Origin of the sequence: Porphyromonas levii, from assembly GCF_018206105.1 — a bacterium.
Classification (GTDB): Bacteria; Bacteroidota; Bacteroidia; order Bacteroidales; family Porphyromonadaceae; genus Porphyromonas_A; species Porphyromonas_A levii.
Genome location: NZ_JADRGN010000008.1, coordinates 1 through 57,671, shown reverse-complemented (window position 1 = coordinate 57,671; position 57,671 = coordinate 1). Strand labels below are relative to the sequence as shown.

The 57,671-nt window shown below is 45.6% G+C and carries 50 protein-coding genes and 3 pseudogenes (1 of these 53 running past the window's edge); 18 read left to right on the top strand and 35 right to left on the bottom strand.

Translation table 11 applies throughout. The annotated features are described in order from the left end of the window. Together cap12 and IX315_RS03090 are read left to right on the top strand one after the other, a co-directional pair. Positions 1-505, top strand: partial view of a CBASS system CD-NTase-associated NAD(+) hydrolase Cap12 gene (gene cap12 / locus IX315_RS03095; protein WP_211635408.1) — the 3' portion only. It extends 440 nt beyond the left edge of the window; 505 of the gene's 945 nt are visible here — the last part of the coding sequence; its start codon lies off the left edge, out of view; the stop codon is at positions 503-505. Positions 506-562: 57 nt separating this feature from the next. Next, complete coding sequence (locus IX315_RS03090) at positions 563-760, top strand: LexA family transcriptional regulator (RefSeq protein WP_211635410.1); 198 nt, start codon at positions 563-565, stop codon at positions 758-760. Between the two features lie 53 nt (positions 761-813). On the opposite strand, the gene IX315_RS03085 is transcribed toward IX315_RS03090, so the two are convergent. The 7 genes and pseudogenes from IX315_RS03085 to IX315_RS03055 all read right to left on the bottom strand — a co-directional run bounded on the left by IX315_RS03085 (position 814) and on the right by IX315_RS03055 (position 6,669). Next, on the bottom strand, positions 814-1,500 hold the full coding sequence (locus IX315_RS03085; RefSeq protein ID WP_211640999.1) for a hypothetical protein: 687 nt from the start codon (positions 1,498-1,500) through the stop codon (positions 814-816). Next, a complete protein-coding gene (locus IX315_RS03080) occupies positions 1,497-2,393 on the bottom strand; it encodes a relaxase/mobilization nuclease domain-containing protein (protein WP_018358008.1) in 897 nt (298 codons plus the stop codon). The genes IX315_RS03085 and IX315_RS03080 overlap by 4 nt, the downstream gene beginning before the upstream one ends. After that, positions 2,390-2,734 (bottom strand): MobC family plasmid mobilization relaxosome protein, encoded by a 345-nt coding sequence (locus IX315_RS03075; RefSeq protein WP_018358007.1) that lies wholly within the window; start codon positions 2,732-2,734, stop codon positions 2,390-2,392. The genes IX315_RS03080 and IX315_RS03075 overlap by 4 nt, the downstream gene beginning before the upstream one ends. Before the next feature lie 210 nt (positions 2,735-2,944). Then, the gene (locus IX315_RS03070) at positions 2,945-3,994 is read right to left on the bottom strand and encodes a DUF6371 domain-containing protein (protein WP_211837145.1); all 1,050 of its coding nucleotides are present in this window, start codon (positions 3,992-3,994) and stop codon (positions 2,945-2,947) included. Positions 3,995-4,075: 81 nt separating this feature from the next. Further along, positions 4,076-5,453 (bottom strand): annotated as a pseudogene (locus IX315_RS03065) (DUF3987 domain-containing protein). 9 nt (positions 5,454-5,462) lie between these two features. Beyond that, positions 5,463-5,822 (bottom strand): helix-turn-helix domain-containing protein, encoded by a 360-nt coding sequence (locus IX315_RS03060; protein WP_211638145.1) that lies wholly within the window; start codon positions 5,820-5,822, stop codon positions 5,463-5,465. A gap of 100 nt (positions 5,823-5,922) precedes the next feature. Further along, positions 5,923-6,669 (bottom strand): mobilization protein, encoded by a 747-nt coding sequence (locus IX315_RS03055; RefSeq protein WP_211832269.1) that lies wholly within the window; start codon positions 6,667-6,669, stop codon positions 5,923-5,925. A gap of 287 nt (positions 6,670-6,956) precedes the next feature. Between IX315_RS03055 and IX315_RS03050 the strand changes: the two are divergent. Continuing rightward, a pseudogene (locus IX315_RS03050) lies at positions 6,957-8,228 on the top strand (ATP-binding protein). A gap of 143 nt (positions 8,229-8,371) precedes the next feature. Here the strand turns inward: IX315_RS03050 and IX315_RS03045 are convergent. Both IX315_RS03045 and IX315_RS03040 read right to left on the bottom strand, forming a co-directional pair. Beyond that, the gene (locus IX315_RS03045) at positions 8,372-8,650 is read right to left on the bottom strand and encodes a hypothetical protein (RefSeq protein ID WP_211837144.1); all 279 of its coding nucleotides are present in this window, start codon (positions 8,648-8,650) and stop codon (positions 8,372-8,374) included. Positions 8,651-8,970: 320 nt separating this feature from the next. Further along, positions 8,971-9,393: pseudogene (locus IX315_RS03040) on the bottom strand (site-specific integrase); the annotation flags it as partial. Between the two features lie 144 nt (positions 9,394-9,537). On the opposite strand from IX315_RS03040, the gene IX315_RS03035 reads away from it, so the two are divergent. From IX315_RS03035 to IX315_RS09715, 4 genes are all read left to right on the top strand, one after another. Beyond that, positions 9,538-10,452: a helix-turn-helix transcriptional regulator gene (locus tag IX315_RS03035; RefSeq protein WP_211837143.1), complete on the top strand. Its 915-nt coding sequence runs from the start codon at positions 9,538-9,540 to the stop codon at positions 10,450-10,452. A gap of 32 nt (positions 10,453-10,484) precedes the next feature. Beyond that, positions 10,485-12,251 (top strand): DUF262 domain-containing protein, encoded by a 1,767-nt coding sequence (locus IX315_RS03030; protein WP_211837142.1) that lies wholly within the window; start codon positions 10,485-10,487, stop codon positions 12,249-12,251. Then, complete coding sequence (locus IX315_RS03025; RefSeq protein WP_211837141.1) at positions 12,235-14,478, top strand: DUF262 domain-containing protein; 2,244 nt, start codon at positions 12,235-12,237, stop codon at positions 14,476-14,478. The genes IX315_RS03030 and IX315_RS03025 overlap by 17 nt, the downstream gene beginning before the upstream one ends. A gap of 116 nt (positions 14,479-14,594) precedes the next feature. After that, the gene (locus IX315_RS09715) at positions 14,595-15,347 is read left to right on the top strand and encodes a hypothetical protein (protein ID WP_244973073.1); all 753 of its coding nucleotides are present in this window, start codon (positions 14,595-14,597) and stop codon (positions 15,345-15,347) included. 99 nt (positions 15,348-15,446) lie between these two features. Here the strand turns inward: IX315_RS09715 and IX315_RS03015 are convergent, their stop codons facing one another. From IX315_RS03015 to IX315_RS02970, 10 genes are all read right to left on the bottom strand, one after another. Continuing rightward, positions 15,447-16,595, bottom strand: coding sequence for a DNA polymerase III subunit alpha (locus IX315_RS03015; RefSeq protein WP_211837140.1), 1,149 nt, complete (start codon positions 16,593-16,595; stop codon positions 15,447-15,449). A 115-nt stretch (positions 16,596-16,710) separates the two neighbouring features. Next, entirely contained in the window at positions 16,711-17,292 is a 582-nt protein-coding gene (locus IX315_RS03010; protein WP_280527308.1) for a metallophosphatase domain-containing protein, read from the bottom strand. Between the two features lie 82 nt (positions 17,293-17,374). Next, entirely contained in the window at positions 17,375-17,608 is a 234-nt protein-coding gene (locus IX315_RS03005; protein ID WP_211837138.1) for a beta propeller repeat protein, read from the bottom strand. Between the two features lie 286 nt (positions 17,609-17,894). Continuing rightward, positions 17,895-19,001, bottom strand: coding sequence for a site-specific integrase (locus IX315_RS03000; RefSeq protein WP_211640991.1), 1,107 nt, complete (start codon positions 18,999-19,001; stop codon positions 17,895-17,897). 392 nt (positions 19,002-19,393) lie between these two features. Next, on the bottom strand, positions 19,394-20,872 hold the full coding sequence (gene mnmE / locus IX315_RS02995) for a tRNA uridine-5-carboxymethylaminomethyl(34) synthesis GTPase MnmE (RefSeq protein ID WP_211638141.1): 1,479 nt from the start codon (positions 20,870-20,872) through the stop codon (positions 19,394-19,396). A gap of 94 nt (positions 20,873-20,966) precedes the next feature. Further along, entirely contained in the window at positions 20,967-21,218 is a 252-nt protein-coding gene (locus tag IX315_RS02990) for a type B 50S ribosomal protein L31 (RefSeq protein WP_018359160.1), read from the bottom strand. Positions 21,219-21,426: 208 nt separating this feature from the next. Continuing rightward, positions 21,427-22,227 (bottom strand): copper resistance protein NlpE N-terminal domain-containing protein, encoded by an 801-nt coding sequence (locus IX315_RS02985; RefSeq protein WP_134849617.1) that lies wholly within the window; start codon positions 22,225-22,227, stop codon positions 21,427-21,429. A gap of 92 nt (positions 22,228-22,319) precedes the next feature. Next, positions 22,320-23,684, bottom strand: coding sequence for an oxygen-independent coproporphyrinogen III oxidase (hemN, locus tag IX315_RS02980; RefSeq protein WP_134849631.1), 1,365 nt, complete (start codon positions 23,682-23,684; stop codon positions 22,320-22,322). Next, positions 23,681-24,898, bottom strand: coding sequence for an MFS transporter (locus tag IX315_RS02975; protein WP_211635424.1), 1,218 nt, complete (start codon positions 24,896-24,898; stop codon positions 23,681-23,683). The genes hemN and IX315_RS02975 overlap by 4 nt, the downstream gene beginning before the upstream one ends. Before the next feature lie 8 nt (positions 24,899-24,906). Beyond that, entirely contained in the window at positions 24,907-26,961 is a 2,055-nt protein-coding gene (locus IX315_RS02970) for a TonB-dependent receptor (protein WP_211833310.1), read from the bottom strand. Positions 26,962-27,672: 711 nt separating this feature from the next. On the opposite strand from IX315_RS02970, the gene pfkA reads away from it, so the two are divergent. The 10 genes from pfkA to IX315_RS02920 all read left to right on the top strand — a co-directional run bounded on the left by pfkA (position 27,673) and on the right by IX315_RS02920 (position 38,197). Further along, a complete protein-coding gene (gene pfkA, locus IX315_RS02965; RefSeq protein WP_211837137.1) occupies positions 27,673-28,671 on the top strand; it encodes a 6-phosphofructokinase in 999 nt (332 codons plus the stop codon). 38 nt (positions 28,672-28,709) lie between these two features. Then, positions 28,710-29,954, top strand: a complete 1,245-nt coding sequence (locus tag IX315_RS02960; protein WP_244973071.1) for a Cof-type HAD-IIB family hydrolase — start codon at positions 28,710-28,712, stop codon at positions 29,952-29,954. Positions 29,955-30,171: 217 nt separating this feature from the next. Continuing rightward, complete coding sequence (locus IX315_RS02955) at positions 30,172-30,759, top strand: lipocalin family protein (RefSeq protein ID WP_018358461.1); 588 nt, start codon at positions 30,172-30,174, stop codon at positions 30,757-30,759. 3 nt (positions 30,760-30,762) lie between these two features. Then, on the top strand, positions 30,763-31,029 hold the full coding sequence (locus IX315_RS02950; protein ID WP_018358460.1) for a DUF4834 family protein: 267 nt from the start codon (positions 30,763-30,765) through the stop codon (positions 31,027-31,029). A gap of 141 nt (positions 31,030-31,170) precedes the next feature. Continuing rightward, on the top strand, positions 31,171-32,466 hold the full coding sequence (locus IX315_RS02945; protein ID WP_211635427.1) for an MFS transporter: 1,296 nt from the start codon (positions 31,171-31,173) through the stop codon (positions 32,464-32,466). Between the two features lie 28 nt (positions 32,467-32,494). Beyond that, complete coding sequence (locus tag IX315_RS02940; protein ID WP_211837136.1) at positions 32,495-33,490, top strand: glycoside hydrolase family 130 protein; 996 nt, start codon at positions 32,495-32,497, stop codon at positions 33,488-33,490. Beyond that, positions 33,490-34,770 carry a peptidase U32 family protein gene (locus IX315_RS02935; RefSeq protein WP_211638134.1) on the top strand — a complete coding sequence of 427 codons (1,281 nt, stop codon included), beginning with the start codon at positions 33,490-33,492 and terminating at the stop codon, positions 34,768-34,770. The genes IX315_RS02940 and IX315_RS02935 overlap by 1 nt, the downstream gene beginning before the upstream one ends. Then, positions 34,767-35,186, top strand: coding sequence for an acyl-CoA thioesterase (locus tag IX315_RS02930; RefSeq protein WP_018358456.1), 420 nt, complete (start codon positions 34,767-34,769; stop codon positions 35,184-35,186). Before IX315_RS02935 ends, IX315_RS02930 begins: the two co-directional genes overlap by 4 nt. 4 nt (positions 35,187-35,190) lie before the next feature. Further along, positions 35,191-36,324 carry a DNA-processing protein DprA gene (dprA, locus tag IX315_RS02925; RefSeq protein WP_211837135.1) on the top strand — a complete coding sequence of 378 codons (1,134 nt, stop codon included), beginning with the start codon at positions 35,191-35,193 and terminating at the stop codon, positions 36,322-36,324. Positions 36,325-36,331: 7 nt separating this feature from the next. Then, positions 36,332-38,197 (top strand): alpha-L-fucosidase, encoded by a 1,866-nt coding sequence (locus IX315_RS02920; protein ID WP_211635429.1) that lies wholly within the window; start codon positions 36,332-36,334, stop codon positions 38,195-38,197. 24 nt (positions 38,198-38,221) lie between these two features. Here the strand turns inward: IX315_RS02920 and IX315_RS02915 are convergent, their stop codons facing one another. From IX315_RS02915 to IX315_RS02900, 4 genes are all read right to left on the bottom strand, one after another. Next, positions 38,222-38,740 carry a hypothetical protein gene (locus tag IX315_RS02915; RefSeq protein ID WP_134849627.1) on the bottom strand — a complete coding sequence of 173 codons (519 nt, stop codon included), beginning with the start codon at positions 38,738-38,740 and terminating at the stop codon, positions 38,222-38,224. Between the two features lie 73 nt (positions 38,741-38,813). Beyond that, entirely contained in the window at positions 38,814-40,733 is a 1,920-nt protein-coding gene (locus IX315_RS02910) for an NAD(+) synthase (RefSeq protein WP_211837134.1), read from the bottom strand. 13 nt (positions 40,734-40,746) lie between these two features. Beyond that, on the bottom strand, positions 40,747-41,571 hold the full coding sequence (locus IX315_RS02905; RefSeq protein WP_211638130.1) for an HAD-IB family phosphatase: 825 nt from the start codon (positions 41,569-41,571) through the stop codon (positions 40,747-40,749). Further along, on the bottom strand, positions 41,568-42,281 hold the full coding sequence (locus tag IX315_RS02900; RefSeq protein ID WP_211635431.1) for a DUF5715 family protein: 714 nt from the start codon (positions 42,279-42,281) through the stop codon (positions 41,568-41,570). Before IX315_RS02900 ends, IX315_RS02905 begins: the two co-directional genes overlap by 4 nt. 1,037 nt (positions 42,282-43,318) lie before the next feature. Between IX315_RS02900 and dnaA the strand changes: the two genes are divergently transcribed. Next, positions 43,319-44,659: a chromosomal replication initiator protein DnaA gene (dnaA, locus tag IX315_RS02895; RefSeq protein ID WP_018358163.1), complete on the top strand. Its 1,341-nt coding sequence runs from the start codon at positions 43,319-43,321 to the stop codon at positions 44,657-44,659. 218 nt (positions 44,660-44,877) lie between these two features. Here dnaA and nqrF read toward each other — a convergent pair whose 3' ends face one another. The 12 genes from nqrF to IX315_RS02835 all read right to left on the bottom strand — a co-directional run bounded on the left by nqrF (position 44,878) and on the right by IX315_RS02835 (position 57,485). Continuing rightward, complete coding sequence (gene nqrF / locus IX315_RS02890; RefSeq protein ID WP_018358164.1) at positions 44,878-46,137, bottom strand: NADH:ubiquinone reductase (Na(+)-transporting) subunit F; 1,260 nt, start codon at positions 46,135-46,137, stop codon at positions 44,878-44,880. Positions 46,138-46,169: 32 nt separating this feature from the next. Continuing rightward, positions 46,170-46,796, bottom strand: a complete 627-nt coding sequence (nqrE, locus tag IX315_RS02885) for an NADH:ubiquinone reductase (Na(+)-transporting) subunit E (protein WP_018358165.1) — start codon at positions 46,794-46,796, stop codon at positions 46,170-46,172. A 44-nt stretch (positions 46,797-46,840) separates the two neighbouring features. Further along, entirely contained in the window at positions 46,841-47,473 is a 633-nt protein-coding gene (locus IX315_RS02880; RefSeq protein ID WP_018358166.1) for an NADH:ubiquinone reductase (Na(+)-transporting) subunit D, read from the bottom strand. A gap of 8 nt (positions 47,474-47,481) precedes the next feature. After that, positions 47,482-48,201 (bottom strand): NADH:ubiquinone reductase (Na(+)-transporting) subunit C, encoded by a 720-nt coding sequence (nqrC, locus tag IX315_RS02875; RefSeq protein ID WP_211635433.1) that lies wholly within the window; start codon positions 48,199-48,201, stop codon positions 47,482-47,484. A gap of 30 nt (positions 48,202-48,231) precedes the next feature. Next, a complete protein-coding gene (locus tag IX315_RS02870; protein WP_026215625.1) occupies positions 48,232-49,449 on the bottom strand; it encodes an NADH:ubiquinone reductase (Na(+)-transporting) subunit B in 1,218 nt (405 codons plus the stop codon). Between the two features lie 41 nt (positions 49,450-49,490). Continuing rightward, positions 49,491-50,843 carry a Na(+)-translocating NADH-quinone reductase subunit A gene (locus IX315_RS02865; protein WP_211635434.1) on the bottom strand — a complete coding sequence of 451 codons (1,353 nt, stop codon included), beginning with the start codon at positions 50,841-50,843 and terminating at the stop codon, positions 49,491-49,493. An 83-nt stretch (positions 50,844-50,926) separates the two neighbouring features. Beyond that, a complete protein-coding gene (locus tag IX315_RS02860; protein ID WP_211635435.1) occupies positions 50,927-51,622 on the bottom strand; it encodes a helix-hairpin-helix domain-containing protein in 696 nt (231 codons plus the stop codon). Between the two features lie 4 nt (positions 51,623-51,626). Then, positions 51,627-52,295, bottom strand: a complete 669-nt coding sequence (locus IX315_RS02855) for an ABC transporter ATP-binding protein (RefSeq protein ID WP_018358171.1) — start codon at positions 52,293-52,295, stop codon at positions 51,627-51,629. Positions 52,296-52,300: 5 nt separating this feature from the next. Further along, positions 52,301-53,032 (bottom strand): tRNA threonylcarbamoyladenosine dehydratase, encoded by a 732-nt coding sequence (locus IX315_RS02850; protein ID WP_211635436.1) that lies wholly within the window; start codon positions 53,030-53,032, stop codon positions 52,301-52,303. Between the two features lie 498 nt (positions 53,033-53,530). Further along, positions 53,531-54,052, bottom strand: coding sequence for a gamma carbonic anhydrase family protein (locus IX315_RS02845; protein WP_018358173.1), 522 nt, complete (start codon positions 54,050-54,052; stop codon positions 53,531-53,533). Between the two features lie 77 nt (positions 54,053-54,129). Next, positions 54,130-55,923 (bottom strand): aminopeptidase P family protein, encoded by a 1,794-nt coding sequence (locus IX315_RS02840; protein ID WP_211635437.1) that lies wholly within the window; start codon positions 55,921-55,923, stop codon positions 54,130-54,132. A gap of 35 nt (positions 55,924-55,958) precedes the next feature. Next, entirely contained in the window at positions 55,959-57,485 is a 1,527-nt protein-coding gene (locus IX315_RS02835; protein ID WP_211639739.1) for a DUF4301 family protein, read from the bottom strand. Positions 57,486-57,671: the final 186 nt, after the last annotated feature.

Sequence of the window (57,671 nt, the reverse complement as noted above, 5' to 3'; positions counted from 1 at the left end):
TGATGAGAATCTGCATTTGGGACATCTAGGACTTCTTCCTTCGACAGTGATTGCAATTTCCTATTTTGAAGGATTTGTTAAATTGGCAGCCGAATGGATTATGAACAACACTCCTAACTTAGAATTAGAATTAGAAGATAGGAAGTATAAAGGGGGTACCCTCTACATTAAGATACCTGAAACTCTAGATGCCGATATTAAGAAAAGTGCCATGCTATTCTATAGAAAACAGGGACTTCATGAGGCAAAAATGACCACAGGGCATAGACACTATCCTATACATTTTGTTGCCAAAGAAGAAGATGATATTTTAGAAATCTATGATATGCCAACAATACTTAGTGGTATAGATAAAGCAATTGATATGTATTTCAGGATTGGCCACATTGGAAAGAGTAACCAACAGAAACTTGCGGAGGATAACGAAATGAGTAACTTCAGAAGAGTTCTTCAATTGCTAATAAATGAAGATGCTTTTTGTCGTGAGTGTGTAAGAATTATCTGACGATACTATTGGAAATAGAGGGTGCACAAAACTAGATTTTGACACACCTCTTGCACTTTGGAGAAGATTACACTGCTCGACTTTATCAAAGGAAGACCAAAAGCGACGCAGAAAGAGATGGCGATTCATATCGGTAAGTCGGAGCGCACTGTGAAAACGAAAACCGTCAAACTCTCTGAAAAGGGTGTATTGGAGCGTAAAGGAGGCCGTCGTAGTGGCTATTGGTTAGTTAATACTCAGGAGACGGGTGATTAGTTACATTAACCAATGAAAAACGGAACGACCTGAGAAATCAGGCCGCTCTATTGTTATTGGTTTAGTTGCTGTTGGACTTTCTCTTGTTCGGCAGAGAGTTGTTGCTGTCGGTAGAGTAGTTCGGCTTGCCTTTGGATAGCCATTTCGTAGTTGATGACTCGCTCTTTGAGTTGATTTATTTGGACTTCTGATCGGTGGGTGACAAAGATACTATCCAACAGTGCAAAAGAGTCATTGCTCACAGAGTGCTCCATTCTGAGTATTCGGTATCGAAGGGCGTAGTCCTTGAGACTTTGGTTAGTCTTATGCAAGTGGATATTCCAACTGAAAAAGCCAGTAACTAGAAGGACAAGTATTCCCCAGATAGCCCACTGAATCCACCGCTTAGCATCAAGTAAGAAGTACTTCTTGGTAATTGACGGAGTTTGAGTGCTTTGAGTTTCCTCTAACTTAGCAACCACTTCGTTGCTTGCCTTGGTGCTATTCGCAAACCCATTTTTGATTTCTGCGATGCGTTTTCCCAATACAATTGCAACCTTCGTAAGCTCCTTTTTCCACTTGATGTGGTCGTCTAAGACCAATTGTAAGGTTTTGGTCAAGGCTTGAAGTTCCTGTTCAAATACTTCTGTGGATGTTCCATTGGGTCTGCCCTCAAGATTTGCGACGGAAGTCTTGATTTCCTTGTTCTGTTGCTTGACCTCCTCGAGTAGGTCAAGTAATGTTCTAAATTCATCATTCATAACTTTCTTCCTTTTTTCTTTTTGTTTGCTTGATATCTTAGTTTTCGTTGCCAAATGGCTTCTGCTATTTCATCTGAAGTAGTGTAGGTGGTTGGAAATAAATCCACTGTTGCTGATTCCGAATAGTTTTCCGTTTCCTTCGGTTGCTCTGCTTGCTGTGCTACTATCTGTTTGAAGTGCTGATTGAGCTTTGAGTAGCTGCATGAGCGGTCAATCTTCGAACCACTAAAGGTGACACCGTCCTTCTCAAAGAGCACTCCCTCTATCAGATCGGTCTTCCCCTTGTGCTTGAAGTGGGTTGTAACTCCATGTTTACTCAGGGTGGCTATAAAACTCCTCCAGTCTTTGGCTCCACGAAGAGCGTGCATTATGGCATCATAAATCTCATATCTGACTTTGTCATTGCCTTTGAGCTGCTGTCGCTTAACCAGCTCTTTTCCTTTGCCAAAGGTCAGCCCAAACTCCTCCGTCAGATCCTTGCAAATGCGTGTGGAGCGGTACTTCTCATTGCGGTCATTAATGGTTTTGCCGTAGTTATCAATACGATTGAAGCAGATGTGTAGGTGCGGATGCTCACGATTGTAGTGGCGAACCATCAGGTACTGCGTGTCTCGCACGTCCATCCGCTTGAGGTACTCTTCAGCTATCTGTGTCATCAGGGCATTGCTAAGTTTATCCGCATCCTCTGGAGAAAAGCTGAGTATGATGTGGCATACCCGCTTCCTCACTCGGCTATTCATTGATGCTTGCAGATCAAAGTCTTGGGCAATGTCGGATGCAATGCTTTCTCTTACCCCTTCACCTTTCAGAATCACGGCTTCGCCCTCAGGTTTACTGAGGATATAACGAACAACTCCCGAAAAGGAAGTCCCCTTAATTATCTTCGCAATCATGGCTTTAACTCCTTAAGGTGTTGGGTAATTAGTTCTCTCAGCCTTTCCAGTTCTTCAGGAAGAACCCTTATCCCATAAGTATTCAGACTACGAGCTATCTGATTGATATTATTTGCCATCCCTGTCAGTTGGCGAATCTCGTGCATCTGTTCGGGCGTGATGCGTGCCTGAATCTTAGCATCGGCAATCAGCATGCGTAAGAACTCATTCCGATTCACCCCTGCTTCGGCTGCTCTCCGCTTCAAGGTGTAGTACTCAATCGTATTCAGTTTCAACTGAACTGGATATCTCCTTTTCTCTGAGGGTTGTTTCGTTGGTCGCCCTCCTCTATTTTTAGTCATATTCTTTTCAATTGTCGTTGTGTTAAAATTTTGATTCGAACAGAAATTACTCTGAGTTCGATCTCGAACAACTTTTAGTTCGAACGTGAATCTCTCCGATAGGCAAGTCCTTTTTCTGCTTATCTAAATGGAGACCATCGGGATTAAATTGGCTCCGCCTTGGGGGTGGCAAGTGAGGTTTTGGGTATGCCAAAACACAAACTTGCTACCCTACAATTTGAAGCCCCTCTTACGTGGGGTAGGCTTTGCCTCAAGAGATTCTTTTCCGCCCTTTTGATAGAGATTTTCAACCTCTTTAGTGAGTGTTAGGTTGTTAAGAGGCTCTATTTTGGGTTCGATTTGGAGTAGATAATCAGCGATGTCATACCCCGCTTTGAGGTCTTTTGCGGAAGCGGTTTTCTCCAAATAATCAAAGAGACGAACCTCAAAGCCAATCTTTCTCATCATGGTCATTTTCTCTTGCCAATAGTCGGTTGCACCGAGATCGGGGAAAAGAACTATCTGTCTTTTCATAAGCGGAGTAAGTGTATCAGCCCTAAAACATCCATTCTTGCCTCCCGTAGCAATCCAGAGATATTGAGGTAGGTAAAAAGAAGCAATCAGAGCAGTCTTCTCACTTTCCACTATTGCGATGGGCTTCTGCTTTTCTTTAGAGAGAAGATGCTCCCCAAAGAAACATTGTCTCAGATTGAAGTGTGGGATGCGTAGCAGACTGTGTACCCAAGTGACATGATTGAATGGGGTCTTTACCCGCTTACCAGTTTTTGGATTGTAGAGCATGACTTTACCTGTTCGGATTTGATTATGCGTATCAATTTGCCAAAATATAGTCGCCCCATCCCAGTGCTTTGAAGTCCCAATGTGATAGAGTCGCATTAGGTTCGTTGCCCTTTCAGTTCCCAATTGATGAGCCAAGAAGATGTAAAGATTGTTTTGCTCATAACTCTGTAGGCTCTGCTCCATCAGGTCTCGGTCGATATAGGAGGGAGGTGTTATTGCTTTGGTGCTTTTAATCAAGCGGTAGGCGTCAGAGTTGAAAAGCCCTTTCTTCTCTTCTGGATTGTCTGCGAAGTATTCCTTAGGTGTGTAGTGGTAGCTGCAACTATGTTCGTGGTCGCATCGCCCCACATGGTTAGGAAATTGAATCTTGCCCTCTGTGTCAATATATCGAGCAAAGCACTTTGGGCGTTCGCAAGCAGGGCAAGTATGTCTTGTGTTGCTCCCTTTGTAGGGTTCAAGCATAAATCTATAGTCACTCATTTTATTCTGAATTATCTCGCACTATCCACACTTTGCACACTTTCAACTCCCGAAATGCGGATAATGTGGAAAGTGCGCGGGTTATACATTTATTTTCTTGTACAGTCCGTGTCTCTCTTTGGTGAAAAGGGTGCCGATATTTCGGCTGAGAAAGTCCTTTATGGCTCTTTCTTTAAAGCCCAGACGATCACCAATCTGTAAGGCTTCGGCTGTATGAAATCTTGATGGTAGTTCAATCAGTAGTTGTCGCTGTTGCTGATTGAGCTGATTGCACTCCATGACCACCTGCACTTGCTGAGCCATTGAACGAAAGTATTCTGTGAGTGCAATAGCTCTTTCTACAGAAGTTGCATCTATGCTTTGTTTGTCCGCCTCCTGACAGCTCCATCTGGCAAGCTGTATGATGAGACAAAAGCGGATGATGTAGATTTCAAGCTTACAATAGATTCCCACAAGTGTTTCATTCGCTTCAGTATCGCATATTCGGGCGTGCTCTTCTTGCCATGCATAGGAGCCTGCTTTTTGCTTCGAAGGAGAATGGGACAATATGTGGAGTAACTTCCCCTTCACTATCTAATGGACAATCAATCTCAACAAGGGTGCGGATAATGTCCGACCACTCCTGTTCCGTATTCTCTGGCAGTTCATTTCTACTCCATCGTGCTTTCAGCTGGATGTTGGGCATGACAAAAAGGATGCGATCTATGAACCCATTATTGGAGCGTTCGCCTTTGGCTAACTCACCAAGAATATTCTTCTGAATTGTTCCGACGACAGAGATATAAGGTCTCTTGATAAAGATTGAGTTTCGGCTGCCTTTGCGGTCATTAATGGTCGCTTTAGCACTGAATACAGAGAGCCAGAACTGCTCTTCAGAACCACTATTGTAGCGATTGAAGTTCTTAAATCACGTGGATAACTCATCTACCCAGAGGCAAAGTCCTCTCTTATTTTGTGCATGTATCAGACTTAGTCCTTCGGGAGCGATGTCTGAGACCAGAAATCTCTTGCGAATAGGCTCTTCGGGTTGTTCTGTGATACCACTATCAGTCCTTTCCTTACGAGACATTTGCATCACCTTTTCATACTCTGCGTAAGCAAGGTCATAGGCTTTGTTTGCCTTGTAGTCAAGCTCCAAAAATGGTTGCATCGCAAAACTGAGTGGATGGCTCTTATTCGTTCCAGGTCTTCCTACCAAAGCCATGTAGAGTATAGGACTCTCTTGCCAGCCCCTTTTGAGCTGGGCAAGATGAGTATTCCCAATGCCAACGGCAATTGCTACCAGCATAGCGGAAGCGATGTAGTCAATTGGGAAGCCTTGACACTTGTGTACTTCGGCAATGATTTTCTCAATCTTTGCAGGGAAGATCTCTACGGGAAAAGAGGAGTCAGAGAATGATAGCCCCAACTCTTTAGCCTTGTCAAGGAGGAACTCTGGTATGATGGTCTGTTCTTCCATGCCCCATCATTACTTGATTGATTTAGGCTTATTACGGACATTAGCCCGCATCATAGCTAACATTTCTTCTGATGAAATGGGCTGTGAAACTGCTTTTCGTCCGCTCTCAATCCACTGAATCAGCTCCTCTTTGTAGAAATAGAGCTTCTTTCCTCTCTTGTAAGAAGGGATAGCCCCCTTACGAACAAGGGCATAAATGGTAGGTTTGGCTTTTTGAAGGACTTCGCACGCCTCATCCATACCGATAAGTGTCTTTTCACTTGGCTTAGATGATTGCAGTGCGGAGACCATCTCCGTAAGAGTTGAGACCTGCTCGGTCAGTTCGCTTACCGCTTTCGGTAGCTCGTCAAATGAAATCTTCTTTTCCATATACTTACTAATAATTTGTGCGAGTTACCCCGCGTTGTTAATTATTTGCAAGCAAAGGAAATGGGTGTTCTAATGGTAACCAAGCCCACCACCAAGTAACTTATGGATAACTTTCAGAAGGGCTGAAGTGCTTTTCATTGATGATATTTTCTTGAAGAGGGATCAGGTTTTTGCTTTCTGAATTGGTTAGTTTGCGTTGTATGGTGCCGACTTCAACATCATATAACGCTTTTGGGAATGTCTTTTTGAGAAAAAGGGCAGTCTCCTTTCGTGGTATTTTGAATGGTTGGGCGATATTCCACCCGAAGTGCATTAGGTCGATTGTCTTTAGCTCAGAGGAGATAGTGACGGATAGTGCTTCATCTTGATTCCATCGTGAAGTGAGAAATAGCCGTAGCTCCTCACATAGCGTTTTGAGCTCTGCTTCTGAAATATAGGGAGTTAATGTTTTCTGAGAGTAGATGATAATAGCATTAACTCTCTCTTGCTCTTCCTGGAGACGAAGTTCAAGTGTATTCTTTTTGTACTCAGAATAGTTAAAGGAGGACTCGGAAGAAGGCTTGACTGGCTCCGTGTCTTCCGACACTACTTCTGCGACAAGAGAAGGTGCTTGGGGCACGGTCTCTTGTCGTGGCTTTAGAAATAGTTGTATGACCTCATAGAGCAAGCTACGAATCAATAAAAAGCCAGCATACAGTATCAGTAGGCTAAAGATAAAGGTAATTATCGAGGTAAAACGATCAGCACCACATATTAGCACTTGATGCCTTGCATAGGCACTGAGTAATAGGCTGACCCCCATAATGGTCAAAAATAGGATATGTTGTTCTTGTTTGTAATTATTCATGCTTATTTCTGTCATTTTTTTTGCAAACATAAATAACTATTGATGACCAATCAGTAGATGAGGAAGTATAGGGAACTATCGGGAAATTCAGGGAACTTTCTTTGTCCTTGACACAGTTTCTGCCATTTATCGGAATGAAAATACGTCATTTGCCGGAATGAAAACCTGATATTTGCCGGAATGGAAATGCGTCATTTGACGGAATAACTATCGTAACTATTTGTTAATCAGTAAATGTCTGTGTATATTTGCGAAGGCGATTATTTGGTTTTTCATTCGTGAATAGTATGTATAGAAATAGGATAGCAGATCAACTTCTAAGTGACCAATTAGAAGCGGCAGGAGTGGTACTAATACAAGGTCCCAAGTGGTGTGGTAAGACCACAACGGCTAAGCAACAAGCCAAGAGCGTCCTTTATATGGACGACCCACGGACTCGGGAGGCTAATATTATTCTCTCAGAGTCGGAGCCATTGATGTTATTTCAAGGAGAGACGCCGAGATTGATTGATGAGTGGCAATTAGCCCCAAAACTATGGGATGCTGCTCGCTTTGAAGTAAGCCAGAGAGGATTGCCAGGTCAGCTTATCTTTACTGGGTCTGCAGTGCCACCAAACACTTCGGAAATAACCCACTCAGGAACAGGGCGGTTTGCTTGGCTGACCATGCGACCGATGAGCCTTTGGGAGTCAGAGGATTCCACTGGGGCAGTGAGCTTGGGTGAACTATTCCAAGGAAAAGAGGTGAAAGCAGCAGTGGCCAAAGACCATTCATTGGCACAATTGGCATACTTACTTTGTAGGGGTGGGTGGCCAGGCTCGCTAAACTTATCAGAAAAGGCCGCACTACTTCAGGCTAATAACTATGTAGATGCCGTAGTCAATAGTGATATCTCAAGAGTCGATGGGGTCAATCGTGATGCGGTTTTTGCCCAAAGGTTACTTCGTTCGTATGCAAGGCATCAAGGCACCCAAGCCCCAATATCTACTATCTACCAAGATTTGTCAAGCAACCACTTGGTAACCATGACAGAATAGACCATCTCCTCGTATCTACTTGCATTGAAGCAAATTTTTGTGATTGAAGATATGCCTGCATGGAGTCCAAACTTGAGGTCCAAAACGACTATTCGCACTTCAGATACCCGATACTTTGTCGATCCATCTATTGCGACATCAGCATTAGGGGTAGGACCGAATGACTTGATTAAGGATCTCAATACATTTGGGTTGCTCTTCGAAACGATGGCAGTAAGAGACCTGAGAGTCTATGCTGATGCACTTGATGGTCAGGTGTACCACTATCGAGATAGAAATGGTCTTGAGTGCGATGCGGTACTGCATCTTAGAAATGGTCACTATGGACTTATAGAGATAAAACTTGGCGGAGATACTTTGATAGAAAAAGGGGCAGAGACCCTTAAGAAACTCGCAAGCAAGATAGACACAGATAAGATGCCCGCCCCTTCATTTTTGATGGTTTTAACTGGAACTGGCACCTATAGCTATCAGAGAAATGATGGAGTCATGGTCGTTCCTCTAAGTGCCCTAAAAAACTAACACAATCTCGAGTGTTATTCTGGTTGTGAATAAAGTGTAACCTATCATTAAATATAGATATCAATTTCACCTGCATATGCTATGAACCCTACACTCAGTTAGCATTAGAGTCTTCTTATTAATTCCAATGCAAGCGAAGCCATTTAGAATACTTGGCAGAGGCTTCTGACGAGTATATGCTTGAGAAGGAAGTCGCTCAACGCATTATTGATGAGGTCACTGAAGCAATGATGGGGGCGAACGTTAGCCACAAAGCTAAGTATCCCAACTCGTGAGATACTTAGCTTTGTGAGTCGCTTCAATGAGAATGAAACGAAAAATTGTTCGCTCTTCAAGATTTGATGCACTTTAGTTTTTCTTAGCACCCTTAGAATCAGTTCTATTACTTCGAACATGCTCTCGAACAGTAATGGTTTTACCATTCACTTTTCTTTCGTGTTCGGGAATTCTATTGTACTTTTTGCCATTAGAATCTTTAGCCATAATACTCCTCCTTTCCTATTACAAATTATTTCAACCATCCAAGTGAAATCTACTCTTGGCTACAACTTCTTTTTGGCGGTGTAGTAGCCAGACAACCAGAAGTAAAACAAAAAATGTTGTCGGATCCCTTTGTCTATTTAATTTCAAAATACATGCCATCAATATATAATGTCAGTATTGTCAGATATTTGCATTTGTTTTGGACAAAATGACTTACTTAATTTTTTTGTTATCCATGATATGATTTGTCGAATTTACTTTACTTCAGGGAGATTTTGTGGGTGGTTTCGCGTTTCTTGGCGTTGATGAGGTCGGCATAGATTTGGGTGGTGGAGACATTCTTGTGGGTCAGCATTTTGGAGACGGTGTAGATGTCTGTTCCCATAGAGAGCTGGAGTACTGCGTAGGTGTGACGGAAGCAGTAAAAGGTAATATGTTTGGTGATACCAGCTGCCTCAATCCACCTCTTTAGAGGGTAATTGGTCATGCTTCGCTCTAACCCCTTAAAGACCTTTCCTGTGCTTGGTTCTCCGCAAAGTTCGTATGCTTCATAGCTGATAGGGAGGGTTGCTCCCGTCTCAGTCTTTTGGGTCTTGATGCGGATGCAATAGCCATCATCTGGAGCCAGCTCTATGTGGTGCCATTTCAAGTTCAGTATATCACTGATACGTAACCCAGTAAGGTAAATCCTTGATGTGCTGTCTCTAGGATCTCTTGAACAAACCTCTAGAGCTCGAATAATACCCCCATTATACCTGTGCCCATAGAATACATGCCTTTTGAGTATATTTGTTTCGGCTTGTAAATAATTGTAAATAATACGTGTATGGCACTGAATCAGACAAATAAGTTGGTGTGGATTGTAGAGACCATCAGCAGGGCAGGAAAGATTTCTTTTGAGGAATTGAACCGCAAGTGGATGGACAACGAAGATTTGAGCTATGGTGAAGAGATGCTTAAGCGAACCTTCCATAAGTGGCGTAATAATATCCTCGACACGTTTGGACTCCTTATAGAATGTGAAAAGGGTGGGCAATACCGATATTACATCAGTAACATGGAGGAGCTGCGTCAAGGGAGCATTGAGAAGTGGCTACTCAGCACCTACTCAATTAGTAATTCACTTCAGAGCAGTAAGTCCATCAAAGAAAGGATACTGATAGAGGATATCCCTTCAGGAGTGAAGTATCTCGAACCTATCATTGATGCCATGAAGCGTGATAGGCTTATCCACATTACTTATTACAATTATTGGCGGGATGACAGTCGCGAGCATTATCTTATGCCGCTATGCGTAAAGCTTTTCCGCCAACGTTGGTACTTGGTGGGCAAAGTTTGGGCGACAGGCTTTATCACTATATATAGTCTGGATAGAATAGAGGACTTTCGTCTTTCCTCTCATACTTTTGGGTATCCCAGAGACTTTGACCCTCAAACTTTCTTTGAGGGTTGCTATGGTGTCATCGCTGGTTCAGACGTTGAAGTTGAACATGTAGTGCTAAAAGTTTCTTCAAGCCAAGCCAATTATCTCCGAGATCTCCCTCTTCATTATTCCCAACAAGAAAAAGAACGGAATGATGAGTATAGTATCTTTGAACTATACGTCCGCCCCACCTTCGACTTCCAACAAGAAATACTTTGGAATGGCGACGACATGGAAGTCCTCCAACCCCTAAGGCTACGCCAAGAGATAGCCGAAAGAATTCATTCTATGCACAACCTTTACGAAGAGCGCAAATAGAAATTATTTAATTGAGTACTAATATAGAAATTATGAAAGCAACAATTTCACTTAGAGAATACCTGAATAAGGGAAAATCTTTCGTGATTCCCAATTATCAGAGAGGATATATTTGGGGAAAGGAAAGAGAAGGAGGCGGAAAAGACTCTGTGACCTACATGATGGATTCATTAATTGGCGGATATGAGGATGGCAAAAAAGAAGTATTTATCCAAGGCGTTACAGTTTCCACGAGCAATACAGATATTATTCTGATTGACGGACAGCAACGCACCACCTTCTTCTATCTACTTCTGAAAAGTCTGGGGTATGACGGAAAACCTAACTTTGTCATAAAATACGATGTGCGAAAAGAGTCTGACGATTTTCTTTCTAATTTACCAAATGGTGACTTACTGGCAGACATCAAGGAAGAAGAAAATGAGGAGTTTCAGGACAAGTATTATTTCAAGAAGACACTGAGGATAGTAAACACTAAGATTAAAGAGAAGGATATAGATCGAAATGACTTTTTGGAATACCTTTTGGACAATGTAATGTTTCTCTACATTAACATTCCAGAGGATAAGGCCGTTACAGTCTTTACGATGATGAATGGTAATAAAGCCATAATGAAGCCGCAGGAGCTGATAAAGGCTGAGTTGCTACGCTTGTCGTCATTAAATGAGTCTTCACTGGAGGTGATTACTGAACAATTTGCCATTGAATGGGAGCATAATATGCTTAGGAGCAGGTATGCCCGCGAGTGGGATAAGTGGTTACAATGGTGGAATAGGGAAGATGTCCGTACTTTATTTAATACAGAAAAAGTAATGGGACTACTAATTCCCACCTACTTTAACGCACAGAAAAAACAAAATGATACGATGCTCTCTTTTTCCGGATTTAAGGAATTATTATTGGCAAATACCAAAAGTGCTAAGGAAACTTTTGACGGATTGCGCAGACTACAGAAACGCTTTGAGGATGCTTTTAATACACCGAAGGTATATAATCAAGTGGGGGCAATACTTAGGGTAATAAGTTCCGCTGATGGGGATAAGTTTGTGAAATGGTATTTTACCGGAGATAAACATTCTCCTGATGCTCTAAGCCGGTACTATAGTTTAGCCTTTATTGGCACAACTCACAATGAGATTACAGAAACAAATTCCGAAGCAATCGAAGCAATCGAAGCAATAACAGAAAAGTATCACAAATGTAAACATACTCTGGAAAGCAATAATCTCTACGAGGAAAATACTGAGGAGGCTTTTCGCCTTCTACTTCGTTTGAATATCGATGAAGACAATAAGCAGGCTAATGGGGCAGGGAGAAAGTTTGACTTTTCTATCTGGAGCGAGACTGTTCGTAGTCGCTCCTTAGAGCATATATACCCCCAGTCAAAGGTGTATCACAAAACGAATGAGGGAGATAAGTATTTCTACAAAAATGGGTTAAACGAAACTATTGAGACTATAGATGCTGAGGAAATTCAGAGCTGTAAAGATAATGATGGGATCTGTACATTTGAAGATGGCACTAACTCTATCGGCAACTTGGTTCTCCTCTATGTTGATGAAAACTCTGCATTTAGTAACAGTTCATTTGAGGAGAAGAAGAACATGTTTTTTAAGAAACCAGATAACGGGAAAGTGATCAAAGAATTATTCAAGAGCCGACATTTATTACATACGATATACAAATTCGCCAACTCCAAGTGGACAGCAAAAGAGATCAAACAAAATAAAGACAATACTCTCAAAGAATTCGAGAATTACTATTCTAAATACCTAAAGCCAAATGAAACTCAAAAATAAAATAAACTTTGTAACTGGTGAGAATTACACACTCTCAGAACTATTCTCTGGTAATTACCGCATTATTATTCCTGACCTGCAACGAGACTATTGCTGGGGCGATAAAACGCATACTGATCAAAAGATAGAATTGGTTAGTGGGTTTCTCGATTCGTTGATTGAACAATTCACGTCATCAGAAATCTCAAAGTTAAACTTAGGGCTAATTTACGGCTACGAAATCCCCCAAAGCCATATACAATTGTGCGACGGTCAGCAACGGTTGACGACCCTCTATCTTCTCATAGGTATGCTACACAAGAAGACTAATGGCTTTCGTCGTTATCTCATTTCGGACTTCGAATATGAAAACGATGACAAAGAACCATACTTGAACTATGCCATCCGCGAGAGTTCGCTCTACTTTCTCAGTGACTTAGTTTGTCAGTTCTTTATTGATAAACGAGAAATGAAGGTAGAAGATATTAGAAAAGCCGATTGGTATTTCCATGACTACGACCTTGATCCGAGCATTCAGAGTATGCTCAATGCTCTTTCAATAATGGAGATGACCCTTGCCGATAAAGATGAAGAATGGATCCAAACCTTTGGAAAATGGCTAACTCAACAGCTGAGTTTTATGTATGTTGACATGGGAGACCGAAGAAACGGAGAGGAAACATTTGTAGTCATCAATACGACTGGTGAGCCATTATCTGCTACTCAAAACCTCAAACCACTTATTATTCATGCTAACAGAAATGAAGAGGATGTTTCAAAAAAATGGGAAGATATAGAGACGTGGTTCTGGCAGCATCGTTCGAACGGTAATGATACAGCGGAAGCGGGCTTTAATGAGTTCTTGAGGTGGGTGACTATGCTTCATGCTGAGGAAGAAGAGTTAAAACTAATTTTGTCGGAAGGAACATATACTTTCCCAATTGAGAAGATTACTTTTTCTGAGATTTATGAATATTGGGAGATTGTAAAACGCTTATCTGAAAATGAGTTATTTCTACCACAAAACTATCTGTCACCTTCTAAAGGCCAAAATGGTAAAACAAAAAGCATTTCGCAAATTGGCAGTTTCAAGCTTTTGCCCTTAATCGCATACTGTAAGCAGTGGAATATAGCCGAAATTGAGGATAGGAATCTCTTGCGACTTTATCACTTTGTAGGAAATCTATCCCGCGTGGAAAATGTGGGTAAGGCGGTTAATGAACTGGTTGGAGATGTGATAACTATTTCAAAGACCTGGAAGGATATTATAGAATTGGTCGATGACAGTGATAATAAAAAGCTGTCTGATACGATTCTATCCGAAGAAGAAAAAAGAAAGCTAAATATTCTGAAGGATAAGCCCTCGGAAAGAGAAAAGATAGAGGAGGCTTTTTGGGAAGCTCAAAAACATCCCATTTGGTCAGGAGAGATATTGCCACTTATAGAATGGTCTATGGAAAGTGAACAGTTCTGCGTAGATAAGTTCATTGACTATATGAATAGCTTCAACGCTACTTTTGAGGGAGATTGTGATGGAAGTATAGATAAGGTAAGGCGTGCTTTACTCACTAGAGGTTTGAAAGATTACCCTAGGATATTCAGAGGAAATTTTAATTATTCATTTGGGTGGGAATGGAGTGATTGGAAAGACCTTATCAACGACAATAAAGTTGCCTTTAAGAGTTTCTTTGATGAGCTGATACAGGGTAAGACCTTGGAAGATATGATCAATAATTATAATCCATCTGGGGAATGGGCAGAGTTTGTTCACAAAGAGTATCTTTTGTCATATTGCGAACGCAAGAATATCCAAAAAGATGATGATGGTAGCTGGATATTAGTGAAAGGCACGTATGCTACATCTTATTGTCGGCCACAAACACGCCACCTTTGGGCTTACTTGGACATGTTTAGTGCTGAACTGTTCCCCAACTGGGAAATATCGTTTTGGAATGGTGGGCGCGGGGATGTTGGGTGCGTGTTCGTTCAAAATGAATCTGAGAATTTGGTCTTCGATATTTTCTATGAGACCAAAGAGGATAATCATGTCTGGAATATCACATTTTTCAAGAGAAATGATGAAGTTAAGCATTCGCTTGAGAAATATATAGATGCAACAAGATGGTCTTGGAATGGCGATCGGTATGAAACCAATGTTGACTTTTCACCTAAAGGGAGCTATGACCACCCAAACGTTCTTGAGTTTCTACAAGATATGATAGCAAAAACCACAAATCAGTTTGAGTAATTCAGCTGCTCAACTTATAGTTTTATCATCCAAGAGGGGCTATGTCCATATTTGGCATAGCTCCTCTTTATGTTTGCGGTAGTCATTCTAATGTAGTAATTATGGATTGTATGTTAATGGAAGATAGAATCGCCTTTGAAGATGAGGTAAGAAGCTTATACAATCAACCTCGTATCAAGAATATTGAGTGTAATATCCTTAAGCTATATCAAGAGTGTGAAAGAAGAAATGATAGGCGTGAAAGGAACGGATTTGCAATAAGGCAACTGCTCAACATCCGTAAATATTTTCTGGAGGAGGATTTCCAACTAAATGAAGTGAGTAGGCAACTATTGGTGGAATTTAATAGTGCCTTAAAGACTCAGTTGGAAGAGATGTGGAAGCAAACGATTGCACTCGGAGAGAAAGCAGTATATCGCAGTCCTTTCCCTGATACAGAGGCGATAGGGAAGTGTTTCTTGGGGTACAACTACTCAAGGATACATCCTGTACAGACGGTGCGAGCCAAAAAGATGTGGGATATACTTAATGGCTGCCTTGCCACTTTTGAGCCCCTGTATGATGATGGTGTAACCCACTGCGTTAGGGTATGCTCATCGGGTGATGGGTTAGAATACCATTCTTGTAATCAAGTACTATATCTCGGTGAGGAAGTCTATAATTGGAATGAAGGATTAGACGAGGAGTACACAAAGGACCTTCACCTTATTTATGCGTTTCACAACCTATGGGAGCATATGCATTTCTCTATCTTTGACCTACTTTGGGTTAGAGACTTTAGTGTGGAGTTATTTGTAGAGAGTTGTTATACCACATACTCCGGTGAATACGATGACCTCGACTGGAGTAAATATGATTTTTACAATTAGAATACACCTCCCAACCACATTAAATCTATACGCCATAATTTCAATAGCAATTCTTTGTTTTGTCTAAAGAGCCTAATGTAGATAGGTAAGGCGTATAGGTCATTCGAAAGAATACTTTTCGATGACTTCCTTGAACTCCCCAGGATAGTTTGCTTTCAGATAAGCCATTTGGTAAGCGATCCAGGTGTAACAAACGGCATGTGATTTATTGAAAGCGAAGGTAGCGTTTCCCTCAATCGCATCCCAAATTTTTTCAAGAGACTGCTCAGAATACCCATTTTGGAGCCCTCCTTCGATAAATTGAGCTTTTAAAGTAGGAATTAAATCGATTAGTTTTTTACCTACCACCCTCTTTAGTAATTTTTTACCTACCACCCTCCTTAGTAAATCACTCTCGATAACTGTGAAGTTAGAGACTAAGCGTGAAATCAGCATTATTTGCTCTTGGTACACAATCACTCCGTATGTATTGTGTAGATATTTTTCCAGTTCGGGGACGTCGTATCCTATAGGAGCCTTGCTGTTTTTCCGTTGAATGACGGTTGAAATTTTATCGATCGAGCCTGAACGATATAAGCTATTCAATGCCATTAAATCCTCGAAGCACATGGGGTGGAAATCAATGAGAAGTTCGCGTATATCTTCCTCTTCGAACTGGAATATATCATCAGTCATCCCATTTTGGAACAATTCGAATGTCTTTGTATCATCCATGGGAATCCGTTCAATATCTACGCTTTCGCCCTTGCATTCTTTTATTTTCTGTATGGTATCCTTTAATACCGACAAGGGTTCCATTTCCAAGAAGTCGAACTCCCCATTACGTGGATAGTACTCTTTACCATACTCTTGTTGTATCCAATCTATGACGTGGTCTCTGCCTTCCGAATCAAAATCCAATGCAAAATATGGGATTGCTGCACCTTCTGGGTTAATGAATCGTTCGAATAACAAATCATACTTCAATGGGTCTATTTTAGTGATACCCAAGCAATAATTTACCATACTTCCAGCCGCAGTACCACGTCCGGGACCTACATGCACATCGAGTATAGTCTGTGCTACAGTGACCACTTCATGCAAGAAGAGGAATAGGTCCGATGCTTCACGTTGTTCAATGATGTGCAATTCGAAATTCAATCTATCAGAAACTTCGTTGGGAAGAGGATGTCCGTAAAGATCTTTAGCCTTAGAAAATGACAAACTTCTAAGATAATCGTGTCCTTTGTCTTTAATGGTAGCAAACATATTTTCTTTGTCTGTAATAGTAATGTCTCGTGAGCTTATCCTTCATGGTTATAGTACTCATTATTTTGAAGTATACGAATTAATTTGTACACTTTTTTATCGGACACCAATAATTTTAAACTTCGATTTGAATTGGGGACTTGGGTAATACTTCAAAACTCTCTCCCATCAAAGCACAATTAATAAAGGTTGTTCCGTTCTCTTCTCTTATGCCATAGTCTTCGTGCATGTGCCCGAAGATGTGAAATTTCGGCTTTTGCTCCTTTACTAGATTTAATAGAGTCTGACTTCCGTAATGTCCATATCGTTCTGAGTAATCTAGAATTCCAAATGGCGGTTGGTGGGAAATCAATATATCTGTGCCGTAGATGGTTTCAAGTTCAGGCATTGGTTCACTATTATCATGTCTCTCTACAAAAAAGGGAATCCCATAGACCTTTATCCCATGAATAGTAACACTTGAATAGTTGAGATAGTGGCAGTTTGAAGGCAATCCCTTTAGCTTCCCATTAAATAGAGCTTCATCATGATTCCCACAAATAAACACTTTATGCTTGTGAGATAGGGCGGTAAACCACTCTAAGAAGTCTGTGGCTTCCTCCTTTGTTCCAATCATAGAGAAATCACCTGCGTGAATCAGTAAGTCAGCATCTGGGAGCTTTCCCATACGCCAATGCATTCCATGCGTATCACTCATTACTAATACTTTCACTGTTTACTCATAAATTATTCAATCATCCCTTTATTCCTTAGAGGATAAAGGGATGATTGAAGATTTGTCAATTTCTCTTATTCCAAGTTCTACCATCGTTCTTCGAGAAGAAAAGGCCTTTAGTGGTTTGAGCAAGTACTTCCTTTCCTGCATCAGTAAGATCTGTGAATTCACCGACATTGGTAGCTCCACTAAATCGGGTATTCCAAGTTCTACCATCATTTGTGGAAAACTCTAACTTTTTAGAGTCCTTCGGAGAAATTCTTAGCATCTCTTTTCTTCTTACAATCATCTGTGACATAATTGTTATTTTTGTTTGTTGGCTTGCAAAATGTGGGGAAGCCATATCCCACGTTTATCTACATCACAAAGGTAATAGCCACCTATGCCAATTGTGGGCACACGGTTATTAGAAACTCACTCTCTTGAATATTAGTAATTTGTAAAGTTTTTATTGGGATACTTGCTATTCCCTTTGGCAGGGAACCAAAGGAGGAGGTAGGAGGCTTTTAGTCACAAAGCTAAGTATCCTAAACCGCGAGATACTTAGCTTTGTGAATTGCTTTGATGGGCAGCTTTCTTAATGCTTACTTTAGGGAGATTTTGTGGGTGGTTTCGCGTTTCTTGGCATTGATGAGGTCGGCATAGATTTGGGTGGTGGAGACATTCTTGTGGGTCAGCATTTTGGAGACGGTGTAGATGTCTGTTCCCATGGAGAGCTGGAGTACAGCGTAGGTGTGACGGAAGCAGTGAAAGGTAATATGTTTGGTGATACCAGCTGCCTCAATCCACCTCTTTAGAGGGTAATTGGTCATGCTTCGCTCTAACCCCTTAAAGACCTTTCCTGTGCTTGGTTCTCCGCAAAGTTCGTATGCTTCATAGCTGATAGGGAGGGTTGCTTCCGTCTCAGTCTTTTGGGTCTTGATGCGGATGCAATAGCCATCATCTGGAGCCAGCTCTATGTGGTGCCATTTCAAGTTCAGTATATCACTGATGCGTAAACCCGTGAGGCAAGCAAAAAGTGAAGCTCGCTTAAGTACTTCGTGGTCACACGGAGTCTGAGCCAGACGCTTCAGTTCGTCAAGAGTGAGGTACTCTTTCTTGACCTCTTGGGGTTCAATCTTGTCCAAAAAGTCATTGACATTTTCCTTGATGAGCTTGTCTCTGTAGGCAGTCTTCAGCAACCCTCTAAAGGTCGAATAATACCCCGAAGCTGAGTTTACTGATATTTTGCCCTTGCGTTGCAGTTTATTGGCATTGAGCAGATACTCTCTAAAGTCTTGGCAGAGCTCCACAGTGATATCGCCAAAAGTGCAGCGCCCCTGCACGAAGTTGTAGAAGTGCTTATAGACGATGTCCCACTTCTCATCCTTTTTCTTGCACATCTCTTTGAAGTAGGCGAGGAAGTCCTTCTTCATCTTGTGGTGGTCGAGGAAGTCAAACTGCTCATTGATGAGCGACTGCATGCGAATACCACGGATGGCTTCTGCTTTGTAGAGCATGTCTCGGTTGAACTGTCGCTCCAGTTCGTTCTTTGGCTTCTCAAAGATATAGATACCAAGATACTCTCTTCGCATCATCTTCATTGTTTCGGGATTTCTGACTCCTGGATAGTAGTCCAAATAGAGTGAAATCTTACCATTCGGGTAAACTCTCTGTCTCAATGTTACTTTAACACATGTATGGTTGTTCATTCGTTCTAATATTTAATGGGTTATACATATTCTTCCCTCGTATGCTCTACTCGCACAAGTGTGAGAATAGAATCTCGTGGAGACTTTCTGTGCTGTGAACTCTGCTCCGCAGTGCTCACAGATTTTCTTGATAGGTATCTTACTTCCTGCCATAATTAATCGTTATTTCGCCTTTTTTTTGTTATCTCATCATACTCCATATTCAACCATATTCAACTTTGTCCAGCACCTCGGTCGGACAAAAGTGGGTGGAGTAGGTGTGCGGTACAATAGCGGTACAAAAATGGGCTTAAAAACGACTAAAATCGATAACTAACGAGTGTCTTGGATAAAACAAAAGGCACTCAAATAGAGTGCCTTAGTGATGGTTTGTGATGGATGGTAAGTAGTCCTTACTTGCCGATGCAGAAGTTGGCGAAGATGGAGGTGAGGAGGTCGTCAGTGGTGACTTCGCCGATAACAGAGCCTAGGTGGGCTGTAGCTGCTCTTAGGTCTTGGGAAAGGAGGTCGCCACTTAACCCTAGTTGGATGCCATTCTCTACTGAGCTAAGTGCTTCAGCTGCGCTGTTAAGTACGGTAGCCTGACGGATATTGATAACCATGAGTTGGTTGTCGGCTACCTCAAGGTCGTTAAAATGGTTGTGTAGATACTGCTGTACAGCCTCTATCCCTTCTTCGCTGTGTGCCGAAATTTCTAGGGGGTGGGAGTATCCTTTCTCTTGCAACCAAGTATTTATCTTGGCTACTTGCGCTGGTTGCGCAATGTCTATCTTATTGATAATTGGTTGGATGCGCCCTATTTCCACTTCGCTATTAAGCGCTGCTCGCGTCTCATCCCATCGCTCAGCCGTGTCTGTAGCATCCAAAAGCCATAGGGCTAGTTCGGCTGAAGCCGCTTTCTGAAGTGCTCTTCCAATGCCTATATTCTCAATGGTGTCTTCAGTTTCTCTAAGACCAGCCGTATCAATTAGTCTGAATTGCTGCCCTTCAATATACAGGGTATCCTCTATAGTATCTCTCGTAGTGCCGTGGATATCAGATACTATAGCTTTCTCTTCCCTCAGTAGACCATTTAGGAGTGTGGACTTACCCGCATTCGTGGCTCCTACAATGGCAATTGGAATACCATTCTTTATGACCTCGCTTTTTGAGTAGCTATCTGCTAGTCGCTTTACCTCCTGCTTCATTCTCTGGCAGTCTTTCAGAAGCTCCGCTCTAGGTACAAATTCTATATCCTCTTCAGAGAAATCCAACTCTACTTCTATGAGCGAGGCAATGCGTATTAGCTGCGCCCTCAGTTCGCTTATCTTCTTATGGAATACCCCTTTCATCTGTGTGATAGAAAGGCGTAGTGCCGCTCTATTGGTCGAAGCAATCACATCTGCCACTGCCTCCGTCTGGCTGAGGTCTAGCTTCCCATTGGCAAGGGCACGCCGAGTAAACTCTCCTGGATCTGCCAACCTTGCGCCCAAGGAGATGAGTGCATCTAGTACGAGCTTAGAAATAAAAGGGTTGCCATGGTAGGTTATCTCTACTTGATCCTCGCCAGTGTAAGAGTGGGGGGCTCTCATGATAAGGACGATACAGTCGTCTATAGAACTACCATCTGTAGGGTCATGCAACCACCCGTATATGGCAGAGTAGGGAGTCGCTTTGAAGAGTGTTACTCCCTTCTTTGCTGGGCGAAAGAGACGCCCCACGATCTCAATAGCATCCTTTCCTGAAAGTTTGATAGTGCTCTGTGCTCCTACGCCATGAGGCGTAGCGATAGCACAAATGGTATCTGCAAACTTGCTCGTTTCCTCCATCTCCTGATTATTGCCCTCCTTTACGTCATTATACGGTACGAAGAATCCACCCCGAGCGTCCACCTTTCCCCTTGCGGGGCACCCCAAAACGCTCAGGATGAATTCTAGAATCCTTATATCCCCTAGAGCCCAGCTCTAGACACCTCCCCGAGGGAAATTACTTCTTACGGTTACCGTAGCGGCTGCGGAACTTATCCACACGTCCAGCGGTATCCACGAGGGTAGCTACACCTGTATAGAATGGGTGTGAACTACTTGAAACCTCCACCTTTACTAGTGGATAGGTAACACCATCAACTTCAATCTCCTCACGTGCGTTAACGCAAGAACGAGTGATGAAAATCTCTTCATTTGACATGTCCTTAAACACCACCTCGCGGTAGCTCTCAGGATGAATACCCTTCTTCATTATCTTATATTCTTTATTGGTTTGCTTCTAAACTCTCCAAATTGGACTGCAAAGGTACACACAATATTCCACATTCCCAAATGATTTACTGTGTAGAAACCCGTAGAGGGGCATGGCATAAGTGCTATATCCATTAGAGCGTTAGTATGATTTAGTGCCGAACCTACTACAGCTGCATTGTCATTATTGTTAGCTGTAGTCCTATGGCTTACAAGTCCTCGTTACTCTTTTCTTTCACCAAGATATATCTTGCCACTGGAGTTGTCTCACCCTTCATTAGCAATAGTGTATCCTCATCTATCGAAAGGCGGTGTACATCCTTCAGCGCAGCTAGGAATTCATCCTCAATGCTATCCTCTGGGCATGCCATCATAGTCATCATATCCTGAGTGAATTGTACCTCCACATCATTCTTAAGCCTGTAGGCGAAGTTCAATACGTTGCAACCTACTTCAGCGTGTGCCAATCCTACTTTAGAGTCGAACATAATATAGTAGTGGTCAGGATCACTCTCCTTCACTTCCTTGCCATCGAATTCTACTAGTTGCCACTTCATATCTTCCACCAGCGGATTTCCTCCTTTGGTCAAGAGGTAGTAGTTCTCTAGTTCGCCTTCAATCACATTACCCTCTAAGTCCAGGTAGCGCACCCTATTTTCCTCTATCTTCACGAATGGTGATCTAGTCCCCTCCTCAATGCCTAGTAGTTTAATCGTATTGCCATCCTCAAGCCACTCGAAGGCTCCCTCTATGGTCTCCTTCTGAGTATCCTCCTTGCCTAAGTAACTTGTCGTAAGCCTGTAAGTATTGTCTTCGTTAAGCCTCAACTCCGTATCGATACCTTCACAGTCAGCGCAAGGAAGTGTGCCATAATAGCTTCCCTCCCAGTCCAGAGCATTCATCGCGGTGTGTGGGTCTGTTGATTCCGAAGAAGACTGTTTCTCCTCACAAGAACTTGCCATTGCCGTTATCAGTGCGAACACAGATAAGAGCGCCAAAACCTTTTTCATGATAATTATACCTATATATTAATGTATTATTTATCTCTACAATCCTTATCGTATTGCAAATGTATACATAATTACTTTCAATACCTACTCGTCTATATGGGCTTGGAGTAGGTGTTTCGGGTGTTACGTAGGAGAGGGTCCAGGCGCGAAGCTACATAGCGGAGGAATGGCGAGCCAGGTGTAGCCAGTTCAAAACCATCGTCCGTTAGGCGAATAAGTCCATCTACCTCTAGCTGTTTCATCTCTATAGCATCGTATGCTGTAGCCTTGCGTACCTCCTCAGGTGTCTGTCCCACGATACTTGCTATATCACTCCATGATAGGCGTTCATTGCACATCAGGGCTGTGATAACCTCTCTTGTAATCTGTTCCTCTTCCGTGAGCAGATAGCCACGGAGTATAGGTAGCTTGCCCTCCGAGATATTTCGGAGGTAAGAAGGTATGTGCTTTGTATTTTGTGTGTAAGCCGAGTTGAGTTGTGAGATAGCCGATACGCCAAATGCATACACCTGCCCAGTAGTTCGGCGTGAGCAATAGCCTTGGAAGTTGCGGTGTAGGGTATGCTCTTGCGCTGCCTGAAAGAGTTCATCGCTAGGCAATACAAAGTGATCCAACCCTATCTGTCGGTATCCGCTATCCAATAGACGATGGCGAGCTCTGCGGTACATCTCTGCCTTCGCATCATCGGTGGGTAATCCATGCCTTTCTAGTAGCTTTTGGGCAGGGAACATACTTGGCACGTGGGCGTAGGAGAAGGTTACTAATCGGCTTGGGCGTAAGTCTATTGCCCGTTGTATCGTCGCCTCAAAACTATCGGGTGTCTGTAGGGGAAGCCCATAAATAAAGTCTAGATTGAGCGGTACCCCTCGGTCGGAGAGGAGTTCGCGTACTTCCTCTATGGGCATCATAGGGGGAATACGATGCACAGCCTGGAGCACACTAGGCGAGAAGTCCTGTACTCCCAAGCTCATGCGGGTAAAGCCAAGTGCCAATAGCTCCTCGTACCCTTTTCGGTCTAGATGTCCCGGGTGTCCCTCTATCGCTATCTCGGGGCGCTCAATAAGGTCGAAGCGACTTGTGAGCTTATCTATCACCCTCCCTAGAAATTGAGGCGCAGCAATACTTGGACTCCCTCCGCCGAAGTGAATCTGTGCAATCTTTCGACTAGGATCTATGCGCTCAGTTATTAGGTCTATCTCCTTTAGGAGCGCTTCGAAATACGCTTGGTCATCCGCCCCCTTACTACGCACATATGAATTGCACCCACAGTAATGACAGAGCTGTTCACAGTAGGGGAAGTGGATATAGAAAGAGAGCTGACTTGGTCGCTCATTATTGGAGCACTCTATGGCAGTGACGAACTCGCGCTCGCCCACGCCCTCGTGGAAGAAGTTCGCCGGAGGATAGCTCGTGTACCTAGGTACAGGCACATTGTACTTGGATTGTATGTCATTCATCTGACCATAATCGTCTTGGGGTTGTAGAACCATATATAGATAGCCGTAAGTAGCCCTAGTATTAGTGACGTGGTAAATAGACCTGCGTAGGTGCTAACATCGGCAATACGAGAGAGCCCGATAGAGAAAGCCATCGAGCTGAGATGGGTCACCACTATCTGGACTGTGAAGTCGGTGCCCTCGCGCCCCTCCCGCACTAGATCCATGCTGGTAGTATAGACCAGAGTAGCAGCCATGCCATAGCTGAGCCATACCATGCCGATACCTATATATATAAGGTAGGTGCTATGGGGGAGGAGACCACGAGTGTAGGTGAGGAGAAAGAAGACCGACGTGCATACAATCATTAGGGCTACTAGCCGACGCATCCATTTCCGCCCAATGTGCTTTACCCCCAGTCCAGAGGCGAACGAACCAATCATTCCCATAGATGTGCCAAATATCCCTACCATAAAGCCGATAGACTTCATGTCATAGCCAAAGTCGACCATCATGGGGCGGAGGTTGGAGAGCAGACCTATGATACCTGTATAGAAAAGCACCAAGAAGAGAAGGTGCTTGTATATCCCTTTCTGAGCGAAGAAGGTAAACATATCCCGTGGAGTTGCCTTCGGACGGTTCGACATTCGCGAAGGCTGCAACAATATATGCCTATTCTGTAGAAGGGGAATAAGAGCTACCAGCACGAAAAGCGCTACTATAGGCAGGATATGATTCCATCCAAACTTGTGGAAGAGCACAAGCAATACGCCACTCCCCACCATACTACCGGCAAATGAGCCCATAGATTGCATGCTATTGAGCAACCCTCGATCGCTCGGGGCAAAAGCACGTGCAGCAAGAGCGTCTGTAGCAATGTCTTGGGTCGCAGACATCACGAAGGCGAGTAGTATGAATCCGATAACGAGCACCGGCTGTGTCTCTAGCTTTAGGAGCGCTACACCTAGTATGATAAGGGCATACAATAGTTCCGAAATCACAATCCACCGCTTATAATCCACCACCTCCTTGGTGTGCCTATCTACAAGTGGCGACCATAGGAACTTAACAATCCAAGGCAACTTTATCAACTTGATAAGCGAGATGGCCGTGAGGGTATAATCTCCTTGTCGCATCAATATCGGTAGCACCGCAGCAAAGAAAGCCATTGGTACCGATTGCGCAATATAGAGTGTAAAGAATGTCCCTAGGTTGTATGCCTTCTTAATCCCCATTGTTGCTATCAAAAGTCGTAGGTAATACTCACCCCTATAGTCCTAGGACGCCCGGGCTTACCCATTTTCTTTGGCTCTACGGTATAGAAATACCCAAGGTAGCTACTATTCAATAGGTTATTCCCATAGATCGTCCAGCGCAATCCCCTTTTCTTTACAGCTATCGAAGCATCGAGTAGGTGGTAGAATGCCTGCTTTGCCGCGTTGTCTTCGTGCCAGTACATATCCCCAATGCCTTTGTACCCAAGGTGCAAAGTGAGTTTTTCACTCAGCACACTCCTGAGGGGTAAGGTATACTCTGTATTGGCAGCGAGGGTATGGCGGGGGACAAAGGGTAGGAAGTGCCCTCTAAACTGATCGGTATCGGTAAAGACGGCATGAGTATAACCATAAGCTGCAGAGGCTTGCCACCTATCGGTGATATGCGCCTCGAGAGCTGCCTCTACTCCCTTGCTAAGCGTGCTACCTGCATTGTAAGTCGCTTGTCCGAGTCCCGGGATGGTTTTATTGAGTTGTTTGTCCTTGGTATCAATGGCAAATAGTACCACTTCTCCATAGAGACGGTGTGGAAGCAACCACCCTTTAGTCCCCACCTCATAGTTCCAACTTCTTTCGGCTCCGTAGCTTCTGTTCTCCTCTCCCACATATACGGTATTAAATCCGCCTGTGGTATAGCCCTGTGATACGGTGGCATAAAGCTGGATATCTGGAGTAAAGAAATACTGAACCGATACTTTCGGAGTGATATGGAAAAAGGGCATCGCATGGTTGTCCTTAGTCTCTTTCTGCCCCTTTCGTTCGAAGTATCCTAGGCGAGCATGCTCATAATCTAGGCGTGCGCCTGCTTCTAGCCTAAGTCGCTGCCATAGCGTGAGGGTAGACTGGTGGTAAAGCGAAGCACCCCAAGTGAGTTCGTCATTGAGCCGATGTATCTCTACCGCACGCGGTAGTACCATCGTCACATCTGCGGTTCGGTCTATCTTCTGTTGGAAGGCAAAGGCACCCACGCGCCAGTTGTATGCCTCCTTATTCTTGCCCTCAAGGGTCAGCTCCTGGGAGAATAGCTTCTGCCTTTCTGTCTGAAGTACATACGCCGCATTGACCGAGGTGCCGTCTTGATCCACATCATAGCGAGCATCCACTAGGTGAGCAGATATCTGTCCTCTTAGCAGATACTTATCAGCATGATGGGTTACGAGCAAACCTCCATCATATAGCTTGCGGTCGTATTGGCTCTTGTGGTCGAGGTCGGCAGGCGCTACCGTCATCGTCTTTGTATCCACTGCACCGTAGGTAAAGGCACCTTGGCGTGTAAGGTCAAAGCTATTAGTAAAGCGCACCATTGTATTGGCATTGGGCGACCACTCTAGCTTTGCACTGAGTGCCCCCTGATGAGCACGATCCGACATACTTCCGTCATAAGTATTGGGAATGTAGCCACGGAAAAACCTATAATTACCCGAGATAGAGAGTGCCCAGTGCTCGCTTAGCCTATTGAGGTGAGCGATGCTGGCAGTTGCCTCTCCTAGACTACTGCCATTGATCCTAATGGTAGTCCCTTGGTGTTTGAAAGGAGAGCGAGTCTGAACCAAGATAATGCCACCCATGGCGTTTCTTCCAAAGGTCGTGCCTTGAGGTCCTCTTAGAAACTCCACTTGCTCCACATCATTGAGCGTGATATCGAAAGTAGACTTCTCGAAGTGCGGTACACCATCCACATACATCACGACAGCGGGTCTCAGCTTAGAGCCTACTCCACGTACCAATACCGACGAAGTGTGCGGGGTATCTCGGTCTATCATTATGAAGTTGGGCACCATCCCAGTAAAGTCCTTTATGTTTGTCACGCCTCTATTATTGAGCGTATTCAGGTCGATAGAAGTAGAGCTAATGGGCTGCGCTTGTAGTTTCGTTTGTGCCTTTACCCCCATTACCACCAAGTCATCTAGCTTGTAATAAGTGAGTGAATCTACATGCTCTGCCTTTGCCTCTTTCCAATTCAATACTAGGCTACTAGCTATCACAGCTACAGTAGCCAGACGATGCCACAATGATTGCTTCACGATTGATAATTTATTTGTTACGTACTCAACTCCTCTAGTTTGTATATTTGCTCGGTAGCCTTTTGCGACAGAGGTTCCTAAACATATAAAATAAAGGTAGCGCAAAGATACTATTTTTCTCCTGCATCTGATTTTTGAGGCTTCGTGCTCTGGCTGAAGTTTTGTCCTAGTTTCCCTAGGTATTAGGGGCAAAGCAGGCTTGGGATAATTTTGAAAACGGTGCTAATGTAATCGCCTAATATATTTATTTATCAATATGTTACAGTGATAGATGTTCGTAATGTCTAGATGTGTCTTATCTAGAATCACAACGCCAAAATATTTCTCATTACTCTTAATCCCTATTTGGTTACGTTGCGCTGGATTGTAGTCGCCTGAGCGCTCGTTGTGGCTCGCCTGAGTAGCGAAATTTATTCCTAGGAATAAATAAAACTTTTCCTAGAGATAAATATATTTATTTGTACAGAAAAATAAATTTATTCCTAGGAATAAATTTGCATCCTAGCGCGAGTCGTGGAAAGTACTAGCCATCAGCGATTTATCTCCTCGGCTATATCCTGAAATTTGCCATGCGAAGAAGTGCGTAGTGGGTAGGTTATTACACCTATTGACAAACAGCAGCTGATTGTGCGGGAGAGTGCTTTTTGGTATCTTTGTATGGTAATGAGGGAGGAGATAGTTTAGGTTATTAAATTCATTAAGTCAGTAATTATGTGCGATATTAGCGGAGGTTATCAGGTTAGGTGTATCGGTATTCTCACATCGGGAGGTGATGCCCCTGGTATGAATGCTGCCGTCCGTGCCGTTACCCGTACAGCCATCTACAAAGGGCTACAGGTGAAGGGTATTTACCGTGGTTATAAGGGGTTGATCAGTGATGAGATAAAGGACTTCCAAACTGAGAACGTCAGTAATATCATCCAGCGTGGTGGTACTGTACTGAAGACCGCTAGGAGCGATGAGTTTAGAACGCATGAGGGTCGTGTGCAAGCCTATGAAAATATGCGGAAGCATGGGATTGATGCCCTCGTGGTAATAGGGGGTGACGGCACACTTACGGCAGCCAAGTTATTTGCCGCTGAGTTCAACATCCCGATAGTCGGTATCCCTGGAACTATCGATAACGACTTAAGTGGTACCGATAGTACCATCGGCTATGCTACCGCCCTCAATACCATTATGGATGCTGTGGATAAAATCAGAGATACAGCATCGTCCCACGACCGTCTATTTGTGGTGGAGGTGATGGGTAGAGACGCTGGTTTCTTGGCGCTCAATGGCGCTATCGCTTCGGGTGCTGAGGTGGCGATTATTCCTGAATATAAGGAGGCAGAAGATCAGATTACTCAGATGATTGCCAATGGTTTCCGAAAAAGTAAGAATAGTAGTATTGTGCTTGTGGCAGAGAGCGAAGCAACTGGTGGGGCGCTTGGCGTAGCTGAGCGAATCAAGGAGGGACATCCGGAGTACGATGTGCGTGTCTCTATTTTGGGGCATATGCAGAGGGGTGGGAGCCCTTGTGCTCAAGATAGGATTTTAGCAAGCCGTATGGGGGTTGCCGCTGTGGAAGCGTTGCTGGATGGTCAGCGCAATGTGATGGTTGGTATAGTTAATGACGAGATTGTGCTCGTGCCATTTAGCCGTGCTATCAAGGATGATAAGACGGTAGACCGTGCTATGGTGAAGGCCTTGGAGATGTTGTCGCTGTAGTGGAATTATTATAAGTAAGGAAGGAGTAGCGTATGGGGATGAAGTATAAGATAATGGCCTTCGACCTCGATGGTACGTTGGTAGACGATCAGAAACGCCTATTGCCTGGTACGGTAGGCGCTATTATGGCGGTGCAACAGTTGGGCGTAAAGGTGGTATTGGCTAGTGGTCGACCAACCTTTGGTTGCCGACAGGTGGCTAAAGAACTGAGGTTGGACGAGTTCGGTGGCTACATCATGTCGTACAATGGCGGGAAGATTACCTCGTGTGAGGATGGCAAGATATTGGCACGTAGAGCACTCCCTAAGGAACAACTTGCATATCTTTATGAGGCCGTAAAAGCGGAGCCCGACTTGGCTATGTTTTCGTACCTCAATCAGACCATTATATCTGAGCAACCTGATAATGAGTATGTGCAGGAGGAGAAGAGGGTCAATGGTGGGATGCCTATCCAGCGGGTGGAGCATCTCCTAGAGGCACTCACTCATGACCCTCTTAAGGTCGCTGTGGTCGGAGAGTCGAGTCGCCTCTATCAGCTCAAGGAACGTATGGAAGCGCACTATGGAGAAACGCTCAACTTCTTCCTTACTAATGAGCACTTCCTGGATGCTGTGCCGAGTGGCGTGGATAAGGGATCTTCGCTCGCTTTCTTGCTCAAGGAGCTGGGGTTGGAACGTAGTGAACTGATAGCTGTAGGCGATAGCTACAATGACCTTAGCATGATACAGCTTGCGGGTCTGGGTGTGGCTATGGCCAATGCAACGGAGGCGGTGAAGCGGTCGGCCGACTATGTTACCACAAGCAATAACGAGGGTGGTATCTTCCATTTGCTCAATAAGTTTGTCCTTAATCCCGATCAGACTCATGCCGAGGAAATCAATGTAGAGGACCTCAATAGGATGATGGAGGGGCATACTCTGATGAGTGCACTTGGTATCAAGTGTATCAAGCTAGAACCAGGCTACGTGGAGTGCACTATGCCAGTGGATAAGCGGACACAGCAACCTATGGGAATACTGCATGGTGGTGCTTCACTTGCGCTTGCAGAGACGGTAGCGGGGTACGGCTCTATTCTTTTACTTAGGGAGAATGAAATACAGGTAGGGATGCAGGCGAGTGGTAATCACATTAGTTCGGCTCACTCTGGCGATGTTGTCCATGCTATTGGGAGGGTAATCCACCAAGGTAAGAGTACGCATGTATGGGATGTGGAGGTGCGTACGGAGATGGGTAAGCTGGTGAATACGACGAGGGTGGTGAATAGTATCATCAAGAAGCGCTAAGGAGGGGGTCTAAAGGCACAACTACTGCGTTGCTTTGCCTGTGGGCGACCTTCGGTTCGGCATTCGGGCTTGGTCACGTACGTGTGTACGTGATCAAGCCTGTTCCTTTTCGTATTATTGTTTGTGGTTTATAAAATATCCAAATATCGAGGGGGTCTATTCTTTTTTGGGTACTTTTGGAGTCTTGATATGTGGGATAGTGTAGAAGATTTTGATTATGATAGATAATAAGTTGAAGATAAATATACTTCGTGGAGCACTAGTAGCTATAGCAGGTACTACAGCAGCCGCTGTGGGCGCACTGTGGTATCGGTCGCGCCATTCGGTGCCCAAGGGAGTGGAGCCATTGACTCCGTTTGAGCTAGAGAGGTTTCTCGGCAAGTGGTATGAGATTGCCCGTATGGATGTTCGCTTTGAGCGCAATCTTATCAATACTGCGGCAGACTATCAGTTGAGTGATGAGGGGGTGGTGAGTGTACTTAATACGGGTTATAATGTACAAAAGGAGAAGTGGGAACAAGCTCGTGGAGCGCTTCGATTTGTCGGAGAGAGCGATACTGCCGCTATGGAGGTGAGCTTCTTTGGTCCTTTTTTCTCTGGCTACAATGTCGTGGCTATTGAGGGAGACTATGAGTATGCGCTTATCGTAGGTAGGCGCACGGATATATGTTGGATTCTCTCGCGCACACCAGATATTCCTGTGGATGTGCAGACTAAGTTGCTAAGCAAGGCGATGAGTATCGGCGTCAATATCAATAATCTCAGTTGGATAGAGCAGAGTGGGCAAGAGCCTACGGAGTTGTAACGTATGGGATCATTTATACTATTTATACTGCTATTACCGCTCTTACTACTTCTTTATTTTGCTTTTGTCTACCGGAGGTCGCTTCTCGGTATCTATAGGATGCGTGAACAATACAAAGAAGCTCAGCGGCAAGCGGAAGAGGAGCAAGAGCGTAGGGAGCGGGTACGTAAGCAGACAGAACCAGAGCAGTCTAGCGTGGAGCGCATCAAGGATGCTTCGATAGACCTCGATGGCGGTGAATATGTCGACTACGAGGAGGTGAAGGAGTAAGGTGTACGCACTCTAGAAAGGTTAGAGATAGGCGAGGACGTCAAGGAGATCGAGGCATAATCTGCTGAGAGATGCTTGGCGCCTTTTTCTCTATGTGAGTGAAAATGCCTAAATTTGTGGGTATAAGAGAAAGATAGTAGGATGGATAGTACGAGGATTGAGCGGGGAAAGAGCCCCGCACTCTGGGTTCCGACGGTGTACTTCGCTATGGGACTGCCGATGGTGATGCTGTCGGATGTATCGCTTTTGATGTTTAAGGATCTGGGTATTTCGGATGCTCAGATTACTTTTTGGGCTTCGCTCCTTATCTTACCTTGGAGTCTGAAGCCTTTATTTAGTCCACTGATGGAACTAGTGGGCACCAAGAAGCAGTATGTAGTGCTGACAGAGGTCGTCTCGGCAGTGATGCTTGGGCTTATCTTTGCTGGGCTTGGGTTGAGTAACTTCTTTGTAGTGACTATTGCCCTAATGGCTATTATGGCAGTAAGTGGGTCTATTCACGATATAGCTGGTGACGGCACTTACATGCAGCACCTCGACCTCAAGCAACAAAGCGAGTACATAGGGTGGCAAGGAGCCGCCTATAATATTGCTAAGATATTTGCCCGAGGTGGCTTGGTATGGCTTGTGGGAACACTCTCGGCAAGCTATGGGGTGCTGCAGTCGTGGCGGATTGTCTTTATGCTAGCGGCTGTGATCATGCTATTGGTTGCCCTGTATCACACTGTATTACTCCCGGGTAGCTTCAAACGGAATGAGGGAAGGGAGCATAGGCAGACCGTTGGCAGTGCCATAGAAAGCTTCCTGAAGATCTTCGCTTCATTCCTGACCAAGAAGTATATCTGGTACTACTTGATATTTATCTTGCTGTATCGGTTTACTGAAGGATTGGCGATGAAGGTGGCTCCTCTCTTCTTGAAGGCAGATACTGCAGCGGGAGGTTTGGCTATGTCCAATGAGCAATTCGGACTAATATATGGGACAGCAGGAACGGCCGCTTTTATTCTCGGTAGCATACTGAGTGGCTATTATATTAGTCATTATGGTCTGAAGAAGGTGCTATTTAAGTTGGCGCTTATCTTCAATATCCCCTTTGTGGTGTACTTCCTACTCGCTTACTTCCAGCCAGATAATATCTGGTGGGCAGCGAGCGGTATTACGTTGGAGTACTTCGGATATGGCTTTGGTTTTGTGGGGCTCAACCTCTTCATGATGCAACAGGTAGCACCAGGAGAGCATCAGATGGCGCACTATGCTATTGGCACCAGTCTGATGAATCTTAGTGTGGTTATCCCTGGCTTGATGAGTGGTGCTATTAGCGATGCGGTAGGGTATAAGTACTTCTTCCTTATCGCCCTTCTTGTGGCAATACCAGGGTTGATTTCGGCCTACATAGTGCCCTTCAGCTATGATGATGAGGGCAGAAAGATAGTGTAAGATTTAGGTTAATAATAAATACGAGGTTATGAGTATAGAGATTGTAGGGCAACCAATGCCCAATATGCCTTGGGAGGATCGCCCAGAGGGTTCAAAAGATGTGTTGTGGCGCTATAGTAAGAATCCTGTGATTGGGAGGTACGCAACGCCACATAGTAATAGTATCTTTAATAGCGCAGTAGTACCATTCAAGGATGGTTTCGCGGGTGTATTCCGTGTGGATGATAAGAATCGCCGCATGCGCCTGCATGTAGGCTTTAGTAAAGACGGTATCCATTGGGATATCAGACCAGAGAAGATAGAATTTACTTGCGATATCCCTGAGGTTGACGAATGGGTCTATGGCTATGACCCTCGTGTAGTAGAGATGGATGGTAAGTATTATGTGACTTGGTGCAATGGCTACCACGGTCCTACTATTGGTGTGGCTTGGACTGAGGACTTCGAGACCTTCCATCAGGTGGAGAATGCTTTCCTCCCATTTAATAGGAATGGTGTGCTCTTCCCACGTAAGATCAACGGCAACTTCGCTATGCTCTCTCGCCCAAGCGATAACGGTCACACCGCTTTTGGCGATATCTTCTATAGCGAGAGCCCCGACCTTGAGTACTGGGGTAGGCATAGGCATGTAATGGCGCCAGCAGCGTTTGAGCTAAGTGCTTGGCAGTGCCTCAAGGTAGGTGCCGGTCCTATCCCTATCGAGACGAGTGAGGGATGGCTTTTGATCTATCACGGTGTGTTGCGTAGCTGCAATGGCTATGTCTATGCCTTTGGTAGTGCATTGCTAGATAAGGATGAGCCTTGGAAGATGATTGCCCGCAGCGGTGAGTATCTTATTAGTCCACTTACCGAGTATGAGTGTATGGGCGATGTGCCTAATGTGACCTTCCCATGTGCCGCCGTGCACGACCCTGAGACCGGAAGGATAGCCGTGTATTATGGTGCCGCCGATAGCGTTACTGGTCTAGCATTTGGCTATATCGACGAAATCATTAAGTTTACCAAGGAAACTAATATCCTATAATGAAGCAAGAAGGACTGAGTCGTAAGGATTTTGAGATCATGGCGCCTGTGGGCAGCTGGGAGTCACTCCATGCAGCTATCCAAGGGGGTGCCAATGCAGTGTATTTTGGTATAGAAGGGCTCAATATGAGAGCCCGTAGTGCCAAGACGTTTGATACTGAGGACATGCGGCAGATAGTGAAGATCTGCGACGAGCATGGTATCAAGAGCTATCTTACGGTCAATACCATTATCTATGATGGTGATATGGCGCTACTGCATCAGATTGTAGACTCAGCCAAAGAGGTAGGCGTCTCGGCAATCATCGCAAGCGATATTGCTGCTATGAGCTATGCCCATGAGCGCGGTGTGGAAGTGCATCTATCGGTTCAGCTTAATATCACCAACGTAGAGGCACTTAGGTTCTATGCCCGCTTCGCAGACGTTGTGGTACTCGCTAGAGAGCTTAATCTGGATCAGGTAGATGAGATCCACCGTGCGATACTAGAGCAAGACATCAGAGGTCCAAGGGGTGAACTCATCAGGATAGAGATGTTCGCCCATGGGGCGCTCTGTATGGCAGTGAGTGGTAAGTGCTACCTCAGTCTGCACGAGATGAATAGCAGCGCCAATCGTGGTGCCTGCAATCAGATCTGCCGCCGTAGCTATACCGTTAAGGATAATAGCAGCGACACCGAACTGGAGATAGAGAATGAGTACATCATGTCGCCCAAGGACCTCAAGACCATTCACTTCATGAATAAGATGATGGACGCTGGTGTGCGTGTGTTTAAGATAGAGGGAAGGGCAAGAGGTCCTGAGTACGTGCGGACGGTATGCGAGTGCTACAATGAAGCGATACTCGCTCATCTGGAAGATGCCTATACCGACGAGAAGATTGCCAACTGGGACGAACGCCTAGCCAAGGTCTTTAATCGCGGCTTCTGGAATGGCTATTATCTTGGACAGAGACTAGGGGAGTGGACCCATAAGTACGGTTCGTCGGCAACTCAAGTCAAGACTCACGTGGGTAAGGTGGTAAAGTACTTTAGCCAGATTGGCGTAGCAGAGTTTGAACTAGAGGGCGGATACATCGCAGAGGGAGAGGAACTATTGGTAGCTGGTCCTACTACCGGCGCTGTTTTCTTCACCGCCAACGATATGCGGGTTGAGGATAAAGCCCTTGAAAAGATAGATGAAAAGGGGCTTCGCTTTAGCGTGAAGATACCTGAGAAGGTACGACCAGGCGATGCCCTCTATGTAATGAGATACGTAAAGAACAACAAAAGTAAATTCCAATGAACAATCTACCAAAGAAAGAGTACCTCTATCTCGTCGAGATGAAGGTGCGTGATTACGAGTGCGACTTACAGGGAGTAGTGAATAATGCGAACTATCAGCATTATATGGAGCATGCCCGCCACGAGTTCCTGGAGAGCTTGGGCGATAACTTCGGACGTATGCACGATGCCGGTTATGACGCTTTTATCTCTCGTGTGGAGATAGACTATAAGGTGTCCCTCAAGAGTGGAGACCGGTTTTGGGTAGGGCTCAATATCCACCGCGACGGTGCTAAGCTGGTATTCGATCAGGATGTTATCCGTATGTCCGACCAAAAGGTCTGCGCTGCAGGACACATCTTCTCTGTGTTGGTGCATAATGGTAGACTCACCCGAGGCGAGTATTTCGACCAGTTGTTACAAGGTCTAGAATACTAGAAATATGGCAGACTTCTATCAGCTCTCGCCCGAGGAGTGGGCGTTACTTGTACTGAGCCTTACTGATGGTATTGGTCCTGTAACGGCGAGGGCTCTGATAGAGGAGATGGGTTCGGCAGCTGCAGTGGTCTCCGCTACGGCTGCCGAACTTGCGTCTGTGCCCAATGTCCGACCCAAGCTAGCGCGACTACTCTTGTCGGGAGAGGGGACGCGAAAGGCAGAAGAAGAGCTCGCCAAGCTCAATCAATTGGCAAGTCATGGGGTGAATATACAGATGCTCTTCACTGGGTCGCCCAACTACCCAGCCTATCTTGACCATTGCTTCGACGCTCCTCTCGTGCTTTATGTTCGGGGGCAGGTGCCGAACACACCCATGATTAGTATAGTAGGTACCCGAAAGAATACTGTCTATGCCCAAGATCTGATCCAATACCTCATGCAAGGGATAGCCACTCATCGCCCCGATATTACCATCGTGAGTGGCTTAGCCTACGGAGTAGATAAGCTGGCGCACCAGACTGCCCTAGCGCATGGGCTGAAGAGCGTGGGCGTGGTAGCGCATGGGCACTACACCCTTTACCCCTCCAGCCATCGGAGATTAGCCGAGACAATGATGGCGCAGGGCGGAGGGATAGTCACCGAATACCCCTATGATACTCGGGCACTTCCACAGAGGTTTGTGCAGCGCAATAGGATTGTAGCCGGGCTTAGTCATGCTACCCTAGTGATAGAAAGTGCAGAGCGGGGCGGTTCGCTTATCACTGCCAATATCGCTTTTGACTATGGTCGCTCTCTCTTCGCTGCTCCTGGCAGAGTGTTCGACCCAGCATCGGCAGGCTGTAATCGCTTAATAGAAAGACAGAAAGCCTCTATTATCACAAGTCCGGAGCAGATCTTACGCGAGATTAATCTCCTTCCTGATTTGCCCCAACAGCCTATGCTCCCCTTTGCAGAGGAGCAACCAGACCAGGATCCAATTATTCACGAACTACGTACCTCGGGCGAACTGACCCTAGAGGATCTATCCCTCCGATTGGGAGAAGACGTCCCCACTATCTCGGGTCGGCTATTCGACCTCGAGTTAGATGGACTTATCCGTTCGCTCCCAGGCAGTCGCTATTGTATCAAGAACTACTAGTCCACACATGAAACAACTCCTTCTATCCCTCATTATATTAATCGCCAGCACTACTGCAATCGCTCAGAGCAATTGGTATGCCGATAAGTACTCTATGTTTGTTCACTACGGGCTTTACTCTATCCCCGCAGGGGTCTTCGACGGCAAGCCTGTAGAGCGGGGGTATTCCGAGCAGATACTGACCTTTGGAATAGGATTTAGTGACTGGTACGAGGCGTATACACGGGAGTTCACCGCTGAGCACTTCGATGCAGATAAGATAGTGGCACTAGCTAAAGCCGGTGGTATGCGTAGCGTGGTGATGACCAGCAAACACCACGATGGCTTCTGCCTCTTCGATACCAAGACAACCGATTACAATGTGATGAATACCCCTGCAGGGCGTGACCTACTTGGCGAGCTTGCCGAAGCGTGTCATCGCGAGGGTATAGGCTTTGGTATCTACTTCTCTTTGATAGATTGGCACTACCCCTATGCCATGCCTTTCAGTTCGCACAATGCTGATGCTGCTACACCTCCGCACCACGAGTACAATAAAGCGCAGGTACGAGAGCTGCTCACCAAGTATGGTAGGGTAGACGAACTGTGGTTCGATATGGGGAGCCTCACCAATGAGCAGAGTGCTGAGCTCTATGCCTTGGTACACGAGCTGCAGCCCCATTGTATGGTCAGTGGGCGTCTGGGCAATGACTATGCCGACTTCTGTGTAATGGCGGATAACGAATACCCCGATTACCTCATGGCGATGCCCTGGCAGACTGCCGCCTCTATGTTCGACGAAACTTGGGGCTATCGCTCTTGGCAAGAGCGTGGCGAGGTTGAGGATAAGGTGAAAGAAAAGCTCGCCTCGCTCATCAAGGTGGTAGCCTATGGCGGTAAGTATCTACTCAATATCGGTCCTATGGGCGATGGCACCATAGTCCCCTTTGAGTCCGAAGTTATCAAACGTATCGGTGCGGAGATAGAGCCCATCAGCTCTATGCTCTACAATACCCACCCAGCAGCGGAGGGAGATGCCCTTGCCACTATCTCTGCGGACTGGAAGACACGCTATTCCTTTGTGCTAAAAGGTGGAGCCAAGCCCGCTGGAAGTACGCTCGTAGCTCATAATACCTACTACGATGTCTATGCTCAGCCTTGGAAGGCACCAAGGGAGAAGCCTCTATCGGGCCCCCTTACGACCCTCCAAGCCAAGCCGCTCTTTGCCCATTCCTCTGCCGATTATTATGCAAGCTTCCGTAGCATCGTAGGCTATGAGTGGGCAATTGGCAAGCGAAAGACTATCACACTGAGCTATACCGATACCGAAGTAGGGCGTACCTTGCTGGTCAATGGAAAGGAACTGCACCTCGCACCTCAGAAGACCACTTATGTGCCTATAGGAAACTACGAGTGGGGCGCTCTAGAGGAAGCCAAACAAAGAGGGCGCATGGCGACTATTTCTGAGCAACCCGAGTGGAGCCCCTCGCTGGATCACCTACAAGAGGGCGTATCTCTAGAGCTAGGTTTTAGCCAAGGCAAGCTTTATCGCCAGCACTTACAGGCTCCCGAAGCACAGTTGGCGATGTTCGATATTACCTACTCGGATGGCGTACTCGTCTACCTCAATGGCACCTATATTGATGGTGGTATACATAGGGAAGCGGGTAATGGCAAGCTAAGCCTCTGTCTTCCACTAAGGCGTGGAGATAATGAGCTACTGATTAAGGTATACAACCGTTGGAACCGCGATGCCTACCTTCAGGTAGCGCCCCGAGCATACACTGCTCATGAGCAACGCTTATGCGTATCAGACAACCACCTACGTATCACCAAGCTACAGCAAGCACCGCTAGCTTCGCCAGCACACCTGAGTAATATCCGAATAGAGTAGGGCACTGGCGAAAAAGTCTCTTCGTTACTTCTCCTTCTCCTTGCTCTTTTTCTGAGCTTCTATGAGAGCGGCAGTTCGTTTCTCCTCCGCTTCTTTGCGCTCTTGCTCAAAGCGGCGCCTATCATTGATGCGAATTTGTTCGAAGTCTTTATCAGAGTCTATCACCACCAGCGTATTATTCTCGAAGACTAAGCGGTATACCATTGGTGTAGCTTTCTCCATCCAGCCATGTCGGCTATAAGAGCCTCTGTATACGAATATCTCGCGCAATCCGTCTGAGTAGGCCTCCCTATTGATAAAGTCGGGCTGATATTGAATAAAGTTCAATACGTTTTGCTTCGTCATACCGAGCTCCAGCGAATTGATACGCTGATGGATGTTGCTGTCCCTATTGTAGTACGCCTCGAACGATTTGCAGCTCGGAAGCACAAGAGCAAGAAGTAAGATAAGAGGGATGAGGCAAGTGCTCGAAGGGGTGTTTCTACATACCAATTTCATAATAGCATTACTACCAATAGGGGTAGCCGTTACAAATGTACTCATTTTCCCTAAATCGCAAATAGGCTACACAGCTCATCCGTGAGATATGTAGCCTATTCTCTTATGTTCGTGAGCCTTAAAACTTCTCTATAGTCTCTATCCACATCTGGGACGAAGCATCGCTAGGCATACGCCAAGTGCCGCGAGGCGAGAGCGATACTACCCCTACCTTAGGTCCATCGGGTAGGAAGTTGCGCTTGTATTGCTGCGTAAAGAAGCGGCGGGCAAATATCAGCATCCACTGCTTGAGTTGCTCTTTGGTGTATACCCCATTGAAAGCTTTGCGAGCGAGGTAGAATATCTTATTGGGCGAGTATGCGTTCTGCAGCATGTGATAGAGGTAGAAGTCATGTACTTCGTATGGTCCTATGATATCCTCTGTCTTTTGTTTTAGTTCCCCGCCAGTAAGTTCAGGGCTCACTGGAGTATCTACTACATCGAGTAGCGTCCTAGAGAGCTCCTCGCCAAAAGCATTGCTCTTACCTATGTGGTGTACCATCATTCTTACCGAAGTCTTTGGAATCGAACCGTTGATACTGTACATGCTCGAGTGGTCGCCATTGTAGGTACACCAGCCGAGAGCTAGTTCGCTAAGGTCGCCAGTACCGAGCACAAAGCCCCCCTCCATATTGGCGATATCCATCAGTATCTGAGTGCGTTCGCGAGCTTGTGCATTTTCGTAAGTGACATCTTGGGTAGTGGTATTGTGCCCAATAGCCTTTAGGTGCTCTATGGCAGCCTCGCTGATGGAGATATCACGGGCAGTAATCCCAAATAGTTCCATCATGCGCTTGCTATTCTCATACGTCCGTTTGCTCGTTCCTAGCCCTGGCATGGTTACCCCGATTACTTCCTTCCGATCCCGCCCAAGCATATCCATCGTTCGCACAGCCACAATCAGTGCCAGCGTACTATCTAGCCCACCACTGACGCCGATGACAATCTTGCTCCTGCCCAAGTGGTTGAGGCGCTGCGCTAGTCCTACCATCTGTATTTGGCACATCTCTTCGCAGCGCTCTGGGAGGTTAGTTGTAGAAGGCATGAAAGGGTTGCGCTCCACTGGGCGACTCATCTCATAGCTGCGGTCGGCATCCTTGAGCTCAAAAGGTACTACCTTGAGTTTCTCACCTGCGTATACAGATGCTGCCGTGCGGAATGAGCTATTGATGAGACGCTCTGTGCGGATACGCTCCACATCGATATCGCTCACGAGGAGCTTCTCCTCTAGCTTGAAGCGCTCCATTTCGGCAACCATCTCCCCATTCTCTGCGATGAATGCCTTGCCGGTGTATACGAGGTCGGTAGAGCTCTCGCCAAAGCCGCACGAACAGTATATGTATCCCGTAATCGCTTGGCTCGAGAGCGAGGTGACGAGCGACTTGATGTATCTATTCTTTCCAGCATTCTCGTTACTTGCCGAGAGGTTAAAGATAAGGTGTGCTCCATTGAGGGCGAGTCGCGTACCTGGGGTTACAGGGGTCCACATATCCTCACATATCTCCACGCCAACACCCACATTACCGCACTTGAAGATAATATCGTGCCCAAACTCTACCTCGTGGTCACCAATCATTACGGTAGAGTAGGAGAGGTCTAGAGAGCTATTGAACCATCGTTTCTCCTGAAATTCCCTATAGTTGGGTAGGTAGGTTTTAGGGATTGCACCTAGGATCTTACCCTCCTGTATAGCTACCGCGGCATTATATAGTTTCTCCTCGGCGCGTAGTGGCATACCCACGATGATGAGCATCTTCAGGTCTTTGGTCTGCTCCGCTAGTTGGCAGATTGCTTCCTCTGCCTGCTCTAGTAGAAAAGGCTGCAAGAATAAGTCTCCGCAGGTATATCCCGTGATAGAGAGCTCTGGGAAGGTGATCATCTCTACTTTCTGCTCCTCAGCACGGCGTACCATTGTCACATGTCGTTCTACGTTGTAGAAGCAATCCGCTACTTTTACAAATGGCACAGCCGCTGCCACCTTTACATATCCGTATCTCATAATTCCTTATAGATTAGGTAGTTGATAAATCATTTTCGAGTGAGCTCTGTATGGGTAGAAATGATGGCGAAGGCTCCTGCGAAGTCGAAATCATAAAGGTACACCCCGCCTCTATCATCATGGGGAGGTCGTTGTGCCCATCTGCTATGACGACGACTTCGTCGGTAGTGATGCCATATTTCGCTGCCAATTCTTTCATGATACTCACCTTAGTTTGTGGTCCAATAGGTTGTCCCACGATATGGCCAGTAAGGTAACCCTCCGATAGCTCCCACTCCGAACCGAACCGCTCGTCTATCTGCAGGCAATCGGCAATGTACTGCACGTACTCTAGCCACGCTCCCGATACAATAGCTGTAGGTATCTCGTGATACCGAAGCATAGCCATGAGCTGTTGCGCCCCTTCGGAGAGTGGAATTGTCTTGTAATAGCTATGGAGTAGCTCTATATCCATCCCTTTGAGGAGCCTTACCCGTTCTGTGAAGTTGCTCGCCCAGTCTCCTGCACCCTTGAGTGCTTCTTGGGTGAGTGTGAGTAGCTTGTTCTTGCGCTCGAGGTTGTGCTCCTCGGCGGCGCCAATCCGTGCCATAAACTCCGACTGCACGAGGGTGCTGTCTAGGTCGAAGATAACGAGCTTAGGGACGGTGAAGCTCTCCTTGGTAAAGCGTACCACGATAGGCTCGAGACGGATGCTATCAAGCAAGGTGGAGAGGAGGGCAGATAGCTCTCTTTCGGAACCGGTAGACTTGGATAGCCGTTTTTCAAGGTCTGAAAGGCGCAACGTGCTCCTATCGGTATTCCTAAGTAGCTCTAGCGTATGGTGCTTTCTCCTACTCATCTCACCGTCATGTGGAAGCAGGCCTGCCGCCGCTCGTGTTTGATATACACCCGACCGTCGTCATGAAATCTTCGGAGCACAATCGCCAATAGGTGCTTGAGCTCCTCATCGGATAGCGAACGTGGGTCTAGGTGGTCTACTTTGTCGAACCGCCTCCAAGAGATATCCACAGTAGTTCCATACTGGTGGGTACTATTTTCTGACGCATTGCCATTACCTCGTCGGAGCTTCTTTACATCCTCTTCAGTGCGAGTAACACTCGTGATGATAGGGCGGTATAGAGGGAGTGTGTCCTTAGCTAGTTCGCCAATAAAAGCCAGACCTATCTCATCCAATAAGTCTGCCATATCCTCCACCACATAGGGTACCGAGTGCGTGAGATCTTCTACTACATAATTGGGGTTGGTACAGATGTGTACCATACCCTTACGGTGCTCCATCTCTTGGCGTGTTCGCGCTGGTGCCACACCCTTATTGAGCGCAGCAGTCAGCTGTATATCATTGAGGTCATTGAAGTCTCTATTGAAGCTCCCTTGGTATCTAAAGGTCGAACGGTGCTCCATGGCACTCATCGGGTAGGGCTCTCTCACTATAGGAGCCTCGTCCGATACCCATGCCGACAAAAGTGCCACCACTACAGCAAGTGGTAGCACGTACCTTGTGAAATAAGGTCGCCAATAGATTCTCTCCCTCGTATCATTATTCTCCATGCTCTCCAAACGGCTCCCCACATAAACTAGAAGCAAATCTACCAATTTTCCCGCTACTCTTGCGCATCCCCCATTTTGTGTGCTGTACTGGAGAAGTCAACCACTTAGTGCACTTAGTCAAGTAAATAAGTAAATGGGAGTCAATAGACCCGTGAAACCTTAGGTGGATAAGGTCAAGTAGGCAGGTAAATAGCCCCGCAAAAGGTCAATTAATTCAGGAAAAGACAGAGATAGTAGGGGCGAAAAACCTTTCACCGCTACCCGTTGACCGCCCTCGGTATATCCCATGACCATTTAATATATACTAATCACCCAATTTAATATATACTAATTGGGTTAATTAATATATACTAATTGCAGTGATTAGTATATATTAAATGGTCACATTGTATAGGAGCGTCTGGGAATGCCTGATATTGAGGCGGTTGGATAGAGATGGTTTGCACGGTTTTCTACGGTATAGATTGACCTTTCATAGGTTTTAATATATTACTTTGATTCGTAAGGAGGCTATGGCATGCTGTATGCTGTTAGGAGGTTTTAGGGGTCTGATTACGACTATTTTTGGCTTTAGAGATCTGTTATGTACGTGCGCTTATGGCTTGTAGAATTGTCTATTTTTTGGTAAATTATGGAGGCATTAGCTGATAGCGTATAGTGATGGTGCACGATTCTTGTATCTACAAGATTTAACATTAATTGGCGAATGCCTAAAGCGCTTATAAGCCAAAGGATTACCATGCTAGGCTATGTGTTATCCCCTTATAATTAAAGGGTTAAGCCCTAAGTGATTGTTGGATAAGGGGTAGGGGCAATAGGCCGCAAAAGGAGGTTTTTTTATCTCGAATATATTGGTAATCTTTGCAGTTGTTAAGAGAGAGTGATGCAGACCGTCCTCTCTTTTGATGCCTAAAAGGGCTGCATATCACGACTTTGGAATAGAGTGAAAGATAGTCCGTAGTCGGCAAGGTATTCTGCTGGGGGATGATGGGTAGTTACAGTTAAGTATTGATGAGGAGACGTTTTGTAGTAGTTCAATGAGTGATTCGTTAAGTAGTTCGTGGGGTATTGTCCTAAGTGAAGTGGATACCCACCTCTCTAATAGTAGGGAGTTTGATATTTGGTTTAAGCCTTTGGTACCAGTGAGTATGAAGGACAATCAATTGGTTGTCCGTGTACCGTCACAGGACTATTGCTTTAAGCTAGAGGAGGACTACTTTGATCTCTTCAAGGATGCGCTAGAAAAGGCTTTTGGTAAGGGTATCAACCTTACCTATAGTTTCCCTACCAATGCGCCTAAGACTTCCCCTTCTAAGAAGGCAGAGTCTGAGGTAGCTGTAGAGGAGAGCTTTGTGACCCATCTCGACAAGCGTATGCAGTTCGATAACTTCTACCAAAGTATCTGTAATCGTCTGGCGTGTACTGCAGGCATGAGTATTGTGGAGAAGCCTGGAGAAACGGCTTTCAACCCTCTATTCGTATATGGTGCTTCGGGTGTTGGGAAGACCCACTTGATGCATGCTATTGGTAATCAACTGGTGGCGAAGCGAAGTGGATACAAGGCGGTGTATGTGCCTGCACAGACTTTCAAAAGACAGTTTGTAGAGGCTACAATCACAGCTAAGCAGCCTGAACTTTTCTTCAACTACTATCAGAATATCGATTTGCTTCTGATAGATGATATTCAGGAGTTCGCAGAAGCTAAGAGTACTCAGAATGCTTTCTTCCAGATATTCAACCATCTGAAGATGCTTGGTAAACAGATTATCATAACTTCGGATAGGTGCCCAGCTGACCTTAAGGGAATGGAGGATAGGCTCTATACTCGCCTTAAGTGGGGGCTGACAGTGGAGATTGAGCGCCCCGATGCACACCTCCGAAGGGAGATTCTGAAGTCTAAGGTGGATGAAGCGGGGTTGAATATCCCTGATGATGTCTTCAACTTTATTGTGAAGCATGCTAAGGATAATGTGCGTGACCTAGAGGGCGCACTCACTTCGCTAATGGCAAATTCGATTTATTGTAATGAGGATTTGTCCATGGAGCTTGCCGAGAAGGTGCTCTCACAGACTGTGGGGGTGGAGGAGCGCAAACTGAATGTCCCTGAGATAATGGAGACGGTAGCGAAGTTTTACAACCTAGAGAAGTCTGATATTCTCAGTAGAAAACGGAAGCGCGAAATCGTACAAGCGCGTCAGGTGGTAATGTATCTGTCGAAGGAACTTACGGATGCTTCGCTTGCGGCTATTGGTGCTGAAGTAGGCGGTCGAGACCACTCTACGGTTATCTATGCCGAGAAGGCTATTGCCAATCTCTTGGCGACGGATGCTCAGTTTAAGTCTGAGCTGCAGGAGATATACGAACTTCTAGACTTGTAATCGTTTTTCATATTAAAATAAGTTGAGGCTATCTGCTGTATTAGTGGATAGCCTCGTTTTATTGAGACTGTTGAGTGAAGCAACAGCCTCATTGTACTCTACGCTTCCACCAATGTCTACTCAGTGGATTGTGTTTTGCCTAGTGTATTTGTGATATACAAATAGCCCTGCTAGCGTGAGCTAGCAGGGCTATTTATAGATATTGGGAATCTCCTGAATCAACCGAAGTCGTCGAAGAAGATACTCTCACGAGCTACGCCAAGATCATCGAGCATCTTGAGCGCTGAAGCTGCCATAGGACCAGGACCACACATGTAGTACTCGATATCCTCTGGTGCTGGGTGGTTCTTGAGGTATTCATCGTAGATGACCTGATGGATGAAGCCAGTGTAGCCAGTCCAATTATCCTCAGGCAATGCTGCTGAAAGTGCGATATTGAACTTGAAGTTAGGGAACTGCTCCTCCAGTTTACGGAAGTCTTCTTCGTAGAAAATCTCGACTTTAGAGCGTGCACCGTACCAGTAAGATACCTTTCTTCCCGTCTTGAGGGTATTGAAGAGGTGTAGAATTTGTGCACGAAGTGGAGCCATACCAGCACCACCACCGATGTATAGCATCTCGGCATCGGTATCTTGGATATGGAACTCTCCGTAAGGTCCTGACATCCTCACCTTATCACCTGGCTTTAGGCTAAAGATATAGGTAGATGCAATACCTGGATTGACTTTCATCCAACCACCAGTCTTGCGATCAAATGGAGGGGTTGCGATACGAACGTTGAGGGTGATGATATTACCCTCAGCAGGGTAGTTTGCCATGGAGTAGGCACGGATAGTCTCTTCGGTATTCTTACCCACGAGTCCCCATAGCTTAAACTTGTCCCACTCCGCTTTGAAAGGTTCCTCCACAATCATATCTGAGTACTTAATCTCGTACTTTGGTATCTTGATCTGTGCATAAGAACCAGCCTTGAAGTCCATGTGCTCGCCCTCAGGAAGCCTTACAACGAACTCCTTGATAAAGGAAGCCACATTGCGGTTGGAAATAACTTCGCACTCCCACTCCTTAACGCCGAAGACAGACTCTGGTACTACAATCTTGAGATCCTCTTTTACCTTTACTTGGCATGATAGACGATACTTGTCGTTGATTTCACGACGAGTGAAGTGTGGGGTCTCGGTACTGAGGATTTCGCCACCACCCTCTACTACTCTACAGCGACACTGTCCGCAGGTGCCCTGTCCACCACAAGCACTGGAGAGATACACGCCTTTGTTTTGGAGGGTAGTCAGTAGTGAACCACCTTGGGGTACCTCTATTTTATTGTCTTCGTTGATTGTGATGGTGACGTTGCCCGATGCTACCAGCTTCTTCTGAGCTAGGAGTAGCAATACTACCAAGAACAGTATCAGTATCAAGAATACCAATGTACTGCCCCAGATAGCAGGAGAAATTGCTAATAATGTCATTATATTCATCTTTTAATAGAATTCAATTTATACTACACTCCTTAGATGCTAAGCCCTGAGAAGCACTGGAAGGCAATACCCATCAGTGCAGTGATGATAAGTGCCATACCAAATCCACGAAGTGGCTTTGGGACGTCGTTGTACATCATCTTCTCACGAATAGCTGCAAGACCTACAATAGCTAGCATCCAACCGATACCTGAGCCAGCTGCGTATGCGAGTGCATGACCAAGGTTGGTGATTTCGCCTCCTACTTTCTGCTGCATGAAGAGCGATCCACCTAGGATAGCACAGTTTACTGCGATAAGTGGGAGGAAGATACCAAGTGAATTGTAGAGTGCAGGGCTGAATTTCTCGATAGCCATTTCTAGCATTTGCACAAATGCGGCAATCACTGCAATAAAGATTAGAAGACTGAGGTAGCTGAGATCAAGACCCGCAAGAGCTTCGACACCTGTCCAAGCTAGGGCTCCCTCTCGTAGTACTTTAGTCCAAAGAAGGTAGTTGAGTGGTAAGGTGAGTACCTGTACGACTACTACAGCTATACCAAGACCTACAGAGGTCTTTACGTTCTTCGAAATAGCTAGGTATGAACACATACCTAGGAAGTAAGCGAAGATCATATTGTCCACAAAGATGGACTTGACAAATAGACTTAGATATTCCATAAAATTAAATACTGTCCTTTCGTTAGATTGATTTCACTTACTCTTTAGTTCTTCTCCTGTAGTTCAGGATTCTTAGAACGGTGGATCCATACTATCACAGCGGTGATAATCAGCGCCATTGGAGGTAGGATAGCCAATCCGTTATTTACATAACCAGCTTCGTAGAAGCTATCTGGAACAACCTGATAGCCTAGAAGTGTTCCAGAGCCAAGTAGCTCGCGGAAGAAACCTACAATAACGAGAATAAGACCGTAACCGAGACCATTACCTGCTCCATCTAGGAGTGAAGGCCATGTCTTATTGGTCATAGCAAAAGCCTCTAGGCGTCCCATGAGGATACAGTTGGTAATAATCAGTCCGATATATACGGAGAGCTGCTTATTGAGGTCGAAGGCAAAGGCCTGAAGTACCTCGCTCACAATCGTAACGAGTGTAGCAACAACTACAAGCTGTACGATTACACGGATGTTATTAGGGATAGTCTTGCGGAGTAGGGAGATTACCACGTTGGCAATCGCGACCACAATGGTTACGGAAAGTGCCATCACGATAGCTGGCTCTAGCTTGCTCGTAACAGCGAGTGCCGAACAGATACCAAGTACCTGTACGAGCACAGGGTTATTCTTGCTTAAGGGCTCAATAAAGGCAGCCCTGTTCTTCTTGTCAAATAGTGCCATGTGTGCTATTATTTTCTCAGATTGTTCAGATATGGTTGGTAGCGCTCAAAGGCTTCTTGGAGCATGTTATTGACACCATTGGAGGTAAGTGTACCACCGGAGATGCCATCGACACGATCCCTGTCCTCTACTACTGCGCTAGGTTTTACCACGGCAATACTCTTGAGTTCGTTATTCTTGTAAATCTCCTTGCCCTCAAATCTATTGCGGAACTTAGGTAGAGCGATATCGCCACCAAGACCAGGGGTCTCACTAGCATGGTCAAGATTAATTCCGTAAACGGTATTGACATCATCATTCAGAGAGATATAACCCCATATTGGTCCCCATAGACCAGCACCATACATTCCGAGGATATACTTCTTCTGTCCGTCTACCTCAGCAACAAATACTGGATAGCCCTCCATGGTACTTATCTTAGCTAGGTCTAGTGTAGCTAGGAATGCAGGGTCGGTAGTGGCAATACCTTCGCTCCCAGGTATAATATTACCTGAAGCATCTACTAGGTAAGCCTCCTTGATGAGGTCGTTGTAGAGCCCTTCAGCTGTATTTAGTGTAGGGTCGACATCCAAGCTCAGAGAACGGAGGATTTGTCGCATAGTGTCGAGGTCAACATTACGGCTTTGCCTCTCTTTTAGTGCTTGTGAGGTGAGGGCTAGACCTACCGCTACAAGTATCACCATTATAGATGAGTAGAGGATTACGTATGTATTACTATTCTTTTTCATTGTCTTTGTCGTACTTGGATTAGTTATACATTACTTCTTCTCTACAGCAGATGCTGCTTTAGCACGATTCATACGCTTGCGCACATTGGCATCTACTACGTAGTAGTCAATGAGTGGAGCAAACGCATTCATAAGGAGTATAGCGAGCATCATACCTTCTGGGTAACCAGGGTTGAGTGCACGGATAACTACTGCAAAGAATCCGATGAGGGCACCATAGATCCACTTGCCAGTCTCGGTACGAGATGCGGTAACGGGATCTGTTGCCATAAATACTGCTCCGAAAGCAAAGCCGCCAAGAAGTAGGTGGTCTATAGCTGGGAGTAGCATCACTCCATTGCCGCCAATAGCATTGAAGATAAAGGCAGTGATAAAACCACCAGCGAATACTGATGCCATTATTTTCCAACTAGCAATGCCCGTGATAATGAGTAGAAGAGCACCTAGTAGAATAGCTAGAGTGGAGGTCTCACCAACTGATCCAGGGATAAGACCTAGGAAGTAGTCAAGTGTGCTAATGGGCTGACCAATAGCATTTGTCAACTGTGGTACCTCGTTTCCTGTAAGTCCAGCCTGTCCAAGAGGGGTAGCGCCTGTGTAGGCATCGATAGCTGTAGCCTCACCCCCTAGCCCAAAGGTCTTGCCTGTACGGATAAATACAGAGTCACCTGTCATCTGAGCTGGGTATGAGAAGAATAGGAAGGCACGTGTAACCAACGCTACATTGAAGATGTTGTACCCCGTTCCACCAAATACCTCTTTCGCAAATACCACAGCGAAAGCCGTAGCTGCTGCAATCTGCCATAGCGGAGTCTCTACCGGCACTACCATTGGGATAAGGAGCCCGGATACGAGGAATCCTTCGGCGATCTCCTCTTTCTTTACTTGTGCTACGGCAAACTCGATGCCGAGACCTACCACGTAGCTTACCACTATTTGTGGAAGCACCGCTAGCAAACCATAGAAGAAAGTAGTCCAAAAGCCTACTTCCTGACCTGTAACTAAGTAATGCTGATACCCTACGTTGTACATTCCGAATAGGAGCGCAGGGATTAGAGCCATCACCACTATGATCATTGTCCGCTTAGAGTCGTTGGCGTCATGGATATGCACACCACGCTTGCTGGTCGTATTGGGCACAAAGAGGAAGCTCTCAAAGCCATCAAAAGTAGACCACAATGCAGACATCTTGCCACCCTTCTCGAAGTTTGGCTTGATCTTGTCTAAATATTTTCTTAAACTGTTCAAAGTACTATACTCTTTTATATCGTGAATATTCTAACTCTCGATTAGTTCAACTCCTTGTAGAGCTGGTCTAATCCTTTGCGCACGATGTATTGAAGCTCTAGCTTAGAGGTGTCCACAAACTCGCATAGTGCAAAATCCTCTGGTGCTACCTCATAGATACCAAGAGCCTCCATCTTATCAATGTCAAAAGCAATAATAGACTTGATGAGCTGCTCTGGGAATATATCCATTGGGAATACCTTGTCATACTCGTTGCTCACGATGATAGCCCTAGGACCACCCTTGAGACGGGCATCGATATCATACGCTCTGCTCTTCCCGAGGAATGCACTAGGGTATGCGCGATTAACACTAAACCTCTTGGGACTTAGTGATGCCCAACCGAACATCTCGTGGACGTCATCGCCCTCTGGGATAGCAGTGATAAGGCTATGGAATGGACTCATGTGGCGCCTATCCTCAAGCACCTGAGTGCCTGTGAGCGGATTACCATCGATAAGACGTACATTTCCGTGGTTCTTGTCTAGTTTGGCACTGCAAAGCTCCATGATATCGGCACCTGCAATGACTTCAGCATAACCAGCACTCTCCATTCTAGAGCCAGCAAATACTACCTTGTGCCTCAAGTCTACACGACCAGTGGCGAGGAAGCGCCCCAGTAGAGCTAGTTCTGTGATGCCCATCACCCATACGTTTTCCCCCTTATTGATAGGGCGAGTCTTATTGATAACTACGCTCGCATTGCCTGCTGGGTGTGGTCCATCTACTTCATGGATTTCGCAATTGGTGAGCTTAAGACCGCTACCCACCTTGGTGCTGATATGTACCCTGCCTATGGTCAGACGGCTAAGAAGATCCACAGCTCCTTGGAGATACTGTTGGTCTTCTCCTATCAGCTCTAGAGCATCACCTTCGAGTGGCGCACTCTGGTAAGCGGTAATGTATATATCCCTTGGGGTGATATTAGGATTAATCACTCTGTCATACGGACGGTTGCGGAATAAGGATAAGAAACCACTCTCCCCGAGTAGCATTATCAATTCCTCAGTGCTCTTCTGAGCAATTCCCTTTACATCGAAGTTCTTATACTCGATAGTGATATCGGGCTTGATCTCAATATATAAGATCTTGCGTTTAGCACCGCGCTTCACGTCAACAACCTCTCCACTCACGGGAGCTGTCAGCTTGAGCTTAGGGCAGTCCTTATGGTACACAAGTGCGGAACCAGCTTGTACGCGGTCACCCACCTGCACCTCTAACCTGGGCACAAACCCAGGGAAAAAGTCAGGCACTACGCCATAAGAATGGACTTCGCCCACCTGAACCTCTACCTTAGGCGCTTTGCCAGCAAGGTTGATGTCTAGCCCTTTCTTAATTTTGATTACATTAGCCATATATTTCTATTACGAAATTTGATATTGGATTATTCCTTGCAAACTTACTATTTTTTAGATTAATACTGCCCCTTTTAGGTACTTTATTCCGTATTTGTAGGCGACTCCACGCCCAAAGATACCTCTCTAACCCCTTGGAAGGTTAGATATGGTGATAGGCGCAGAGAATCATCACGAGAAAACTTCCCGCTATCCATAAGAGCTTTCCAGTTAAGCTCCCTACCACTCCTATAGAGGTCTTCTATTGCCCGCACGTGCTGCCACTGAAGGTAGGGGTGCCGAGGGATGCTGTCTCTTGTTACTACAAGGGGTCGAACCTTAGTCTTAATCCTCATGAATGGAGCGATCTGATCGTACCGCTCTCTATCCATGCCATACACTTCTTGTAGTTGCTCCACCACGTAGTAGCCACCTAGCAGTTCTCTGTACTTGCATATTCTTCGGGCAAAGGAAGGACCTATCCCGGGGACTCTCATGAGGAGTAGTGTATCTGCGCTATTGAGGTCAATGGTAGCTCCTGCTCTCAGTTTCTTTTGATACTGTACTCGTTGTGGTGGCCCTGGGTATCTGTCGGTTCGGATAGGAAGTCTATCACCTCTCTCCACACCAGCTAAGCTGTCTGGCACTTCTATATATACAGTATCTCTGATGCCTACCGATGGGGTATCTGTAGTCCTAATGGGTTTAGCACCACTAATCCCCATGTATCCTATCAGTGCCAGTACCAGCACGAGTAGTACAATAAGCACCTTGCGGTCACCGTTTGTTACCCCATTCACGTCTTTATTCCTTTATTATGCCGTCTTCTAAGCGAATAGTTCTGTGTGCTACCTGTGAGATCTCTGGGTCGTGCGACACAATCAAGAAAGTCTGTCCTCTCTCCTCATTCAATTGCTTAAATATCCGATGCAAATCCTTTCGATTGTCACTATCTAGCGCACCTGTAGGTTCGTCGGCAAGGATGAGAAGAGGATTATTGATGAGCGCCCTAGCCACTGCCACCCTTTGCTTCTCGCCCCCACTTAGCTGCGCAGGCTTGTGGGTTAGTCTCTCCTCCATACTCAGTTGTTGTAGGAGCACCCTAGCCAATGCTATTGCTTCTTTTTTGCTCTTTCCACCAATCATTGCAGGTATTGCTACATTCTCTTCGGCGGTAAACTCGGGTAGTAGCTGATGAGACTGAAATACAAAACCCATCTTTTGATTGCGGAAGTCTGCCTGTTGCTCCTCACTCAGCGCATGAATCTCTATACCCCCAATCTCTATACGCCCTCTTTCGAGCTTATCAAGAGTTCCTAGTAACTGAAGTAGTGTCGTCTTGCCCGCACCACTAGCACCTACGATGGCGACAATCTCTCCATCGTATACCTCCATCGTAATCCCCTTGAGTATCTCTAGTGCGCCAAAGTTTTTGTGGATATCTACCGCTTTGATAAGTAACTTCCGCTCCATTTATATTATATGTGTATTAAATGGTCGAGTGCTGCATAGGCTGCATAGCAGCCTGCCACCGCTGGATTGTGCGCAATCGTCCCAGTCATCGACTTTTTATTCTGTTCTCCCTCCGTTACTACAATGGCCTCCTCGTTGGGTAACTCTTCCGAGTAGACGACCTGAAACTTAAGAGATACCTCTAGCCGTCTAAGTCGCTTCCTAATCATCCGAGCCAATGGGCAGTTCTTTGCCCTATCCATTCGCCCTATCTTTATCTGCCTTGGGTCAAATTTCGCTCCTGTCCCCATCACGCTCACAAAGGGAATATCCCGCTCCACCAAAGCCTTAATCAAGTGTACCTTAGGGCTTAGTGTGTCTATTGCATCTATCACAAAGTCATAAGCGGCAGCATCGAGTAGTTCGTACGTCTCTTCGTCTCGGATAAATTGCTCTCGCACTTCTAGCTGGATGTCGGGATTGATATCTCTGATCCTCTCCGCCCAAAGACTAGCTTTGCTTCGGCCCATTGTGCTATGAAGAGCTATCAATTGCCTATTTATATTCGTGGTATTGACCATATCGCCATCTACAATCGTTAGTCTGCCTACGCCCGACCTTGCCAATATTTCAGCAGCATAACCACCCACGCCACCAAGTCCCACTAGTAGCACATGGCTACCACCAAGTCTCCGCAGTCTCTCCTGCCCCACAAGTAGACTTGTGCGGCTTTGCCAATCCTCGCTAAGTTCTTTCATAGCACAAAGATAAGCATTATTTGAGAATGTTGTGCAAAGAAACATTCTCTCCAATAGGCACTGGCATTGCAAGGAGGCATAATACAAGACACTAAGGCTAGGGACGATGGAAGCGACTTTGGTACGAGGCTTGATACGGATAAATGAAACAGTCGGTAGTCTAGCATGAAAAGCTAGTCTACCGACCGTTATAAAAAGTGCGCCAAGGAAATTGTGAAAACTCCGAAATTAAGGGTTTGAGGATGGCTAACGCTTTGAAATCCACTGGTGTCTTTCGACACACTGCCCGAAGGTAGTTGAGGCCAGTCATCACATTAGACCAAGGATCTCGGAATTGTAATATATTGATGAGTTTCGCATTTGCTCGACGCACTAAGTCTTACTCACCCCTGCCCAAGAGGGTCGCTACCTCTCTAGTAATACAAAGATAACTTATTTCTCCCAAACTACCAAATAATGGGGCATAACTATTGGATCCGAAGAATCTATTTTTCAATACTACTCTTGGTTGGGAAACCAAGAGGCATACATCTGGTAGTTGTCAGAGATACGCTTATTAATGGTCTGTTGTTGCTCGGGGTCGAGCATCTTCACAAATTTAGCCGGAGTTCCGGCATAGAGTGCTCCTGGTTCGATTACCGTATTGCTAAGTACTACAGCCCCAGCAGCTACAAGTGCACCACGTCCTACTACTACATGATCCATCACTATAGCTCCCATCCCCACGAGGGCACCTTCCTCTACTTTTGCTCCGTGGATAATAGCATTGTGCCCAATAGAGACGTTGTCCTCAAGGATGGTAACCGATTTTTCGTACAGGGTATGAAGTACAGCGCCATCCTGTACATTTACATTCTTCCCGATACGGATGCTATTTACATCACCACGGACTACGGCGCCAAACCATACACTACTCCCATCGCCTATCTCTACATCCCCCACCACTGTAGCGTTGGCTGCAAGGAATACGTTTTCTCCTATCTTAGGGGTGAAGCCCCTGACGCTCTGAATAATTGCCATACAATTATATAATAAGGGTAGGTGTGCCAAATCTATTTTAGTGAAAAATGATTGGCACACCTACCTAGTATCTTGGGTTACTTACTTAGTGGTGCGGTTTTATCCTTGAGCCATGCAGCCTCCTCTGCCGAGAGGAGTGGTGATACTTCCTTGTATACACGAGCTTGATAGTCGTTATACCAAGCTAGCTCCTTATCGGTGAGTAGGGAGACTTCCACTAGGTTGTTATCTAGATAGCAGAGGGTGAGGGTCTCAAAAGTGAGGAACTTCCCAAAGTCATTCTCGGCATATGGGACGGTACAAACAAGGTTCTCAATACGGATACCATACTTGCCGGCAATGTAGATACCTGGTTCGTTAGAGGTAACCATACCCACTTGGAGCACTGTAGGATTTTCGTCCATGCGGATATTCTGTGGCCCTTCGTGTACATTTAGGAAATAACCAACACCGTGACCTGTACCATGACCATAGTTCTGACCATTATCCCACAATGCCTTGCGTGCTAAGATATCAAGCTGCGAACCGCGGGTGCCTGCAGGATAAATAGCCATGGCTAGCTGGATATGTCCCTTGAGTACTCGAGTGTAGTCGCCCATCTCCTCCTTAGTTGGTTGCCCTCCGAGTGATACCGTACGTGTGATATCTGTGGTGCCATCGTAGTACTGACCACCTGAGTCTAGTAAGAACATCCCATTGGGCTCCAGTTCGTAACTGCTCTCTGGAGTAGCGCTGTAGTGTACAATAGCTCCATGACCTCTGAAGCCGGCAATAGTGCCAAAGCTATCATTCACATAGTTCTTATCCATAGCCCTAAAGCTGGAGAGCTTGATACCTACCTCATACTCTGTTGGTGTCTCGCCAGCGGCAAGAGCTTTCTCTAGCCAAATAAAGAAGCGAGTGAGTGCAGCTCCATCGCGCTTCATCACATCTTTGTAGCCCTTGTACTCTGTCTTGTTCTTCACTGCTTTGAGAAGCGTGATTGGACTAAGCTGCTCAATGACGGTGATACCACTAGGAATGGCTCTGTAGAAGGCGTAGTTATTACGCTGTGGGTCGAGCGATAGCACGGTATCCTCGGGGAGTGAAGCCACATCGGCATAGATAGCCTCGTAGGGCTTAATGGTTACGCCATTATCCTTAAGGTGCTTCTGTACTTCCTCGGGTAGCTTCTCCGCAAATGCGTATATGTTCACACTATCTTTTGTAACCAAGCCATAGCCAATACCTACAGGGTTGTACGCCACATCATTGCTGCGGATATTGAAGAGCCAAGCCAGCTCGCATAGCATATTCACTATAATAGCGTTAGCTCCCTTGTCGGCCAATGCCGTACGAACACGTGCTACCTTGTCTTTAGTGCTCTCCCCTGCATACTCTAGGGGCATCACGAAGAAAGGATTGCGAGGAATCTCTGGAGCATCCGTACGCGCCATAGATACGAGGTCTTTGTCACTAACAATTTCGATACCTGCTATTTCGAGTGCTTTTTTATAGCGAAGTGCCTCTAGAGTACTCATAGACTTCTCGAAGAAGCCCACTCTCTTAATCCCTTCTTTCTTCCTGAGATAGTCGGAGATACTAGGTGTGTCAGCAAGACCCTCCTTGCGGAGCGTGAAGGTGGTACCCTCGAGCTGAGCCGCCCCCTGAAGGAAATAGCGGCTGTCAGTCCATAGCCCAGCTTCGTCCATAGCTACTACAGCTGTACCAGCCGAACCATTGAACCCGCTAATCCACTCACGATCTTTCCAGCAATCAGGAGTATATTCGCTGAGGTGGTGGTCTGAGCTGGGGATGATGTATGCATCGATATGCTCTTGGCTCATAGCATTCCTAAGAGCTTGAAGTCTACTTTTGATCTCTTCTTTCATATTATATATTCTTTATGTTACTTTGATATCTATTCTTATTTGAGAGAATGTGACGGACGGAGTAGGTCATTGACCGTCTTCACTGGATTAAATGTGGTAGCTGGTACAGCTACAAAGGCGGTAAGCCAATTACTCATGGCACCATTCCAAAGCCCAGGAAGCTCGAGCGCCTTGAGCTCTCTACCTTCTTGGCTCTTGTAGCTGATAAAACCTGTCTCAGGGTCGACAAAAGAGGTGAGGTCGAACTTATTGCCCCTATAGTCCTTAACACTCAGTACAAGGTCAACGGGATTGAAGTAGGTGCTGTGTTCAAATAGCTCTTTGTCTGTAGGGTCGTCCTGATTTATCTGTGTGCTCTCAAGTATCTGTAGGCTTGTACTACCATTTTCATTCTTTACAATATATGGTCCACCACCTGGTTCACCTAGATTCCTTACCATACCACAGACCCTCAGAGGACGGTTCAGTAACCGACGTAGGAAGCTAGTCTGCTCATCGGCCGAAAGATCATTAAGCGGGGTGGTGTCGATGCTAAACTTCTCTTTCACATAGGTGCGGATCTCATTGATCAGATTGCCGCTCGCCTTTTTGTCTTCGCCAAGTTGTGCCATAAACTTGTAGACCTGATTGCGAAGCTCCACTAAGAACCCACCCAATGCCTTCTTATATATAAGCGTGTCGCACCACAGTGGTTGTGGCACTACATTGTCTATATTTTTGATGAAGATAATGTCGCTCTTAATCTCATTGAGGTTGTGGATCAACGCGCCATGCCCTCCAGGGCGGAAGATAAGTTCGCCTGTAGCATCACGGAGGGGGTTATTCTCCATATCCACCGCAATGGTATCTGTATCGCTCATCTGTAAGCTGTGCGAAATCTCGAAGATAGCTGAATATCTCTCCTCTAGCTCTCCTTTTCTTTTGTGAATGAGAGCATTGAAAGGATCGATATGCTCGGGGCTTAGGGTGAAGTGCACCTTTACTGTGCCATCGGCATTTCGAGCATACTTCGATGCCTCTGCTAATTGCTCCTCTATAGGGGTGCGGCTACCATCTTGGTATTTGTGAAACAGGAGTAGTCCCTTAGGTAGATGCCCATAATTGAGCCCTTTCCGCTCAAGCAAATATTCTACTACCGTGCGTTCCTCCCCAGCTTGTATTAGTTTGAGGCACCCCTTGCCACCTTCTCCAAGCATACAAGAACGGTTGAGACTGTCAAAGAAGGCAAACTCCTCTATGTGATCTAAAAATTGGCGCACAGACTCTTTTTTCTCTCCGGTGTGCAGAAAGTGGTAGAGATCTTTGAACATTCTGGATGCAGCACCACTGGCAGGCACAAACCGACTCACCACAATGTCTCGAGATTGAAGTACCTTTTCCCATTGTTTCAAGGCACTTTCAAGTGCTTCACTTTCGAGTTTGTGTATGCCATCTCCCTCTTCTGCTGCTTTTACAATATGGAGAAAGGGAAAGCCTTGGGTAAATCGCCTTAACTGTCCTTCGAGTTGCTGGCGGGTGATACCCTTCACCGCCAGTTGTGTTTGGTCACTTTCTGATAAAATAAGTTCAGCCATCTTGATGATACCTTATATATATGTGTGTACTGTATGATCTCTCTGTGCTTATCTGCTAACAAATATACCCATTTCTCACCTAATCCCCAAGGTGCTCTAGTATTGACTTTCATTTTCTGAGGGAGGGTGGAGGGGTGTGGGTAGGTGGGCGCATGGAGGGATGTTCTATGTATT

Coding starts and splice junctions, on each gene's coding strand:
- hemN (WP_134849631.1), bottom strand. CDS start 23,684: ATGAATGACATACAATCCAAGTACAATGTGCCTGTACCTAGGTACACG.
- nqrF (WP_018358164.1), bottom strand. CDS start 46,137: ATGAATATAATGACATTATTAGCAATTTCTCCTGCTATCTGGGGCAGT.
- IX315_RS02985 (WP_134849617.1), bottom strand. CDS start 22,227: ATGAAAAAGGTTTTGGCGCTCTTATCTGTGTTCGCACTGATAACGGCA.
- IX315_RS03035 (WP_211837143.1), top strand. CDS start 9,538: ATGGCACTGAATCAGACAAATAAGTTGGTGTGGATTGTAGAGACCATC.
- IX315_RS03045 (WP_211837144.1), bottom strand. CDS start 8,650: ATGGTAAAACCATTACTGTTCGAGAGCATGTTCGAAGTAATAGAACTG.
- IX315_RS02880 (WP_018358166.1), bottom strand. CDS start 47,473: ATGGCACTATTTGACAAGAAGAACAGGGCTGCCTTTATTGAGCCCTTA.
- IX315_RS03025 (WP_211837141.1), top strand. CDS start 12,235: ATGAAACTCAAAAATAAAATAAACTTTGTAACTGGTGAGAATTACACA.
- nqrC (WP_211635433.1), bottom strand. CDS start 48,201: ATGAAAAAGAATAGTAATACATACGTAATCCTCTACTCATCTATAATG.
- IX315_RS09715 (WP_244973073.1), top strand. CDS start 14,595: ATGGAAGATAGAATCGCCTTTGAAGATGAGGTAAGAAGCTTATACAAT.
- IX315_RS03055 (WP_211832269.1), bottom strand. CDS start 6,669: ATGAATAATTACAAACAAGAACAACATATCCTATTTTTGACCATTATG.
- IX315_RS02940 (WP_211837136.1), top strand. CDS start 32,495: ATGAGTATAGAGATTGTAGGGCAACCAATGCCCAATATGCCTTGGGAG.
- nqrE (WP_018358165.1), bottom strand. CDS start 46,796: ATGGAATATCTAAGTCTATTTGTCAAGTCCATCTTTGTGGACAATATG.
- IX315_RS03005 (WP_211837138.1), bottom strand. CDS start 17,608: ATGTCACAGATGATTGTAAGAAGAAAAGAGATGCTAAGAATTTCTCCG.
- IX315_RS03070 (WP_211837145.1), bottom strand. CDS start 3,994: ATGAGTGACTATAGATTTATGCTTGAACCCTACAAAGGGAGCAACACA.
- IX315_RS02930 (WP_018358456.1), top strand. CDS start 34,767: ATGAACAATCTACCAAAGAAAGAGTACCTCTATCTCGTCGAGATGAAG.
- IX315_RS02975 (WP_211635424.1), bottom strand. CDS start 24,898: ATGGGGATTAAGAAGGCATACAACCTAGGGACATTCTTTACACTCTAT.
- IX315_RS02945 (WP_211635427.1), top strand. CDS start 31,171: ATGGATAGTACGAGGATTGAGCGGGGAAAGAGCCCCGCACTCTGGGTT.
- pfkA (WP_211837137.1), top strand. CDS start 27,673: ATGTGCGATATTAGCGGAGGTTATCAGGTTAGGTGTATCGGTATTCTC.
- IX315_RS03030 (WP_211837142.1), top strand. CDS start 10,485: ATGAAAGCAACAATTTCACTTAGAGAATACCTGAATAAGGGAAAATCT.
- IX315_RS02855 (WP_018358171.1), bottom strand. CDS start 52,295: ATGGAGCGGAAGTTACTTATCAAAGCGGTAGATATCCACAAAAACTTT.
- IX315_RS02910 (WP_211837134.1), bottom strand. CDS start 40,733: ATGAGATACGGATATGTAAAGGTGGCAGCGGCTGTGCCATTTGTAAAA.
- IX315_RS02960 (WP_244973071.1), top strand. CDS start 28,710: ATGAAGTATAAGATAATGGCCTTCGACCTCGATGGTACGTTGGTAGAC.
- IX315_RS02950 (WP_018358460.1), top strand. CDS start 30,763: ATGGGATCATTTATACTATTTATACTGCTATTACCGCTCTTACTACTT.
- IX315_RS02900 (WP_211635431.1), bottom strand. CDS start 42,281: ATGGAGAATAATGATACGAGGGAGAGAATCTATTGGCGACCTTATTTC.
- IX315_RS02905 (WP_211638130.1), bottom strand. CDS start 41,571: ATGAGTAGGAGAAAGCACCATACGCTAGAGCTACTTAGGAATACCGAT.
- IX315_RS02840 (WP_211635437.1), bottom strand. CDS start 55,923: ATGAAAGAAGAGATCAAAAGTAGACTTCAAGCTCTTAGGAATGCTATG.
- dnaA (WP_018358163.1), top strand. CDS start 43,319: ATGAGTGATTCGTTAAGTAGTTCGTGGGGTATTGTCCTAAGTGAAGTG.
- IX315_RS02915 (WP_134849627.1), bottom strand. CDS start 38,740: ATGAGTACATTTGTAACGGCTACCCCTATTGGTAGTAATGCTATTATG.
- IX315_RS03085 (WP_211640999.1), bottom strand. CDS start 1,500: ATGAATGATGAATTTAGAACATTACTTGACCTACTCGAGGAGGTCAAG.
- IX315_RS02955 (WP_018358461.1), top strand. CDS start 30,172: ATGATAGATAATAAGTTGAAGATAAATATACTTCGTGGAGCACTAGTA.
- IX315_RS02865 (WP_211635434.1), bottom strand. CDS start 50,843: ATGGCTAATGTAATCAAAATTAAGAAAGGGCTAGACATCAACCTTGCT.
- IX315_RS03060 (WP_211638145.1), bottom strand. CDS start 5,822: ATGGAAAAGAAGATTTCATTTGACGAGCTACCGAAAGCGGTAAGCGAA.
- IX315_RS02990 (WP_018359160.1), bottom strand. CDS start 21,218: ATGAAGAAGGGTATTCATCCTGAGAGCTACCGCGAGGTGGTGTTTAAG.
- IX315_RS02920 (WP_211635429.1), top strand. CDS start 36,332: ATGAAACAACTCCTTCTATCCCTCATTATATTAATCGCCAGCACTACT.
- IX315_RS03080 (WP_018358008.1), bottom strand. CDS start 2,393: ATGATTGCGAAGATAATTAAGGGGACTTCCTTTTCGGGAGTTGTTCGT.
- IX315_RS03010 (WP_280527308.1), bottom strand. CDS start 17,292: ATGAGTGATACGCATGGAATGCATTGGCGTATGGGAAAGCTCCCAGAT.
- IX315_RS02850 (WP_211635436.1), bottom strand. CDS start 53,032: ATGAAAGAACTTAGCGAGGATTGGCAAAGCCGCACAAGTCTACTTGTG.
- IX315_RS03000 (WP_211640991.1), bottom strand. CDS start 19,001: ATGAACAACCATACATGTGTTAAAGTAACATTGAGACAGAGAGTTTAC.
- IX315_RS02935 (WP_211638134.1), top strand. CDS start 33,490: ATGAAGCAAGAAGGACTGAGTCGTAAGGATTTTGAGATCATGGCGCCT.
- dprA (WP_211837135.1), top strand. CDS start 35,191: ATGGCAGACTTCTATCAGCTCTCGCCCGAGGAGTGGGCGTTACTTGTA.
- IX315_RS03015 (WP_211837140.1), bottom strand. CDS start 16,595: ATGTTTGCTACCATTAAAGACAAAGGACACGATTATCTTAGAAGTTTG.
- IX315_RS03075 (WP_018358007.1), bottom strand. CDS start 2,734: ATGACTAAAAATAGAGGAGGGCGACCAACGAAACAACCCTCAGAGAAA.
- IX315_RS02845 (WP_018358173.1), bottom strand. CDS start 54,052: ATGGCAATTATTCAGAGCGTCAGGGGCTTCACCCCTAAGATAGGAGAA.